The organism is Trichococcus pasteurii, from assembly GCF_900112935.1.
GTDB lineage: Bacteria > Bacillota > Bacilli > Lactobacillales > Aerococcaceae > Trichococcus > Trichococcus pasteurii.
Window position 1 is genome coordinate 57,672 of record NZ_FONM01000004.1, and the last position, 57,671, is coordinate 115,342.

55 protein-coding genes, 1 tRNA gene, 1 pseudogene and 1 riboswitch (2 of these 58 cut by a window edge) are annotated in these 57,671 nt (G+C 49.2%); of the genes and pseudogenes, 37 read left to right on the forward strand and 20 right to left on the reverse strand.

Annotated features, from left to right (window positions below):
• The 3 genes in view from BM184_RS05425 to BM184_RS05435 are tightly spaced (at most 48 nt apart) and all read left to right on the forward strand, a layout consistent with a single transcriptional unit that may run on beyond the window.
• Positions 1 to 22, forward strand: the final stretch of a protein-coding gene (locus BM184_RS05425; protein WP_086942496.1) for a metallophosphoesterase family protein. Its footprint begins 689 nt before the window's first position; the window shows 22 of its 711 coding nt (coding positions 690-711); its start codon lies off the left edge, out of view; its stop codon occupies positions 20 to 22.
• A 48-nt stretch (positions 23 to 70) separates the two neighbouring features.
• Complete coding sequence (locus BM184_RS05430) at positions 71 to 2,254, forward strand: Tex family protein (RefSeq protein ID WP_086942497.1); 2,184 nt, start codon at positions 71 to 73, stop codon at positions 2,252 to 2,254.
• A 13-nt stretch (positions 2,255 to 2,267) separates the two neighbouring features.
• Positions 2,268 to 2,720, forward strand: a complete 453-nt coding sequence (locus BM184_RS05435) for a SprT family protein (RefSeq protein WP_086942498.1) — start codon at positions 2,268 to 2,270, stop codon at positions 2,718 to 2,720.
• A 110-nt stretch (positions 2,721 to 2,830) separates the two neighbouring features.
• Here the strand turns inward: BM184_RS05435 and BM184_RS05440 are convergent, their stop codons facing one another.
• The gene (locus tag BM184_RS05440; protein WP_086942499.1) at positions 2,831 to 3,415 is read right to left on the reverse strand and encodes a TetR/AcrR family transcriptional regulator; all 585 of its coding nucleotides are present in this window, start codon (positions 3,413 to 3,415) and stop codon (positions 2,831 to 2,833) included.
• 749 nt (positions 3,416 to 4,164) lie between these two features.
• Between BM184_RS05440 and BM184_RS15170 the strand changes: the two genes are divergently transcribed.
• The 14 genes and pseudogenes from BM184_RS15170 to BM184_RS05505 all read left to right on the forward strand — a co-directional run bounded on the left by BM184_RS15170 (position 4,165) and on the right by BM184_RS05505 (position 17,539).
• Positions 4,165 to 4,332 (forward strand): Flp family type IVb pilin, encoded by a 168-nt coding sequence (locus BM184_RS15170; protein WP_120488153.1) that lies wholly within the window; start codon positions 4,165 to 4,167, stop codon positions 4,330 to 4,332.
• Positions 4,333 to 4,491: 159 nt separating this feature from the next.
• On the forward strand, positions 4,492 to 5,064 hold the full coding sequence (locus tag BM184_RS05445) for an A24 family peptidase (protein ID WP_086942500.1): 573 nt from the start codon (positions 4,492 to 4,494) through the stop codon (positions 5,062 to 5,064).
• A gap of 18 nt (positions 5,065 to 5,082) precedes the next feature.
• A complete protein-coding gene (locus tag BM184_RS05450) occupies positions 5,083 to 5,478 on the forward strand; it encodes a TadE/TadG family type IV pilus assembly protein (RefSeq protein WP_218150985.1) in 396 nt (131 codons plus the stop codon).
• An 81-nt stretch (positions 5,479 to 5,559) separates the two neighbouring features.
• Positions 5,560 to 6,273: a Flp pilus assembly protein CpaB gene (cpaB, locus tag BM184_RS05455; RefSeq protein ID WP_086942502.1), complete on the forward strand. Its 714-nt coding sequence runs from the start codon at positions 5,560 to 5,562 to the stop codon at positions 6,271 to 6,273.
• Positions 6,274 to 6,287: 14 nt separating this feature from the next.
• A complete protein-coding gene (locus BM184_RS05460) occupies positions 6,288 to 7,448 on the forward strand; it encodes an AAA family ATPase (RefSeq protein WP_143091112.1) in 1,161 nt (386 codons plus the stop codon).
• Between the two features lie 38 nt (positions 7,449 to 7,486).
• Entirely contained in the window at positions 7,487 to 8,881 is a 1,395-nt protein-coding gene (locus BM184_RS05465) for a CpaF family protein (protein WP_086942504.1), read from the forward strand.
• Position 8,882: 1 nt separating this feature from the next.
• The gene (locus BM184_RS05470; protein ID WP_086942505.1) at positions 8,883 to 9,842 is read left to right on the forward strand and encodes a type II secretion system F family protein; all 960 of its coding nucleotides are present in this window, start codon (positions 8,883 to 8,885) and stop codon (positions 9,840 to 9,842) included.
• 12 nt (positions 9,843 to 9,854) lie between these two features.
• Positions 9,855 to 10,772: a type II secretion system F family protein gene (locus BM184_RS05475; RefSeq protein ID WP_086942506.1), complete on the forward strand. Its 918-nt coding sequence runs from the start codon at positions 9,855 to 9,857 to the stop codon at positions 10,770 to 10,772.
• Between the two features lie 26 nt (positions 10,773 to 10,798).
• A complete protein-coding gene (locus tag BM184_RS05480; RefSeq protein WP_086942507.1) occupies positions 10,799 to 13,291 on the forward strand; it encodes a vWA domain-containing protein in 2,493 nt (830 codons plus the stop codon).
• 1 nt (position 13,292) lies between these two features.
• A complete protein-coding gene (locus BM184_RS05485) occupies positions 13,293 to 13,634 on the forward strand; it encodes a DUF192 domain-containing protein (protein WP_086942508.1) in 342 nt (113 codons plus the stop codon).
• Positions 13,635 to 13,701: 67 nt separating this feature from the next.
• Positions 13,702 to 14,649, forward strand: coding sequence for a pilus assembly protein TadG-related protein (locus BM184_RS05490; protein WP_086942509.1), 948 nt, complete (start codon positions 13,702 to 13,704; stop codon positions 14,647 to 14,649).
• A gap of 173 nt (positions 14,650 to 14,822) precedes the next feature.
• Positions 14,823 to 16,136, forward strand: a pseudogene (locus BM184_RS05495) (IS1380 family transposase).
• A 280-nt stretch (positions 16,137 to 16,416) separates the two neighbouring features.
• Positions 16,417 to 16,500, forward strand: a tRNA-Leu gene (locus BM184_RS05500).
• Between the two features lie 172 nt (positions 16,501 to 16,672).
• On the forward strand, positions 16,673 to 17,539 hold the full coding sequence (locus BM184_RS05505; RefSeq protein ID WP_143091113.1) for a YitT family protein: 867 nt from the start codon (positions 16,673 to 16,675) through the stop codon (positions 17,537 to 17,539).
• Positions 17,540 to 17,832: 293 nt separating this feature from the next.
• Here the strand turns inward: BM184_RS05505 and thiT are convergent, their stop codons facing one another.
• The 8 genes from thiT to BM184_RS05545 form a co-directional block, all read right to left on the reverse strand.
• Complete coding sequence (thiT, locus tag BM184_RS05510) at positions 17,833 to 18,408, reverse strand: energy-coupled thiamine transporter ThiT (RefSeq protein WP_086942511.1); 576 nt, start codon at positions 18,406 to 18,408, stop codon at positions 17,833 to 17,835.
• Positions 18,409 to 18,465: 57 nt separating this feature from the next.
• Positions 18,466 to 18,567, reverse strand: a riboswitch (TPP riboswitch).
• A gap of 114 nt (positions 18,568 to 18,681) precedes the next feature.
• Positions 18,682 to 19,002 (reverse strand): hypothetical protein, encoded by a 321-nt coding sequence (locus tag BM184_RS05515; RefSeq protein ID WP_086942512.1) that lies wholly within the window; start codon positions 19,000 to 19,002, stop codon positions 18,682 to 18,684.
• Between the two features lie 144 nt (positions 19,003 to 19,146).
• Complete coding sequence (locus tag BM184_RS05520; protein WP_086942513.1) at positions 19,147 to 19,935, reverse strand: NAD-dependent epimerase/dehydratase family protein; 789 nt, start codon at positions 19,933 to 19,935, stop codon at positions 19,147 to 19,149.
• Positions 19,936 to 20,588: 653 nt separating this feature from the next.
• Positions 20,589 to 20,927, reverse strand: coding sequence for a zinc ribbon domain-containing protein YjdM (locus tag BM184_RS05525; protein WP_198143336.1), 339 nt, complete (start codon positions 20,925 to 20,927; stop codon positions 20,589 to 20,591).
• Between the two features lie 297 nt (positions 20,928 to 21,224).
• Positions 21,225 to 22,367 carry an RNA-guided endonuclease TnpB family protein gene (locus BM184_RS05530; protein ID WP_086942514.1) on the reverse strand — a complete coding sequence of 381 codons (1,143 nt, stop codon included), beginning with the start codon at positions 22,365 to 22,367 and terminating at the stop codon, positions 21,225 to 21,227.
• A gap of 397 nt (positions 22,368 to 22,764) precedes the next feature.
• Positions 22,765 to 25,440, reverse strand: coding sequence for a pyruvate, phosphate dikinase (gene ppdK / locus BM184_RS05535; protein WP_086942515.1), 2,676 nt, complete (start codon positions 25,438 to 25,440; stop codon positions 22,765 to 22,767).
• 30 nt (positions 25,441 to 25,470) lie between these two features.
• The gene (locus tag BM184_RS05540) at positions 25,471 to 26,298 is read right to left on the reverse strand and encodes a pyruvate, water dikinase regulatory protein (protein ID WP_086942516.1); all 828 of its coding nucleotides are present in this window, start codon (positions 26,296 to 26,298) and stop codon (positions 25,471 to 25,473) included.
• Between the two features lie 15 nt (positions 26,299 to 26,313).
• On the reverse strand, positions 26,314 to 26,949 hold the full coding sequence (locus tag BM184_RS05545) for a CBS domain-containing protein (protein ID WP_086627321.1): 636 nt from the start codon (positions 26,947 to 26,949) through the stop codon (positions 26,314 to 26,316).
• A 474-nt stretch (positions 26,950 to 27,423) separates the two neighbouring features.
• Here BM184_RS05545 and BM184_RS05550 point away from each other — a divergent pair, with 474 nt between their 5' ends.
• The 6 genes from BM184_RS05550 (at position 27,424) to BM184_RS05575 (ending at position 35,176) form a co-directional block, all read left to right on the forward strand.
• Positions 27,424 to 30,702, forward strand: coding sequence for a DEAD/DEAH box helicase (locus BM184_RS05550; protein WP_086942517.1), 3,279 nt, complete (start codon positions 27,424 to 27,426; stop codon positions 30,700 to 30,702).
• A gap of 81 nt (positions 30,703 to 30,783) precedes the next feature.
• Positions 30,784 to 31,569 (forward strand): threonine/serine exporter family protein, encoded by a 786-nt coding sequence (locus tag BM184_RS05555; protein ID WP_086942518.1) that lies wholly within the window; start codon positions 30,784 to 30,786, stop codon positions 31,567 to 31,569.
• Entirely contained in the window at positions 31,566 to 32,030 is a 465-nt protein-coding gene (locus BM184_RS05560; protein WP_086942519.1) for a threonine/serine exporter family protein, read from the forward strand. The genes BM184_RS05555 and BM184_RS05560 overlap by 4 nt, the downstream gene beginning before the upstream one ends.
• 119 nt (positions 32,031 to 32,149) lie before the next feature.
• Positions 32,150 to 32,770: a YrrS family protein gene (locus tag BM184_RS05565; RefSeq protein ID WP_177208556.1), complete on the forward strand. Its 621-nt coding sequence runs from the start codon at positions 32,150 to 32,152 to the stop codon at positions 32,768 to 32,770.
• Between the two features lie 131 nt (positions 32,771 to 32,901).
• Entirely contained in the window at positions 32,902 to 33,678 is a 777-nt protein-coding gene (locus BM184_RS05570; protein ID WP_086942521.1) for an IclR family transcriptional regulator, read from the forward strand.
• A gap of 493 nt (positions 33,679 to 34,171) precedes the next feature.
• Positions 34,172 to 35,176, forward strand: a complete 1,005-nt coding sequence (locus BM184_RS05575; protein ID WP_086942522.1) for a sugar kinase — start codon at positions 34,172 to 34,174, stop codon at positions 35,174 to 35,176.
• Positions 35,177 to 35,257: 81 nt separating this feature from the next.
• Here the strand turns inward: BM184_RS05575 and BM184_RS05580 are convergent, their stop codons facing one another.
• The 6 genes from BM184_RS05580 to aroE form a co-directional block, all read right to left on the reverse strand.
• Positions 35,258 to 35,482, reverse strand: a complete 225-nt coding sequence (locus tag BM184_RS05580) for a hypothetical protein (RefSeq protein WP_086942523.1) — start codon at positions 35,480 to 35,482, stop codon at positions 35,258 to 35,260.
• Positions 35,483 to 35,501: 19 nt separating this feature from the next.
• Positions 35,502 to 35,945, reverse strand: coding sequence for a GNAT family N-acetyltransferase (locus tag BM184_RS05585; protein ID WP_086942524.1), 444 nt, complete (start codon positions 35,943 to 35,945; stop codon positions 35,502 to 35,504).
• A 9-nt stretch (positions 35,946 to 35,954) separates the two neighbouring features.
• Positions 35,955 to 36,665 carry a hypothetical protein gene (locus tag BM184_RS05590; protein ID WP_086942525.1) on the reverse strand — a complete coding sequence of 237 codons (711 nt, stop codon included), beginning with the start codon at positions 36,663 to 36,665 and terminating at the stop codon, positions 35,955 to 35,957.
• 158 nt (positions 36,666 to 36,823) lie between these two features.
• Positions 36,824 to 37,684 carry a prephenate dehydrogenase gene (locus BM184_RS05595; RefSeq protein WP_245830652.1) on the reverse strand — a complete coding sequence of 287 codons (861 nt, stop codon included), beginning with the start codon at positions 37,682 to 37,684 and terminating at the stop codon, positions 36,824 to 36,826.
• On the reverse strand, positions 37,668 to 38,198 hold the full coding sequence (locus BM184_RS05600; protein WP_086942526.1) for a shikimate kinase: 531 nt from the start codon (positions 38,196 to 38,198) through the stop codon (positions 37,668 to 37,670). The genes BM184_RS05595 and BM184_RS05600 overlap by 17 nt, the downstream gene beginning before the upstream one ends.
• Before the next feature lie 18 nt (positions 38,199 to 38,216).
• On the reverse strand, positions 38,217 to 39,026 hold the full coding sequence (gene aroE / locus BM184_RS05605) for a shikimate dehydrogenase (protein WP_086942527.1): 810 nt from the start codon (positions 39,024 to 39,026) through the stop codon (positions 38,217 to 38,219).
• 454 nt (positions 39,027 to 39,480) lie between these two features.
• Here aroE and aroF point away from each other — a divergent pair, with 454 nt between their 5' ends.
• The 7 genes from aroF to BM184_RS05640 all read left to right on the forward strand — a co-directional run bounded on the left by aroF (position 39,481) and on the right by BM184_RS05640 (position 46,590).
• Positions 39,481 to 40,506 (forward strand): 3-deoxy-7-phosphoheptulonate synthase, encoded by a 1,026-nt coding sequence (aroF, locus tag BM184_RS05610; RefSeq protein ID WP_086942528.1) that lies wholly within the window; start codon positions 39,481 to 39,483, stop codon positions 40,504 to 40,506.
• A 61-nt stretch (positions 40,507 to 40,567) separates the two neighbouring features.
• Complete coding sequence (gene aroB, locus BM184_RS05615; protein WP_086942529.1) at positions 40,568 to 41,641, forward strand: 3-dehydroquinate synthase; 1,074 nt, start codon at positions 40,568 to 40,570, stop codon at positions 41,639 to 41,641.
• A gap of 60 nt (positions 41,642 to 41,701) precedes the next feature.
• On the forward strand, positions 41,702 to 42,997 hold the full coding sequence (gene aroA / locus BM184_RS05620; RefSeq protein ID WP_086942530.1) for a 3-phosphoshikimate 1-carboxyvinyltransferase: 1,296 nt from the start codon (positions 41,702 to 41,704) through the stop codon (positions 42,995 to 42,997).
• Positions 42,994 to 44,091, forward strand: a complete 1,098-nt coding sequence (gene aroC / locus BM184_RS05625) for a chorismate synthase (RefSeq protein WP_086942531.1) — start codon at positions 42,994 to 42,996, stop codon at positions 44,089 to 44,091. Before aroA ends, aroC begins: the two co-directional genes overlap by 4 nt.
• A gap of 23 nt (positions 44,092 to 44,114) precedes the next feature.
• Complete coding sequence (pheA, locus tag BM184_RS05630; RefSeq protein ID WP_086942532.1) at positions 44,115 to 45,260, forward strand: prephenate dehydratase; 1,146 nt, start codon at positions 44,115 to 44,117, stop codon at positions 45,258 to 45,260.
• 151 nt (positions 45,261 to 45,411) lie between these two features.
• Complete coding sequence (locus tag BM184_RS05635; RefSeq protein WP_245830654.1) at positions 45,412 to 45,936, forward strand: transcription repressor NadR; 525 nt, start codon at positions 45,412 to 45,414, stop codon at positions 45,934 to 45,936.
• 96 nt (positions 45,937 to 46,032) lie between these two features.
• Positions 46,033 to 46,590, forward strand: a complete 558-nt coding sequence (locus tag BM184_RS05640) for a hypothetical protein (protein ID WP_086942534.1) — start codon at positions 46,033 to 46,035, stop codon at positions 46,588 to 46,590.
• 97 nt (positions 46,591 to 46,687) lie between these two features.
• Here BM184_RS05640 and BM184_RS05645 read toward each other — a convergent pair whose 3' ends face one another.
• The gene (locus tag BM184_RS05645) at positions 46,688 to 47,314 is read right to left on the reverse strand and encodes a carbonic anhydrase (protein WP_086942535.1); all 627 of its coding nucleotides are present in this window, start codon (positions 47,312 to 47,314) and stop codon (positions 46,688 to 46,690) included.
• A gap of 24 nt (positions 47,315 to 47,338) precedes the next feature.
• Complete coding sequence (locus BM184_RS05650; protein WP_086942536.1) at positions 47,339 to 48,250, reverse strand: AEC family transporter; 912 nt, start codon at positions 48,248 to 48,250, stop codon at positions 47,339 to 47,341.
• 178 nt (positions 48,251 to 48,428) lie between these two features.
• Between BM184_RS05650 and BM184_RS05655 the strand changes: the two genes are divergently transcribed.
• The 3 genes from BM184_RS05655 to BM184_RS05665 all read left to right on the forward strand — a co-directional run bounded on the left by BM184_RS05655 (position 48,429) and on the right by BM184_RS05665 (position 50,569).
• On the forward strand, positions 48,429 to 48,890 hold the full coding sequence (locus BM184_RS05655; RefSeq protein ID WP_086942537.1) for an S-ribosylhomocysteine lyase: 462 nt from the start codon (positions 48,429 to 48,431) through the stop codon (positions 48,888 to 48,890).
• A gap of 22 nt (positions 48,891 to 48,912) precedes the next feature.
• Positions 48,913 to 50,025 (forward strand): iron-containing alcohol dehydrogenase family protein, encoded by a 1,113-nt coding sequence (locus BM184_RS05660; RefSeq protein ID WP_086942538.1) that lies wholly within the window; start codon positions 48,913 to 48,915, stop codon positions 50,023 to 50,025.
• 145 nt (positions 50,026 to 50,170) lie between these two features.
• Entirely contained in the window at positions 50,171 to 50,569 is a 399-nt protein-coding gene (locus tag BM184_RS05665) for a cytidine deaminase (RefSeq protein ID WP_086942539.1), read from the forward strand.
• A 52-nt stretch (positions 50,570 to 50,621) separates the two neighbouring features.
• Here BM184_RS05665 and BM184_RS05670 read toward each other — a convergent pair whose 3' ends face one another.
• On the reverse strand, positions 50,622 to 51,470 hold the full coding sequence (locus BM184_RS05670; protein WP_143091114.1) for a hypothetical protein: 849 nt from the start codon (positions 51,468 to 51,470) through the stop codon (positions 50,622 to 50,624).
• A gap of 147 nt (positions 51,471 to 51,617) precedes the next feature.
• Here BM184_RS05670 and gloA point away from each other — a divergent pair, with 147 nt between their 5' ends.
• The 3 genes from gloA (at position 51,618) to BM184_RS05690 (ending at position 54,393) form a co-directional block, all read left to right on the forward strand.
• The gene (gene gloA, locus BM184_RS05675; protein WP_086942541.1) at positions 51,618 to 51,992 is read left to right on the forward strand and encodes a lactoylglutathione lyase; all 375 of its coding nucleotides are present in this window, start codon (positions 51,618 to 51,620) and stop codon (positions 51,990 to 51,992) included.
• Between the two features lie 9 nt (positions 51,993 to 52,001).
• Positions 52,002 to 52,649, forward strand: a complete 648-nt coding sequence (locus BM184_RS05680) for an SGNH/GDSL hydrolase family protein (protein ID WP_086942542.1) — start codon at positions 52,002 to 52,004, stop codon at positions 52,647 to 52,649.
• Between the two features lie 613 nt (positions 52,650 to 53,262).
• Positions 53,263 to 54,393 (forward strand): DUF4349 domain-containing protein, encoded by a 1,131-nt coding sequence (locus tag BM184_RS05690; protein ID WP_177208557.1) that lies wholly within the window; start codon positions 53,263 to 53,265, stop codon positions 54,391 to 54,393.
• A 113-nt stretch (positions 54,394 to 54,506) separates the two neighbouring features.
• Here the strand turns inward: BM184_RS05690 and BM184_RS05695 are convergent, their stop codons facing one another.
• Together BM184_RS05695 and BM184_RS05700 are read right to left on the reverse strand one after the other, a co-directional pair.
• Positions 54,507 to 55,139: a DUF47 domain-containing protein gene (locus tag BM184_RS05695; protein WP_086942545.1), complete on the reverse strand. Its 633-nt coding sequence runs from the start codon at positions 55,137 to 55,139 to the stop codon at positions 54,507 to 54,509.
• 13 nt (positions 55,140 to 55,152) lie between these two features.
• A complete protein-coding gene (locus BM184_RS05700; RefSeq protein ID WP_086942546.1) occupies positions 55,153 to 56,205 on the reverse strand; it encodes an inorganic phosphate transporter in 1,053 nt (350 codons plus the stop codon).
• 357 nt (positions 56,206 to 56,562) lie between these two features.
• Between BM184_RS05700 and BM184_RS05710 the strand changes: the two genes are divergently transcribed.
• Positions 56,563 to 57,671, forward strand: the 5' portion of a protein-coding gene (locus tag BM184_RS05710) for an alkaline phosphatase family protein (RefSeq protein ID WP_086942548.1). It continues 175 nt past the right edge of the window; only the first 1,109 of its 1,284 coding nucleotides appear in the window; the start codon lies at positions 56,563 to 56,565; its stop codon lies beyond the right edge, outside the window.

Genomic DNA, 57,671 nt, shown 5'->3' on the forward strand with positions numbered 1-57,671 from the left:
TTATATCGTACAAAAAAGATGAGGGTGCCGAAACGGCAGCCCCATCCGAAAGGCAGGAGTTTTTAACAAAATGACAGAAACAGCACAACAAATCGTTTTGGACTTGGTGAAAGCCGAACTTAACCAATTCAGACCCGCACAGATCGAAAAAGTACTGCAACTATTGGAAGAGGGCAATACCGTCCCGTTCATCGCACGCTACCGGAAGGAAGTTACGGGCTCGCTTGATGAGGTAGAAATCCGCCAAATCGAAGAGCGCCACCAGTACGCTACGAACCTGCACAAGCGCAAGGAAGAAGTCATCCGCATCATCGAGGAACAAGGCAAGCTGACGCCGAAGCTCAAAGCGGATATCGAACGCGCCGAAAAGATGCAACGCGTCGAAGACCTGTACCGTCCCTATAAACAGAAGCGCCGCACGAAAGCCGCAATCGCCCGCGAAAAAGGACTGGCTCCATTTGCCGAGTGGCTAATGAGCGGTCCAATGAACGGATCCTTATCAGTAGAAGCGAAGGCCAAGGAATTCCTGAACGACGAAATGGAACTTTCTACTATAGAAGACGTTTTGGCAGGAGCCCATGAAATCATCGCCGAAATCATCAGCGACGAGCCAGCCTACCGCGAACATATCCGCGAATACACGCGCAAAAACGGACAGATCGTCAGCACGGCCAAGGATACCGAAAAGGATGAAAAGGGCGTCTACGAAATGTACTACGAGTTCTCGCAAGGCATCTCCTCGCTCGTTTCGCACCGCGTCCTGGCCATGAACCGCGGCGAAAAAGCCGGCATCCTGAAGGTCGCCGTTCTGATCGATGAAGAGAAAATCTTCGCTTACTTGGCGAAAAAGGTCGTGAAGAATCCCAAGAGCATCGCCGTGCCTTATCTGCAGGCAGCTTATGAAGACAGCTACCGCCGTTTCATCGGGCCGGCCATCGAACGCGAACTGCGCAACGAACTGACCGAAGCCGCCGATGCGCAAGCGATCGATGTCTTCGGCGACAATCTGCGCAACCTGTTGCTGCAGCCGCCTTTGAAAGGCAAAGTGGTGCTTGGTTTGGACCCGGCGTACCGCACCGGCTGCAAACTGGCGATCGTGGATGCCACCGGAAAAGTGTTGGCGAAGAGCGTCATCTACCCGCACAAACCGGCCAACCAGGAAAAACGCGCCGCTGCCGGCCCGGCTTTCCGCAAAATGCTGTCGGATTACAAAGTGGAAATGGTCGCCATCGGGAACGGAACCGCAAGCCGTGAATCCGAGCTGTTCGTCTCCGAGCAGCTCAAACAAGTGCCGCATACGGTCTATTACGCCATCGTCAATGAAGCGGGCGCATCGGTCTATTCAGCCAGTGATATCGCCCGCGAAGAATTCCCGGATTTCCAGGTCGAAGAGCGCAGCGCCGTCAGCATCGCGCGCCGCCTGCAGGATCCGCTTGCCGAATTGGTGAAGATCGATCCGAAATCGGTCGGCGTAGGCCAGTACCAGCATGACGTTTCCCAGAAACAATTGGGCGAACGCCTGGACTTCGTCGTCGAAACGGCAGTCAACCAAGTCGGGGTCAACCTGAACACGGCCAGTGCGCCTTTGCTGCAGCACGTCGCCGGCCTGAACAAAACGATCGCGAACAACATCGTCGCTTTCCGCGAAGAGAACGGCGCCTTCGACAGCCGCCAACAACTGAAGAAAGTGCCGCGCCTCGGCCCGAAAGCGTTCGAGCAATCGGTCGGCTTCATGCGCATCGCCGATGGCAAAAATATCCTCGACAACACCGATATCCATCCGGAATCCTATCCGGCCGCCAAAGAAGTATTGGCACTGGCAGGACTCAGCCTGAAGGACATCGGCACCGAACAAGCCCGCGAAGCGCTGGGTGCCTTGGACCGCACCAAAACCCGCGAAGCGACCGGACTCGGCAAAGAAACCTTGCAGGACATCATCGCCGGCCTGACGAAACCGGGCCGCGATCCGCGCGACGACATCGCGCAACCATTGCTGCGCCAGGATGTGCTGTCGATGGAAGACCTGAAACCGGGCATGGAACTGCAGGGGACCGTCCGCAACGTCGTGGACTTCGGCGCCTTCATCGACATCGGCGTCAAACAGGACGGCATGGTCCACATCTCCAAACTCAGCAACCGCTTCGTCAAGCACCCGTCCGATGTGGTCGCGGTCGGCGATATCGTGACCGTTTGGGTCGATCATGTCGACACGAACAAAGGCCGCGTTGCCCTGACGATGCTGCCGCAAAAATAATGAGGAACAAATGATGAATGAACAAGAACTGCAACAACTGGTGGAGCACATCTCAAATACTGTTTTCCGGAAGCCGTTCCGCCACAACGCCACCTTCAACCGCCGCCTGCGAACGACAGGAGGGCGCTATCACCTCAACAGCCACAACCTGGATTTCAATCCGTTGGTGCTGGAGTTGCATGGACCTGAGGAGCTGGAAAAGGTCGTGAAGCATGAACTCTGCCATTACCATCTGCATATTGAGGGTCGGGGCTATCAGCATCGGGATGCCGACTTCCGGAAGCTGCTGAAGGAGAGCGGCGGGAGCCGGTTTGTGAAGGACATGCGCCAAGCTGGGACTGTGGCGCCGTCGAAATGGCTCTATAGTTGCAATGCATGCGGGCAGCTTTATCCCCGCAAGCGAAGGATTGATCTGAAGAAGTATGTTTGTGGGAAGTGCCGTGGGAAGCTTGAGATAGCGGGTTAAGCTTGTGGCAATGTGATTCAGAAATATACAAAATAAAGATGGGATCGTGTTCGTTGTGAACGCAGTCCCATCTTTTTTGGTTCTATAAAGGTTAAATAATAAGATCATGATTACTTGTTTATATTTTCGACTTTTAAATTATAGAAATCGACGAAGTCTTGTGTCACCGTTTCAGGAGGAGCGGAAAAATCTTCGGACATCCACCCGGAAATTGTACCCATCAATCCATAAGTAAATATCTTTGTATATGCCTTCAATCTGTGTTCGGCCATATCAACTTGTGGGGACCAGATGTCCATCAGCTTATCTTGCACGACCTGTGAACACTTTTGTGAAAAATTCGGCAGAAGTTCGGATTGCTTAAAAATTGAAAGCCCATATCTGTGACGATAAACAAATTCGAAAATGGTGACATCCGTTTTATTTATCAATATTTTACTGTTTGGATGGTATTTTTGAAAGCTTGTCTGGAGGGCATCACTAAATTCGTCCAGTAGATCTTGAGTCACGTCATCCAGTAAATCAAACTTGTCGATGTAGTGGTTGTAGAAGGTTGTGCGGTTAAAGTCGGCAGTCTCAACGATATCCTTGACTGATATATATGCGAAACTTTCTGTTTCCAATAATCTCAATAAAGCATCCTTAAATAAATGTTTGGTCCTGCGTGCGCTTCTGCTGTCCGAATCATTTTGCATTAAAAAACCTCCTTCAATAAAGAAACAATTCCGTTCCGAATGTTGAAAATATGAACAAATCACTCCATAGTGTCTAAAATTTGCACAAAGATCCAGAATCTGTGGATTGAATATACCGAAAAATATTATAAAATAAGGACATAAGTTAAATACACCACGAAATAAGAACGGAACAACATTCCGATGCAACGATTCGTTTCTTCAAACTTCACACCTGCAAACAGATCAACTCGGTCTACAACACTTTCAACATCTTCTTAGCCCTTCATCAAATTCAATTCTATTAAAACATTACCTCTAATGTAAAGCACCATCAACGGCACAACTCATCTTAGAAATTCACAAAAATTTATTTCAGCTTCTAAATTTTTTCACCGCACGCAAATCTTTTTTTTGAATCCAACAACTACAAAGCTATTTACCATTAAGTTAGTAAAATGAACATACCATCAAGGGGATTTAAACGTTTATTTAAAAGCGCCGATAAAATGTCAATAATAAAGAATAATATATAGTTATCATAAATATAACCTTTTTTCGAGAAAATGTAAACAATTACATTGAAATTATTTAATGAAACTGCCATTAACGGATTGTTTCCGATGGCCTCCATTTTTGAATAGATATACAACGGGAAATATGTCTATTCAAAAATGGTGTTGTTGCTCAATGAAGTGACTTCAACAAACGAAGCCGCCTCATAAACAACAACAACATTAAAAAACGGACAGAAAGAGGAGGAAATTATCATGGAAATCATGAGAAGATTGGTTCAAGAAGAAGAAGGACAAGGTTTGGTAGAGTATGCGTTGATTATTGGTTTAATTTCAGTTGCAGCAATCGCCTTCATTCCAGAAATTGGAAAAAGAGTAGCGATAATTTTTAAGAAAATACAAGATGCTCTTCCAGCCGCCTAATCATATCAAATGGAATGAAAAAATATCTGTTAATTCCCGCTGATTCCGGCGGGATTTTTTTCTAAAAACTCCTGCATGATATCCGTATATAAACCAACAATCATAAAATAATGAATTTATTTGAAAATATAACCTGATAATGTGAAGGGGGCAAGTAATATGGTAACGGCAAACAACGCACTACTGCTGATGCTCGTCGCGGCTTCGGGATTTTTTGATCTGAAGGAACGGAAAATCCCGAACAAAATCACTTTCACGGGCATTCTCATCGGTATCCTGTTCAATAGCATCACGGGAGGATGGACTGGTCTGCTGCAAAGCATAATTGGCATGTTCGCCGGCTTGGCGATCTTTTTCATCCCGTTCGTCATGGGCGGCATGGGGGCCGGCGACGTTAAATTGATGGGAGCCATCGGCGCTTTGATGGGCTGGCGCTTTTCACTGATCACGGCATTGTATTCGGCCATCGTTGGTGGAATCATGGTTCTTCTCCATTTGCTTTACACCGGAAAATTGCGCGAAACGTTGAAAAAAATGCTGTACACGTTGATCAACTTTCTTCTTCAGTTCGCCATCCGATTGGGCTACAACGAGACAGTATGCAAAGCCTATGAAAAATTTTCCAGGAACGGCCATGACTACAAAAAAATCTACATCCCGTATGGTGTTGCTATCGCAGGTGGAGCCGTGCTGGTGCTGATCGCCTACAAGAACGGTTATCCGATTTTTTAGACAAGTGAGGTGAGCGAATTGAAGATTCTTTTAAAACTCAAAAGCAGCCAAAGGGGGCAATCTCTAGTTGAATTTGCGCTAGTATTACCGATGCTTCTGCTGTTGGTATTAGGTGTTTTGGAATTTGGCTGGATATTGAAAGCTGAAATAGCAGTTTCAGCGGCAGCCAGAGAAGGAGCTAGATATGCTGCGGCGGGAAAAACTGAAGCACAAGCTGAAGCATATGCTATGGTTCATGTGCCTGGTACATTAGTTAATGTCACCATCAATGAAACTTCAGTAATTGCCACAGCTGAGTCTGCAGAGAATTCCTTGGTTGGATTCCACATCGATTCAAGCAGACCATTGGGTTTTTATCTTTCTACAGCTGATGCAATCGATGCTACTGCAAGTGTCACTATGAGATTAGAGTAAAAAATAAAAAAAAAAGGCGAATAATATTGTACATATAGTGTTCTCAGTATTATTTAACAAAATCAGAAGGGGTGAAACAATGTGAAGGCAAAAAAAAGAGTTTGGATCATTACAGGCATCTTGGCACTGCTCACAACGGGTATGATATATGTGTATCTGAAGCAAGTTGAAGCATCCGCCCAAGAGAATCAAGTCGAAATGAGTGAAGTTGTTGTGGCACTCACTGCCATTCCGTCACATGTGAAGGTCACTGAGGATATGTTGGAAATCAAAGAAATCCCGAGCGAAGCGGTGCATGCCGACACTTATACAGCAATAGCTGATGTGGTGGGAGGAACGACAACAACCGAACTGATTGCAGGCGAACAAGTCTTGACGGAACGGATCGTCGCAACGGATGAAGAAGCGGAACTTTCTTACCGCATTCCGGAAACCATGCGTGCAATCACAGTAGCAACAAGTGAAGTGGATGGTGTCGGAGGATATGTGATGACAGGTGATAAGCTGGATATCCTCGTAAGTTACACGCCATCGGAAGGGGCGCAGGTCGCTTACACCCAACTGCAGAATATCGAAGTGTTGGAACGCGGTCCGAACGCCGATACGGCGGACAGTTCCGCTTCAGGCGTACCTACTTCATTGACGCTGTTGGTGACACCGGCTCAGGCAGAAGTCATTGCCTTTGGTAGCCTGAATGGTACTATCTACTTTACATTGCGCAACCCTGTAGATACTGCTTGGCAGGACCTGGGTGGCTACGGAACAGATAACTTTGATTCTTGGAGAGAGCGGTGAGAAATGTGAATAAGATGAAATTATTATTATTGGCGGACTCGGAAACCGAACGTCTGGAAATCACGGAAATGCTGAAAAACATCGATTACATCCACTTGGCCGGTGATTCCATCGATGAAAACAAGACCTGGGAATCATTGGAACGGGCAACGGCTGATATCCTTTTGATGGGATCATGCTTTAACGGTTCAAGGTATGCTTTTGCGGAAAAAGTGTCGAAACAGTTTCCACATACCAGCATCATCATGGTGGAAACGGAACTCTTGGAAGAGACGATGCATAATGCTTTGTTCGCTGGAGCCAAAGATGTCTTGATCAAACCAATCGATCCGGAAAAATTAATGAATTCTATTTATCGGATCCATCAATTGCAGGAACGCACAGCCGTCACGAAGGCAGAAGCCCCCCAAAAGAAACTTCGCAAGAGTGAATTAGGGCAAGTCTATACGGTCTTCAGCACCAAAGGGGGTGTCGGGAAAACCTTCGTTTCGATCAACTTGGCTGCTTCCCTAGCGAAGAACCCGGAAAAACGTGTGGTTCTGGTCGATCTGGATTTGGACTTCGGTAATGCGGCACTTGCTTTGAACCTTTATCCGAAATTTACCATTACGGACATCATCGATGATATCCGCCACATGGATAGCGATCTGATCGAAAGCTATCTCATCCCGCACGAATCAGGCATCAAAGTCCTGCCAGCGAACTTGCAGCCGAACATGAATGATTTCATCAACGCTGAACATATTCATGTCATCCTTGAATCGTTAAGGGAGTCGTTCGATTACGTTATCGTAGATATGCCCGGCAGATTCGTTGAAACGATCATGCCCGCGTTGGCTTTGGCTGATCAACTTCTAGTCATCACCACCCCTGAACTCTCCGCTGTCCGCAACATCAAAGTGTTGCTGGTCACCTTGAAAGACCTCAATTTTCCACAATCAAAAATCCGGATTGTCCTGAACAAAGAAGATTTAAGAGGGGAAATCAAGAAAAATGACGTGGAGACGACCCTTAACAAAAAGGTTGATGCTTCCATCGGCTTGGATTACCACCGGGTGTTGTCCTCCTTGAATAGAGGGGTACCGCTGGTTTACGAGTATCCAAAAAATACACTTTCCAAAAATTTTGAAAAAATGTGCGCGAAATTTATTCAGGATGAGTTGTTGAAAGCCTGAAAACCAACACGCATCGATTGCAAGAGGAGGTTGTGACCATGAATCTGGGCACATACGGAAATTTCAGTTTCTCAGGGATAACGAATGCAGAAGAAAAAGAAGAGAGCCAAAGCGGTCTTGTGAAAAGAAGGCGTGATTTGGATGAGCTCGCCTATGAAGTGTTGCAGATCGTCATCGATCAGCTTCCGCCCACAAAGGAAGCTGATGATATCTCGGAGCAAAAAAAGACCCAAGAAAAAATCAACGATATCATCAGCAACATCATCTTTGAACAAAAGCGCCACCTGTCGTATGCCGACAAGCAAAAAGTGAACCAGTCCGTCATGAATGAGGTCTATCAGTTCGGACCGATCAGTGATCTGTTGAATGACGACACCATCACGGAAATTATGGTCAATGGACCTCTGGATATCTTCGTTGAGAGAAAAGGGAAAATCATCAAAACAGAAAATGAGTTCCGGGATGACAAACATGTCATGCACATCATCGACAAAATCATTTCGCCATTGGGAAGACGGGTGGATGAAAGTTCGCCTTTAGTGGATGCGCGCCTACCGGACGGATCACGGGTGAACATCATTATCCCGCCATTGGCAGTCAAAGGACCCTCCATAACGATCCGTAAATTTTCGAAAGATCCGTTGACAACGAATGATCTTATCACGTTCGGAGCCTTGAACGGCGACATTGCAGAATTTTTGCGCCTTTGCGTAAAAGGCCGGATCAATGTATTGGTTTCAGGTGGAACCGGCTCCGGGAAGACGACTTTGCTGAATGTGCTCTCCAGCTACATTCCCGAAGATGAACGGATCGTCACCATCGAGGATGCAGCTGAGGTGCAACTACAACAAGCGCATGTCGTGACGTTGGAGTCCCGCCCAGCAAATATCGAGGGCAACGGCAAAATCACCATCCGGGATCTCGTCGTCAACGCACTAAGGATGCGTCCGGATCGGATCATCGTCGGCGAGGTCCGTGGCGGGGAGGCTTTGGATATGCTGCAGGCGATGAATACCGGTCATGACGGATCATTGACCACCATCCACGCGAATTCACCGCGGGACAGTCTTTCCCGACTGGAAACGATGGTGATGATGTCGGGCGTTGAATTGCCATCCCGGGCGATCCGCGAACAAGTCGCTTCAGCCATCGACTTGATCATCCAGGTTGAACGCATGGTGGACGGCAGCCGCAAGGTAACCAAAATCAGCGAAATCATCGGTCTGGAAGGGGAAATCGTCACTTTGCAGGATATTTTCCTTTTCCACCAAATGGGTTTCGATGAACACGGGAATGTAAAAGGGAAGCATAAAGCGACCGGTATCATGCCGAATTTTATGGAAAAAATTAAGGCGCACGGGGAGAACATTCCGCCTAGCCTCTTTAAACCGGTAGGCACGCCAAACATGGACCCTTTCAGAAAGGGGCTGTAACATGGAAACGCTGCTGATGTTTTTTATTTTCATGACGGTATTGCTTTTTTTCTATTCAGTTTATTTATTGCTTTTCGAACAGCGGTCCACAATCAAAAACCGCTTGAAACAAACCGGCAAATCGCTTGATGAATATCATCAGGACCAGGAAAGAAATCAAAAAGGCTTGTTGAAGGGCCTCCTCCAAAAAGCAATCCGTTTTGCGGAAGGATCGAACTACTATGCACGAATCAAGACAAAACTGCTGCAGGCATATATCAAGATGAAACCGATCGAGTTCATCGAAATATCCATCATGGCCGGGCTGTTTCTGAGTATGTTGATTTGGTTTGGTTCGGAAAATCCATTCCTGGCGGTGTTCGGACTTGTGCTGGGCTTCCGGGTGCCGGAACTGCTTTTGGAATCGATCCGTAAGAAGCGGGCAAAACAGCTGAATGACCAACTGCCGCAAGCGCTCAGCCTGATTTCCAATGGGCTTCGTGCAGGTTTCAGCTTTTCGCAGGCGATGGCGGTCGTTGGCCGTGAGATGGACGCGCCGATAGCTGATGAATTCGCGAAAGTGTTGCGCGACAATTCATATGGGAAAAATATGGACGAGGCCTTGCTGGAACTGGGCAAACGGACAGACGACGAGGATTTGGACATCTTCATCACGACGTTGCTCATCCATCTGCAGGTCGGAGGGGATCTTTCCGAAATATTGGACACGATTTCGGAGACAATCCGGGAACGCGTCAAACTGAAAGGGGACATCCTCACGATGACCGCACAAAGCCAAATGTCGGCCGTTGTCATCGGCATCTTGCCGATCGCGATTGCCGCCGTGATGTTCGTCCTTAACCCGAGCTATATCGGATCGCTCTTTTCAGATCCACTAGGATTGATGATGGTAGGTGTTGCAGCGGGGATGATGCTTTTAGGAGCTTTCTTGCTGACCCGGATTGTGAAAGTGAAAATATAGGAGGGAACCCAAATGGAAATCATAGTATACGTCTCGTTGTTTCTGACAAGTTCTTTCATTTTCTATATTTTCTATGACGCGGTGCTGATACCGAAGCAAGTACTGAAAGAACGGCTGGACAATGTGAAGGTGATGGCGGACACACGGGATGCCTTCGATGAAGAGATGCGGGAATCCTTTGCCGAACGGGTCATCGATCCGGTATATGAACGGATGATCCAAGCACTGGGAAATCTGGCACCGTCATCCATCAAAAAGCAATACGAACAGCTTTTGAGCAGTAGCGGAACGAGGGGTACCATGAAGTTCAACAACATCATCGCAATCCAGTTGATGTTGGGGCTGTTGTTGGCCTTTGGTACGCATTTCCTGATGAGGCTCACAGAACAGCCGACGAATGGAATATATGTAGTTTTGGCCGGTGCAGCGGGTTTCCTGTTGCCCTATTCTTCTCTGAAAACAAAATCCAGAAAAAGGATCGAAGCAATCGAATATGCCTTGCCGAGTTTTTTGGATGTGCTGTATGTCAGCGTAGAAGCGGGTCTGGCATTTGATATGGCCATTTACCGGACAACGGATAAAATGAAAGGCCCATTGAGTGAAGAATTGCTGTTCACGATGAACGAAATCAGCAAAGGCAGAGGCCGTTCGGAAGCGCTCCGGGAGATGGTCAAACGGACGCAGGTGCCGGATTTGGCAACGTTCGTGACATCCATCATTCAAGCCGAGGAGATGGGGTCGAATATCGGAAACGTCCTGCGGATTCAGGCAGATACGATGCGTGTCAACAAAAGGCAACGGGCAGAAACAATGGCGGCCAAAATCCCGACCAAGATGCTCTTTCCGATTGTATTCTTCATGTTCCCGGCACTGTTCGTCGTCATTCTCGGGCCGGCAGTGTTGAACATTATGGAAACATTGATGAAATAAATGATGTCAGAAAGGAGGAGAGGAATATGCGTGCGAAAAATGCCTTCGTATTGGTCTTCCTGAGCATATTCATCGGATGGATCACCCTGCCTGGGTATGCGACGGCTGAAACGACTGCTTCCGAGCGGATTGCGGTGGCTCTGGTCATCGACACTTCCGGCAGCATGGCTGAAACAGATCCCAATCACTTGCGGAAAACAGCCGCCGATATTTTCGTGGATATGCTCAGCCCGGAAGACCATGTGGGCATCGTTTCCTTTGCGACGGAAGCCACCGAGTTGGTTCCGATGCAGCAAGTAGGGGATACCGCAAACAAGCAGACCATCAAGAACACGTTGGCCTCGATAACTGAAGTCAACGGGAACACGAATTACCGGGCTGCGCTCGAAAAAGCCGAGGAGCAGTTGGAAAGCATCGATGATCCGGCTGTGCGCAAAGTCATCCTCTTCTTGACCGATGGCGTGCCGGAACCCGACTATGCGCAGCGGGAGGATACGGTTTTCATGACGGCATATATGGACTCCGTCTGGGAGACGACCGCCCGTTTGGGGCAAAAGGACATCGCTGTCTATCCGCTTGGTTTCGGTACGGTCGACACAAGCATTCTACAGCGCATCGCTACGGACACAAGAGGAGAAGCAAAATTCTTGGGCAGTGCTGGCGATATTGCTGTCAATTTCGTTGATGTGTTGCGCACGTTGAAAAACCGGCAAGGATTTTGGAATGAGTCGGTTGCATTGTCTGGAGAGAGTGTTGTTCCGTTTCAGGTAGACGGTTATACTTCCCAAGTAACGATGGCCGTCACTTATGATACCGCCGGAACGGACGTCTTCATCCGGCCTGTCAACAGTGAAGCCTGGAATGATCGAATCAGCATCCAGAAGAACGAGCAATACAGCATCCTCACGATGAACCAAACCGAAGAGGAACTTGCAGGCGACTGGGAGTTGGTCATTACTGGAACCGGCAACGCGCAACTGTTTGGAGACAAAGATCTGACATTGAAATCCTGGATGATCAGCCCACAGGCAAACACGCAAGTGCCGATGGATGAACCGATTGACCTGGTGGTGGAAGTGGACGGTGAATTGAGTGATGAAATGGCTGTTCAGGGTGTTGTTTCAAAAAATGGGGCTGTCGAATTTGAGACTATCCCATTAATCTTGGAAAAAGGTCAATATGTCGGGACTTACGAGAATGTCGATCAAGGAGGTTCCTATATTCTGGAAACGCAGATCATCAGCGGAGAGACCGTCATCACGAGCAGCTCTGTTTCGGTTTCCGTCCAACAACTTCCTGTACTGAAAAGTGATCAAGAGCTGGATGGTGACATCTTCAAAATCGGCGAGAGCCAGACCCTCACAGGGTATTTGGAATTGGATGACCAACTACTGGATGGTTCGCAAAGAACTGTCATCAACAGCATGAACTTGGTTGCAACTTATTCCGATGGCCGCCAGGAAATTATTCCGATGCAAGATGCCGGTCCGGAATCGGGTGCAGACGAAACCGCCGGAGACGGTGTTTACACTGCCGAATTGCCTCTTTCCGAAGAGGGTGATTATTCGGTTTCGCTCGTCGCGCAAGGAACCACTCCTCAGGGTAATTTTACGCTAGAGGAAGACAGTGGGGATTATCGCGTCATTTCGGTTGGTGCGGTGTCCGGAAAAGTTACTGATGAAGCATTGTATACAAAACCAGGCAGCGTAGTCAGTGTTCCAGTTCAGCTCAAGAACGACTCCAAAAGAAGCGAGACCATTCAGCTTTCAGTTGAAGCCGAGGATGCTGTAGCTAAAGAACAAAGTCTCACACTAGAACCCGGAGAAACTTCCGAAATGGACATCGTACTAGCTTTGGATGACAGCGCGCCTTTAGGGGCTAAATCAGTTTCCATCACAATGCAGGCTGAAGACTCCTTGACACAAACGCAATCGTTCGGAACAGAAATCCAACTGTTCTCGGGCTCAGCGTATTTCCAGAAAAAAACGTTGGATTTTATGACGAAAAACGGCCTGTTTGTGGGCGTGTTGGTGTCTTTGCCTATAGTCATCATTGCTCTTGGACGGTTGATTTATGTATTGAAACTGAAACAAGCACTGAGCATCAGCAGGAGTTTTGTCTACGCAAAAGCGGATGATCCGGAAAACGCTCAAGAATGGTTGCTGCCGAAGAAAGTGGATACTAAGCTGATTGTGTTAGGCGGAGAAGACAAGGAAGCTGTCTTGTCCTTGGAAGGGGCAAAAATCCCTTATCGGATGATCGTGAAGGTCGAGACGAGTCCAGCTCGCTTCAAATGCTGGGAAGGGTATCGGACGCTATCAAAAACGTATATACCGGTGCATATCAAAATTGAAACGACACCTCCCGGCATCTTCAAGTTGGACGGTGAAGTCCACACCAACAAAGAAATATTCGACCAAGATGCTTTTGAATCCGGCGGGTACCGCTTCATTTACAAAGCAGAAAAGTCTTTAGCTGAAGAAACCAAAGCCAGAAACGTATTGGAAGGTAAGATGTGAGATGAAAAGACTGATCAATGCAATAACCGGAGAAGTGATTTTGGAGGATCTTCAGACGGCGGATACTTTCTATGACCGTTTTCGGGGATTGATGGGCAGACCATCGATTCCCGAAAATACGGGTTTGATGATCAAACCATGCAATAGTGTCCACTGTTTTTTTATGAAATTTCCGATTGATGTTATCTTTTTGGATAAAGAGGATCGGGTCGTGCATATCGCGGGGAATATGAAACCAGGAACCATATCTCCTATTGTCAAGCGAGCGAAATATGTTGTTGAAGCCAACGCAATGAAGTTTACGGGTGATGTCATGATCGGGGATAAGCTTGAGATAGTCTGAAGGTCATATCGGTTGCAACTAATAAGACTGAGATGAAATTCAAATTAACGATGAGGTGAGAGTAACGATGCAGAAAATATTTAATAGATTGCGCAAAGAAGAGTCTGGTCAATCTCTGGTTATGGTAGTTTTGCTGTTGAGTGTTCTGTTAAGTTTTTCCGCTCTTATCGTTGATGTGGGGATGTTGTATGCTGAAAAAGCAAAATTGCAGAATGCTGCAGATGCAGCTGCACTGGCTGGAGCTCAAATGTTACCCGATACAGAATCAGCAGAAATAACTGCAATTGATTATGCAGATTTGAATAATTTTACGATTTCTTCTGATGATGTGGATGTACCCTATGGTGGAGATAGTACAAAAATCAGAGTGGCAGTAGAAAGCGATATTCCGTATATATTTGCTAGGGTTCTGAAATTAGTTGGAACTAGTACGACTGTTTCAGCAAGTGCTACGGCTAGTAAGGAGGATGGGGTTTCAGGACTGAGACCATGGGCTCTAACAGATAAATATAAAGAGATGAAAACTGAAAAAAATAAAGAAGTCTGGACTGGTAAATGGATTGCCTATACGTACACGTACGGACTGGAATTTGAATTGAAAGAGGGTGGGGGAGGCGGATCTAAGGGTTACTATGGAATAATTTCATTTGAAGATCAGGGTACAGATGCGAATACATATAAAGGGAATATATCAAGTGGATATGATGGCACAATCAATATTAATGATTATGTAAATGATGCATCTGGTAATAAAAATGTGAAAAATATTATTGAAGAACTATTAGTGGGTGGCGATAATTATTTGACTGCAACTAAGAATAGCCCACGTGTTGTAGTGATTCCGAAAATTGATTCTACATTTAAAGTTATCGGATTTGCGGTAATATTTTTAAAATCTGTTGACAATCAGGGTTATATTACAGCAAATTTTTTGTATGATACGACCTGGCCCACTGAAACAAAAGAAGAACACGACTATTGGGCAATAGATTATAAAGTAAGTCTTGTTGAATAATTTAAGAAAAGGTATAAAACCTGAATAATTCATAAAATTTCAGGAAACTACGACTAACCTTGCTGCAATAGCATTTTTCACTTGTTCGATAAGCACCCTTTGGGTGTACAAAAAGAACCCCAATCTGATATGGTTAAGTTACCACACTAAAACCATAGAAAGGGGCTCTCTCAATGGCTACATTACACGAAAAAAAGGTACAATTCAACTCTAAACTGACGATTTCAAACACAGGTGGAAATTTGTCCACCGATTCTGGATTGGTTCTCGTCAAAGAATTTATGGAGTCTCTTAATTTCTCCGATCTTTCTAAGCAATACTTGGGAATAGAGGACAAACGTCTCTATCATATCCATGACAATTTTTCTTTGATGGAGCAGTTGATTTATCAAAATATCGCTGGCTATTCGACCGATTCCTCCGCAAATCTATTGAAGCAAGCCCCTATTTTCAAGGTGATTTTGGATAAGTCCAGGCTTGCCTCGCAGTCTTCGATTTCCTGATTCTGGGATCGCATAAGCGAAGAAAATATTTCTCAGTTGCAAGATCTTAACCAAGCCATGATTGATAAAGTACGGTCGGCAAGAAATACGACAGAAATGATCTTTGACTTGGATTCAACCCATTCTGATACTTACGGAGATCAAGAAAACACTGATTACAATGCTCATTATCGAACCAATGGATACCATCCGTTAGTCGCATTTGATGGTTTGACGGGAGATTTCTTAAAAGCAGAACTTCGTTCTGGCAATGTCTACACGTCTAATGGCGTGGGGACATTTATGGAGCCTCTTTTTGAGCATTATAACCAAGTGGTTCCTGTCAGCAATATTCTCGTCCGTGGAGATAGCGGGTTCGCTACACCGGAACTTTACGATCTCTGTGAAGCTTATGACAGCTTCTTTGTGATCCGCTTAAAGGCTAACCGTAACCTTTCAAAAATTGCGGAAAGCTTTATTCAGATTGACGATAACCACCCTTGGGATAAAAAAGAAGTTGTTTATTCTTCAACATCCTATCAAGCAAAAAGTTGGTCCAAAGAACGCCGAGTCTGCATTAAATCAACACGGGAAGCTGATGAACTTCTATTCCGACATGAATACATCGTCACCAATTACTCCAATAATGTCTCTGCGGAAACAGTCTTTCGGACTTACTGTAAACGCGGCACCATGGAAAACTTCATTAAAGAAGCGAAGAATGGCTTTTATTTCGATAAGACCGATAGCCCTTCCTTTTTAGAAAATCACGCTCGCATGATGGTAAGCCTGTTGGCTTACAACATCGTTAACTTTATGCGTACGCTTTGTTTCACACAGGGATCGGCCAGCATGCAGGTGGACACAATCCGATTAAAACTATTCAAGGTCGCAGGTAAACTCGTTCGAACAGGACGTAGGCTGCTGCTGAAACTCAGTTCTTATCATGTACATCAGGGCTTATTTTATCAAGTCCTTGGAAATATCCAGCAGCTCTGCTGGTAAATAAATCCCAATTTTAAAAATTATATTGTGCTTCAAGGGACGAGTGCGCCCAAATTTGGCTGAACCGCAGCTGTTTACCTAAACAGTTCGGATTTTTTAATCTGTTGGGTTCTGAGACGGAATAAAAAATATAAATTCCGGTAAAATCTAGAGCAACAGATCATTTTTTTATCGGTATGAATTATTCAGGTTTATAATTTCTTTTATAATTTTACCAATAAATATTGTAAGTGTTGTTGACAGTAAATCACTTCAAAAGTATAATGAAATAGTTGGTTTTGCGGTCATGGCGGAATGGCAGACGCGCCAGCTTGAGGGGCTGGTGGGAGTATCTCCCGTGGAAGTTCGAGTCTTCTTGGCCGCATTGATTGTACGAATATAAAAAATAGGGTTTCCGGTCTCTTAGTGGGTTCGGAAGCCCTATTTTTTGACTTTTGGGCCCTATTCATTGGCTGTTATTCTGTTATAATGGCGTGGATATCTTTTTCCTGAAAGGTATCCGATTGTTTTAAATCTCAGAAAGAGGAGTGATATATTTGAAGCTACTGCACACTTTAAAACCGATAGCTGCGGTTGTCGCCGGGAACATCATCGTCGCATTTGCGATTGCGGCGTTCATATTGCCGAAGAATCTGATCGCCGGGGGGACGACGGGTCTTGCCATTATTTTGAATCATTTTTTTGGATTGAACATCTCTTTGGTCGTGCTGATTTTCAATGGGTTCATGTTTTTTGTCGGGGCAGCCTTGCTGGGCAAAAAGTTCGCTTTGACGACAATCCTGAGCACGATCATTTTTCCGACGTTTTTAACTTTTTTCCGGACAGTGCCTGCATTGCAGGACATGACAGATGACATCCTACTTTCGGCAATCTACGCTGGGATCCTGTGCGGATTGGGAGTGGGGCTGGTGTTCAAGGTCGGCGCTTCCACGGGTGGGATGGACATTCCGCCGCTGCTCCTGAACAAACATTTTCGCATTCCGGTAGCGGTGGGGATGTATGCGTTCGACGTCATCTTCCTGCTGGTCCAGGCGGTCTTTTCGAGCATGGAACAGATCCTTTACGGGCTCATCATGGTGTTCCTGACGTCCATCGTCATAAACAAAGTCATGGTGACCGGGAGAAACAAGATGCAGCTTTTCATCATTTCTAAAAAGTTTGAGGAAATCAAACAGGCGCTGCTGTATGTGCAGGATGTCGGGCTGACATTGGTGAACATCGAAACGGCTTTTGAAGGGGTGCAGCAGCAAGCGGTGCTTTGCGTAGTGGAGCAGCGTAAACTGTCCGCCATCAATGCCTTGGTCAACGACATCGATCCATTTGCTTTCGTAATCATCGGGCAGGTCCATGAGGTCGCAGGCAAGGGCTTCACACTGGAGCGACAGTCCGGATTAGTCGAATAGAATCAAAAAACTGAGGCGTGCTCCGATTTGGAGCACGCCTCAGTTTTTCTGTAATTGCAGATGGGGTGTTTCAGGACCGGGTGACCGGTCCACATTAGGCGATGAAGCCTTTTTCTGTCGGCCGTTCCGGATTAACGCGGACACAAACAACCGACATAAAGCCGCAATGTCGGCTGTTCTGTCCGAACGCTGATGCAAATAACCGACAGATCCCCGAAGTGTCGGCTGTTCCGGCTTAACGCCGACGCAAACAACCGACATAACTCATGAACAACGGTTGGATCGGCACAAAATCAGTACCCGCGCACCGATTTTTTCGGTACGAACAATTGCGGATTCGTTTTCGCGATGACCACCAGTACCATAATGGTGAATGCGCCGGTCGCCAAGGCGCTGACGCCGTTCATGACGATGGAGTAGAGCCATGCGCTCCAGCCTTCAGGGGCATAGGATCCCCAGAAATAGTAGCCGGCGATCGTGTGCCAGAAGTAGCGGCCGACTGTACCGACGATGGTGCCCAAAATGACTTGCCACACCAATGCCTTTTTGTTTTGGTCCGCGATCGCTTGTTGGACTTTCTGCGTGTACAGGCCGGCCAAACCGGTGAAACCGAAAGCGATGAAGTACTCGATGAATCCTTGCAGCGGAGTCAGGATGTAGGCCGTCCCGATCAGGATGTGCAGCACACCCCACAGGAAACTGGCGAAGAAGCCGGGAATCAGGCCGCGGCGCAGGCAGTAAAGCATCATCACCGGCGCTCCCACCGTAACGGAAAAACTCGGGCCGATATTGAAAGGAACCAAGGACAACACGGTCGCCAAGGCGGCGATGATGGTTCCTTCGATCCAGATGTTCAGATTTTTTGACATAAAAAAACTCCTCCTTTTTGGGCATAACACACCATCAACAAAGGAGGAGAATGAATTTCATTTCTCAATCACAATCCCTACGCTCGTGCTAACGAACAGGTTCGAAGGGTCAGAATCTATGTTCAATCTCAGCCGCGGACGGCCCCCCTTTGTGAAACGGTCTATTTAGTTACAGCTAACTTTACTACAGTTGGCTTGGTTATGCAAGGTGCACGCTGCACAAAAGCACTTCCGGAAAAACTGCTGCCGAGCCCCGCGTTTGTGCAAAAGGACCTATTTCTGTTCTTTTTCGGCCTGTGCTTTCAGAATGGCTTCGCGTTTCTTTTTCTTTTTGGAATTCAGGTAGGAATCGACTACGCCGCCAGCCAGCATTCCGATACCGAAGCCGATCGTCAGGTTGCCCGCGAAGTAGCCGATTGAAGCGCCTATCAGCATACCGTACATCGTGTAATTAAAGGAATTTTGCAGTTTCGGATCTTCGTCGACCGGCAGATTTTTCTTGGTCGCCGCGCCAGTATTATTTTTATGCAGTTCCGGTACTTTTGGGGTCACATTCTTGCGTTGAATCTGGTTGCCTTTGTTTTTTTTCGCCATTTATTGTACTTCCTTCCGTCTATCTGACACATGTATTGTCTCCAATAAACATCATATCAGTTCGATTCCGCCGCTTCAATAGCCTTTGGTGGCGGATGTGGGCGAAATCGCACAAAAATGGGGAATCCTTCCCAAATCTGCGGATCAGTGCTCTTCGCCGGACAGTTCGACCGGATCGCCATTGTCATCTTTAAAGAAACCCTTCAGCACAAAGGCATCATCGCTCGGCCGATACCCGATAGTGGTGCGTGCCTGTGAAATGTCCAGACGCGGAAAGCGATTGTCCGACAGCCCGTTCACCAGCAGGAACGGCTCGACAAGCTTAGCGTTCAGGGCGCAGTCGACCAAGTGGCAAAGATCCCGTGGCGACAAATATTCGGCCAACCCCGCTTCGTCGACGATCGGATCATCGATGTTTTCATTGAAATTGCCGATGCGGATGCCGATCGCTTCCTGGCCTTCTGTATAGGCGAAATGGCTGGCCAAACCTTCCAGATAGACTTTCGAGACGCCGTAAAGGTCGCCCGGGCGGACAGGTGCATCGACCGGAACCTGCACGTTTTTCGGGTAGGCGCTGACGGCATGGATGGAGCTGGCGAAGATGATGCGCTTGACGAAGTTCTCGTACTTGGATGATTCCTTGAACAGATAGTAGGGCATCTTGTAGTTCAATCCAATTAGCGCATCGTCAAAAACGGCGTCGGGTGAAGGGTTTCCGGCAAGATGGATGACGTAATCGATCCCTTCGAGCAGGCCGTCCCAGTTGCCGATGACAGTCAGGTCCAATTCCTTGACGATGGTGCCCTCCAAAAGGGCCGGATTGACGTCATGGAAATGGACATCAACCAAAGTCAGTTCGTAGCTCTTCTTCAGGTGGTCAACCAAAACTCTTCCTATATTACCGCTTGCGCCGGTGATCATGATCGTGGTCATTATCGGTACCCCCTTGTTTCTGTGCAACAAATAGTGCTGTTATTTACGCGAGTGGCTTTGCTTTAACTGTATGCAAGCCGCCGGAAAATGTCAAAGGATAGCCCTTACAAAATCGACGATTCACCAGACAAAAGGGGAATGTTTTATTTGTGTAAGGAATGGGTAAATTAATTGAGCCACGGGGATTATCCCTGTATAATAAGGGTAAGATGATAGGCAAGGGCAAGATACTTTTCAATCGAAAACGAAGGGGTGAGTCGGATGGACTTGTTGAATTTGCAAATGCGCGCTTCTCAAGGTCAGTGCGGATCTGTTGTGCAACAATCTTCCCATTCATTCTTTTGCCCGACAGAGCACGTGCTTTCGCATGTGTTTTTTTGTTGGTCCTGAACGGAATCAGCGGGGCTTATCATCATAATACCGAGCATTAAACGGGGGTGATGACCATTAATCTTTCTAAAAATAAGACACAACGGAAAGGAACGGTGATCCGACGCATATCTCCTAGCTGTCAGGGGTGACAGCCAGCGTACAGATGAAAGGCGTGAGGCCGGATAGCATGGTAACGTATCACCCAATCAAATGTGAAAATCAAAAAACTGGCGAGGGTCCCTTTCGGGGAGCCTCGCCAGTTTTTTCGTTCGTTATCGGTATTATGCTTTTTTGACGAATTCTGATTTCAGTTTCATAGCGCCGAAGCCGTCGATTTTGCAGTCGATGTTGTGGTCGCCTTCCACCAAACGGATGCCTTTGACTTTTGTTCCGACCTTCAAGGCGCTCGAGCTGCCTTTGACTTTCAGGTCCTTGATGACCGTAACAGTGTCGCCATCCTGCAGCAGGTTGCCGTTTGCGTCCTTGACGATCAATTGGTCTTCGTTTGCTGCTTCAGCAGCATCCGCGCTCCATTCGTGCGCGCACTCGGGGCAGACCAGCATCGTGCCGTCTTCGTAAGTGTAAGGGGAGCCGCACTTAGGGCAATTCGGTAATTCCATCATGATTTTTATTCCTCCGTTGTTTTGATTAGTTGTCTTCTGACTTTTCATTTCCGGCCTTTTTTCAAAGGCGGAAGATGCTTATATACTGCCACATTTTCGCCTTTTTGACAATAGGAAATGGACAATATAAGAATAATAACCAATAAGCGGGGACTGCTCGGTCATAAATGACCAGAGCTTCTGGGAACAGAGCATACTTGACAGACAGTTTTTTCTGACTGTCAGCGGTTTCTCCTATGAACCAAGGCTTACTGCGCTTGTGAGCAGACTGTCCCGTACCTTTGCCTTTTGACGTCAGGCAAACGCTTTGTTCAAGATGTTGATGCTGGCATTGATGTCCCGATCGTGATGGGTTCCGCAATATGGGCAGACGAAGGCACGGATATGCAGTGGTTTCTTTCCCGTATTTTCACCACAAGCGGAACAGATTTGACTGGTGTATTGTGGAGTGACCAGAATCAATTCTTTGCCGTACCAATCGCATTTGTAGGTCAGCATGGACTTGATTTTCGCCCAAGCAGAGTCAGCGATCGAACGTGAAAGATGATGATTCTGCAGAAGATTCTTGGTTTTCAAATCTTCCATGACGATGGTGTCAAAGCCTTTGACTAGTTTGGTTGTGTACTGCTGCAGGTAGTTTTCGCGTTGGTTGGCAATTTTTTTGTTGATGCGCGCTACTTGCTGCTTTGCTTTCTGAACATTCTTGAAATCCGAAAGTTCGAGTTCGACGCCGGCTTTCCGGGCCTCTTCCATTTTTGTTTTGGCCTGCAAACGACGACGCGCAAGCTTGCGTTCCCAGATGCGCCGCTTTTTGGCCATGGCGCGTTCAAATTGTTTGTTTTTGAGTTTGTATCCGTCGGATTGGCTGACCAAATCCGTTAAGCCTAAGTCCAGACCTACTTGTTTGCCGGTTTTAGCCCATGCGTTCGGTTCGTATTCGACTTGAATCGTCGCGGAATAAACACCCGTCGGTTCTTTTCGGATCACGGCACTCTTGATTTTGCCCTGAATGCGTTCCAAGCCGTAGGCTTTCACCAAGCCTAGTTTAGGCAGCTTGATCCAGTGGTTGTCCACCACTTGGATATTGTTGTTGATGCCCTTTGACTTGTAGCTGTTGTGTGGCCGTTTGCGGCTTTCGAAATTAGGGCGATTATTTTGACCCGTGAAAAACCGTTGATAGGCTTGATCCAGATCGGCAATGGCATACTCCAAGCAAGTGCTTTCGGCTAGTTTCAAAAACGGGAATTCCAATTTCAACCCTTTTAGGCAGTATATCATTGCGAATTTCCCGAGATACTTGCCGCCGTTCCCGTACCGCGCCTGCTGCATGGCCAACATTTGATTTTTGACGAAGCGGCGGAGATTGAGATTGATGTCAATCTGATCCTTCTGGTTTATGGAAGGTTTCAGTTTGATTTTGATGCCTTTCAGTTTCATATCAACACCTCCACCTAGATTATACTGCTGCCAAATGTGTATGTAAATTTTGGCTCAAAGAGCCAATGGGCTTACATCCCGGTTCTGAAGAACCGAGTTTTTCGCCCAATTATCAGAAAGAGCAAAAATGTTCGAAGGGCATCAATCGGAGATCTGGATATGGATGTTGGCCTTTGCGTTTGTCGGATATAGCTGGTTTATCCGACAAACTGATGCAGATTTTTGGTCAAATAGTCGAATGCAGCAGGACATTCGACTATTTGACCACCCCGACAGCGCAAAATTGCCGAATGCAAGCCAACTATTCGACAATTTCAGCCCCCACCCACCCTCAAACAAACAAAAACCGCCCAACCAGCAACACACAGTTGCTGGCCGGGTGGTTCAGATTATTTCATCAGTTGCTGCCGGTCAGCAAGGCGGAAGCCTTCTGAACAGGCATTTTTGCTCTGTTTTCTTTGATCGCGACCTGTGCGGAAGCCAAGCGGGCGATCGGTACGCGGTATGGAGAGCAGGAAACGTAATCCAAGCCAACACTCGAGAAGAAGGCGATGGATTCCGGATCGCCGCCGTGTTCGCCGCAGACGCCCAGCACCAAGCCGGGGTTGGTTTCGCGGCCCAATTTGGCGGACAATTTGACCAGTTTGCCGATGCCTTTGACGTCCAATGAGTGGAACGGATTCGGCTTCAGCAAGCCTTTGTCTTCGTACTCCTGCAGGAACTTACCTGCATCGTCGCGAGAGAAGCCGAAGCCCATCTGCGTCATGTCGTTCGTGCCGAAGCTGAAGAAGTCGGCTTCCAGCGCGATTTCGTCGGAAGTGACGGCAGCGCGCGGGATTTCGATCATCGTTCCGATCAGGTAAGGGATGGTCACTGCTTTTTCAGCGAAGACTTCTTCGATCTCCGCAACGATTTCCGCTTTGACGTAGCGCAGCTCGTCGGCGTCGCAGACCAACGGGATCATGATTTCCGGGGTGATTGTGCTGCCGGTTTCTTCGGCCGCAATGATGGCGCCTTCGATGATGGCGCGCGCCTGCATCCGGTAGATTTCCGGGTAAGTGACGGCCAAGCGGCAGCCGCGGTGGCCAAGCATCGGGTTGACTTCATGCAAGGAATCGATGTGCGCCTCAAGCCCAGCCAAACTGCTTCCCATCGCTTCCGCCAGGGCAACTTTGTCCGCATCCGCTGTCGGCAGGAATTCATGCAACGGCGGGTCCAGCAGGCGGACGGTCATCGGGCGATCCTGCAGCAGGGCGAACATTTCCTGGAAATCCTGGCGCTGCATTCCCAACAGTTCAGCCAAGTATTTTTTGCGTTCGTCCAACGTGCGGGAAAGGATCATCTGGCGGACAACCGGGATCCGATCTTTATGGAAGAACATGTGCTCGGTCCGGCACAGGCCGACGCCTTCCGCGCCCAGGGACAATGCCTGTTTGACGTCGGTCGGGGAGTCCGCATTGGCTTTGACTTGCAGGACTTTCATTTCGTTGACCCAGTCCATGAAGGTGCTGAATTTGCCGCCCAAAGTCGGGTTCTGCTTGGCGATGGTGCCGGCGTAGACTCTTCCGGAGGCGCCGTCGATCGACAGCAAGTCGCCTTGATGCAGGGTGACATCATCGATGACGACGGTTTTGTTTTCCTCGTCGATGACCGCTGCCGTGCAGCCGGCCACACAGCATTTGCCCAAACCGCGGGCGACGACTGCCGCGTGGGAAGTCATACCGCCGCGCGCCGTCAGGATGCCTTCGGAACTCATCATGCCCGCCAGATCCTCAGGGGATGTTTCGCGGCGGACCAGGATGACCGGCAGACCGTCCTTTTGGGCCGCTTCGGCATCGGCCGTGGAGAAGAAGATATGACCGGACGCCGCTCCGGGTGAAGCGCCAAGCCCTGTCGCCAACAAGGCCGCTTCATCCAAAGCTTTCGTGTCGAAAGTAGGGTGGAGCAACTGGTCCAGCTGGCCGGTCTCGATGCGCATCACGGCTTCCTCTTTCGTGATCAGGCCTTCGTCGGCCAAATCCACGGCCACTGCGACGGCTGCGGCTGCCGTGCGTTTCCCGTTGCGGGTCTGCAGCAGGTACAGTTTGCCTTTTTCGATCGTGAATTCGATATCCTGCATATCGGCGTAGTGGTCCTCCAGTTTTTCGGCGATGGCCTTGAATTCGTTGTAGACGGCGGGCATCACTTCCTCCAGCGTGTCGATGTCCAATGGGGTGCGGATGCCGGCCACGACATCTTCGCCTTGCGCATTCATCAGGAATTCACCGAACAGTTTCTTCTCGCCGGTCGCCGGATTGCGCGTGAAGGCCACGCCGGTTCCCGAATCGTTGCCGCGGTTCCCGAAGACCATGCTCTGGACGGTGACGGCTGTTCCGAGGTTATGCGAAATGTTGTGGATTTCGCGGTAAAGGACAGCCCTTTCATTGTTCCACGAAGAGAAGACGGCTTGGACGGCTTGATGCAATTGTTCCAACGGTTCCTGCGGGAAAGTTTCACCGGTTTCGCGTTGGTAAACAGCCTTGTACTGGGCGACCAGATCGGTCAGGTCTTCCAGAGTCAATTGGTTGTCGAACTCGTAACCGTTCTCATTTTTGACTGTATCCAGAATCGCTTCGAAATGGATGCGCGGAACGGACTTCACGACATCGGCGAACATCTGGATGAAACGGCGGTAGCTGTCGAAAGCGAAAGTCGGGTTCTGCGTCTGTTCGGCCAGGCCGGCGACTGAAGCGTCGTTCAGCCCGAGGTTCAGGATCGTGTCCATCATGCCGGGCATCGAGAAGGCGGCGCCGGAACGGACCGACACCAGCAACGGGTTGGCAGGGTCATGGAACGATTTCCCGACCGCGTTTTCCAGGTCGACGAGGGCGGAATCGATCTGCTGGTGGAGCGCAGGCCAAAGTGTCCGTCCTTCATCGAAGTAATGGATGCAGGATTCCGTCGTGATCGTGAATCCTGGAGGGATGGGCAGGCCGAGATTGGTCATCTCGGCGAGGTTGGCGCCTTTGCCTCCCAACAACATCTTTTGTTCTTTCTTTCCTTCTGAAAAACGGTAAACCCATTGCTTCGTCATATACTTTTCCTCCTTGTGAGTGTTTCTAGGTTATAGTTGTTTGCGGCTGATGTTCATGACATCCATATAGTGCAGGATGTGGTCGGCGGTTTCTTCGATCGCTTTGTTCGAAACATCGACGATTTCGCAGCCGATCTGTTTCATGATCTTGTCTGCATATTCGAGTTCCTCGAGGATGCGCTCCATGCCGGCGTAGCTGGCGGATGGCGGCAGTCCCAACGTTTTCAGGCGCTCTTTGCGGACTTCATTGAGTTTTTTCGGCGAATTCACAAGGCCGATGATCCGCTCCGGCGCGATCGTGAAGATTTCTTTCGGCGGCTTCGATTCCGGAAAGAGCGGGATGTTCGCGACTTTCACGTTTTTGTTCGCCAGGTAGATCGACAGCGGCGTTTTGGATGTGCGGGACACGCCGACCAGCACGATGTCCGCCTTTTCGATGCCGCGCGGATCGCGGCCGTCGTCGTATTTGACGGAAAACTCGATGGCCTCGACGCGGTTGAAATAGTCCTCGTTGAGCTGCCGGTTCATGCCCGGTTTCTCCTTGGCCGGCAACTGGAACAGTTGCCCCAAACCGGTCAGGATCGGACTGTAGATGTCGACTCCGATCAGCTTGGCTTGTTCGATCCGCTCCTTCATGTAATCGGCCATTTCCTTTTTCACGAAGGTGTAGAAGATCATCGCCTTCCTGTCGTCGGCCGCTTTTGCGCAGATCTCCTCGATCTCCTCGGTCGTCTGCACATAGGAATATTTCTTCAGTTGGTAATTTTCCGTCTCGAATTGGTAGAGGGCGGAACGGATCACCACGTCGGCTGTCTCGCCGACGGAATCGGATACTAAGTAAATCGCGTAAAGGTCCATTTGCACACTATCCTCCTAAAGGTCTTTGTTGAATATATCGAGCAACAATCTGCTGGCGGTCGATTTCGAAAATTTTCCGATGACCTCTTTTTTGCCGGTCTCTTCATACACGGAACGGGAAAGGACCGGTAAACTGTCGACGCGATGGGTGACGAGCAGTTTCGTGGCATCGACAACGAGTGTGTCGCTGAAGACGGTATACAGATTCGGCATCTTCGTCATCACCATTCCGACCGGGATGGCGTTCAGATCGGAGTCGCCCAGAGCGCTCTTGAGCAGATCCTTGCGGGAAACGATCCCCAGTATTTCCCGGTTGTCGGTGACGTAAAGGGAACCGCAATCCTCCAGGAAAAGCTGGATGATGGCATCCTGGATGCTCGTTTCTTTGGTGAGGTTGACCGAGATGGCCATCACCTTCTCGACTTTTTGTTTGGCGATCTGTTCGACCAGCACGGAGTTGGTGTGTTCCTCGTTGATCAGATAACCGACTTTCGGTTTGGCCTGAAGGATGCCGCTCATCGTCAGCAGCGAAAAGTCAGGGCGCAGCGTTGCCCGCGCAAATCCCAGTATGGAGGCAATCTTTTCACCGGAAATCGGCTGCTGTTTCTTGACGATTTCGATGATCTGTTTTTGCCTATCGGTGAGTTCCATTTTTCCACCTCAATTCTTAATGTGATGTGTTAATGAATATATAGTATGTCACATTGGGGGGCGTTGTCAACACAAAGTGACATCTTTTTTCGCGGATAAGTATCGGGTGCCGTGAATGGCGGGGCCGATGTTACCGCAAATGGCGTTGCGGATGGCAAAATCGTCGAATGCAGGGGGAGCATCCGATTATTTTGTGTCAGCGGAGGACGAGATTGTCGAATGTAGATGGGTATCCGACAATTTTGCATCAGCGGCGGGCGGAATTGTCGAATGTTGGATGGATATCCGACAATTTGATTGCTTAGCCGTCTGGAGCCCATTGAAACCCGTTGGATACCGGCGACTCACGCCGGTGCCGGCGGTTTTCCGGACATTCTGTCGCATCCGACAATCCAGGCGCCATTTTTGTAGCCTGATTGACACCGGTCTATGGTAAAATTATAAAGACTAAGCGAGCGAGGGTGTGGACCGTGAATGGTATCAGTGGGATACAATATGCAAGAAATCAAGGATATGACTTACAGTAATGCGACATTCAAGAAAGGGATGGAATTGTTTGAAAGCGGGGCGCTGCGGCAGTATACAGCCAACAGTGCTGAGGATGCCTTTCGTGCGGAGATAAAAGGGACTAAACAGTACGAAGTAGAGGTCTATCTGGATGAATATGCAGAAATCGAGGATTATTATTGCTCCTGCCCGGCCTTCGAAAGTTATCCGGGACCCTGCAAACATGTAGTTGCGTTCCTCTTGGCGATACTCAACGCTTCGTCGGATTACCGTGTTGATCGGAAATCTTTGAGCCAAAAAGCAGCAACGGGCAGCAAGACCAGCAGAGCGCCGAAGAATCGCTATGATGTCGAGCAGACGAACCGTTTGTTGGATGTGCTTCAATTCGAATTGCTGGAGGAAAACGACCTCTTCGACAGAGTGCCGATCCAAGTGGAATATACACTGGTCATGTCCGATTTGCGCTATGGACAACATTTCAGCCTGAAGATGCGGGTCGGCTCCGGGCAATTATATATGGTGAAGGATTGCGATTATGTCATCAAGGGCATTTTGGCCGGTAGGCAGCTTCCGTTCGGAAAAAAATTCACTTTTTCAGCGGACAAACATGAATTGTCCGAGGAGGATCGCGCGGTTTTTCTGTTTTTGAAACAAATCCTCGATGCCGGGGCGGCATCCGGCCGCGATTATCGGTCGAGTGAAGACCGCAAAGAGGTCACCGTGCCGGCGAGCATGGTGAAGGAATTGTTGGAAAAGCTGGCGAAGTGTCCGCTTGTCTACATCAAAACAAATCCTTATCAAACCCGAGGGAAAACGTTGATGCCCGATCAGATTGTGAAGGATTTTGACAAACTTCCGGTCAGTTTTTCGTTGAGTGAATTGCCGCAAGGTGGCCTTCTTTTTGAAGAAACAACAGAAACTTCAGCCGAGAACATTTTTTTCAACCAAGCGGATCTCTTCCTGCTTGACGGAAATTTCTATTTTTTGAATACCAGCATGAATGAACGCTTGAACGGCATTTATGCAGCCATTTCCCAGTCCGGGCATAACGGCTTGCATATCCCGCCTGAATCCGCTGGTGATTTCTTGGCGATCGCTGTTCCGGCGTTGCAGAAGTTTGCGGCCATTTCGCTGGCGGATGCTGTGCAGTCGACCTACCAAAGTTTTCCGTTGCAGGCTGAGCTCTATCTGGATTGGAAACAGGATAAATTGATCACGGAATTATTTTTCAATTACGGGGAAACGAAGATTGATGCCGCAAAAGAAGGCGTGGCCCATAAAGATTTGGCTCCGGATACGGTCATCAGGGATCGGATTTCCGAAAGCATCTTGATCCAAACGTTCAGCGATTGTGCAAATGATGCGTTAAAGTTTGATGAATTGCTCTATCTGGATGATCTGGATCACATCATGTCCTTCCTTTACGAAGGCTTGGAAAAATTGGCCCCGCACTGTGAAATATTTACGACGGCGGCTGTCGAGAACCTGCTTTATCAACCGGTCCGGCCGCCGAAAGTTGCCATCGAGGTCAACAACCAGTCGCGGCTGTTGGACGTGACCTTCAGCACCGACGAAATCGACATCGAGGACCTGAAGCAAATGGTCAGGCAGATTGCGGCGAACAAGTCGTATCATCGTCTGTCCAACGGGAAGATCGTCAATCTGCACCAAAAGGAAATCAAGGAGCTGACCGATGCGGTCGTGCAGCTGGATGTGCCTTTGAAGGACCTAAAAGCGGAGATGTCCTTGCCGCTCTATAAAGCTTTCGGGGTCGATCCCGAGGCGGGGATCGTCCACCAGGATGAGGATTTCATGACGCTCATCAATCGGATGGAGAAGCCCGAAAAGATCGACTTCGACCTGCCCGGGGACTTGACTGCAACTTTGCGCCCTTACCAGGAAACAGGCTACAAATGGCTGAAGGGGCTGGATCATTACGGTTTCGGCGGGATTCTTGCGGACGACATGGGGCTCGGCAAAACGTTGCAGGTCATCAGTTTCATCGCCGGTTCGCTGGGTGAGGGCGACGGCAAACCCTATTTGGTCGTCTGTCCCTCCAGCGTGCTCTACAATTGGCAAAAGGAATTCAAACAGTTTGCGCCCGGCATCCCGACGCAGCTCATCACCGGCAAAAAGAGCGAAAGAAGCGACTGCGTAACGACCGCGATCGCCGAAAACATCCCGGTCTGGATCACCTCCTATCCGCTGCTGCAGCGCGATGAGGATCTCTATGAAGGGCTGGCTTTTCGGACCGTCATCCTGGATGAAGCCCAGAGCGTCAAGAACGCCACCGCCAAGACGACGAAAGCCGCTTCCGCGCTCACTGCCAACAACAAGATCGCTTTGAGCGGAACGCCGATCGAAAATGCCTTGTCCGAACTGTACACCATCTTCAGCATCGCGCAGCCCGGTCTTTTCGGAACGCGGACGGATTTCAAGAAAATGGAACCGGCCCAGATCGCCAAAAAAGTCAAACCGTTCATCCTGCGCCGGCTGAAGGCGGACGTGCTGAAGGACCTGCCGCCGAAGATCGAATCGATTTCCTACATCGAAATGACCGAAAAACAGAAGACCGTCTATTTGTCGCAGCTGCAGTTGATGCGCCAGGAAACAAAAGCGATGCTGGACGCGGATACGCTGAACGAGAACCGGATCAAGATCCTGGCAGGCCTGACGCGCCTGCGCCAGATCTGCTGCGATCCGGCATTGGTCATGGCCGATTACAAGGGCGGTTCCGGCAAATTGGACAGGCTGATGGAGTATTTGGCCGAAGCCAAAGAGAACGGCAGACGCGTCGTGCTGTTCTCCCAGTTCACGCAGATGCTGGCCATCATCCGCAAAAAACTGGATGAAACGGGCGAGGCCTATTTCTATCTCGACGGGCAGACGCCGAATCAGGACCGGCTGACCTTGACGACCCGCTTCAACGAAGGCGAGAAGGATCTGTTCCTGATTTCCCTGAAGGCCGGCGGGACCGGCTTGAATTTGACGGGCGGGGATACCGTCATCCTCTATGACTCCTGGTGGAACCCGGCCGTCGAAAGCCAGGCTACCGATCGTGTGCACCGTTTCGGCCAGAAAAAGGTCGTTCAGGTCATCCGCATGATCGCGACAGGCACGATCGAGGAACGGATCAACGAACTGCAGGAACAGAAGCGTGAAATGATCGATTCCGTCATCCAGGCGGGCGGCCAATCGGTTACTTCCCTGACGAAGGAAGAATTGATGCAGCTGCTGGAAATGTAAATTTTGCCGCGATTAAAGAGTACGGGCGGCATGCAGGCTGTACCGGAGCCAATACTGTTTTGAAAAGGAAGGGGGATTTTGATGTCGGTTACACCTAATCCGGAAATGGATTTTGAATTATACATGGATACGGCGGTCCTGGCCGGGAAAATCATGCTGGAAAGCAATGCGGAAACCTACCGTGTCGAGGAAACCGTGACGCGCATCCTGAACAAGACCGGGCTGCAGATGACCGATGCACTGGCTTTGACCACCGGGCTAGTGGCCACGCTCGACAATCCGAATATGCATGCGATCACGGTCGTCAAACGGATCACGGAACGCACGACGAATCTGAACAGGGTGTCCCGCGTCAATGCCGTTTCGCGGAATTTCGTCGAAGACAAATTGACCATCCAGGAGGCTTACGATGCGCTGCAGAACATCGATGAAATCCAATACAGCGGGCTCCAAAAAAGCTTCGCGCTGATCGGCTTCATCCAGCTGTTCATTTTTTTGATGGGCGGCACCTTCTATGACTTCTTGGCGATGCTTCCGGTCAGCGTAGCGGTTTCGTTTGTTCTGTACACCGCGGTCAAATGGAAAATCCGCCCGTTCATCCAAAACCTGGTCTCCAGTTTTGTGATTGCTGTGATGACGGCCGTTTTGTCCGAGCTTTTGACCTTTCCGATACAACCGGATACGATCATCATCAGTGCCATCATGCCTTTGTTGCCGGGTACCGTGTTGACGAACGGCATCCGTGACACCTTCCGCGGGGATTATATGTCGGGAGCGGCCAAAATATTGGAGGCCTTTGTGATTGCGGTATTCATTGCAATCGGCATCGGTGCCGGTCTCGTCGTCGGCGCGGAGGTGATCCGATGACTCTGTTCACTATCGTCCTGGAAATGGCCGTTGCATTCGTCGCCGTCTTTTTTATCGCCGTCACCTTGGAGGCACCAAAACGGACATTGCGTTACGGCGCATTGGCTGGAGCTTTGGGCTGGGGCGTCTACCTTGTCGGGCTATTGTTTTTGGACATCGTCGCAGCCACTTTTCTGGCCAGTCTGTTCATCGCTTGGATTGCGCATCTGTTCGCGCGTTTGCTGAAGACGCCGGTGACGATCTATTTCATCCCGGCCTTCATCACCTTGGTTCCCGGAGCAGGCGTTTATCAATCGGTCTATTCCTTCATCAACAAAGAATATGCAGTGGCGCAGCAGCATCTGGTTCTCACGCTGCAGATATCGGGCGCCATCGCGCTGGCGATCTTCATCGTGGACAGTCTCTTCGGACTCATGGCCAGGATAAAGGCCTCGAGGGAAAAAAACAACCCGGCCAAATAGTGTCTGCCTGATGTGGGCATGCGGGTGATCATTTTTTGTGACACAGAGTTGTAAACTGGATTTAACGCAGCCGTATCGCAAATATGATAAACTTGCATCATTCAGAAGGAGGCAACCGCATGTCAGAAAACAATCAAAAACCGACCAGACAAGAATTACACGGAAATCATAAACGCAATAACCTGCTAATTGTTTTGGGCGTCATCGCCGCCGCATTTTTGGGGCTCGTGCTCCTTTACAATTTTTTTTACGGAAATGACGAAGAACCATCCATAGCAGCAAACAATCAAACAAATTCACAAAACATGATCATCACCGAATCGGATGCTTCCAGCGAAACGTCCTCTTCAGCCGAAAAAAATTCGGAAAAAGAGGAAAAAGAGGATGAAGACACCGAGACGGAAACGGAAGAAGTACCGTCGACCGATAAGAACGTAACAAAGGCATACACCGGCGACTGGGAACCGGTCGGCACGACCCAAACTGGGGACCATGTCACGGATTACAGCGACGGATCCGCCGACCGCAATGAAATCAAGCAAGCTGTGGCCGCCGCAACCGGCATCAGCGCCGATAACATGATCGAATGGTGGATCGGAAATGCCGGCGATCAGCAAGTCACCGCCACAGTCTCGGATACGCAGAAAGAGACGATCGCACGCGTCCAACTCAAATGGGTCGACGGCGAAGGCTGGCAAGTTACGCTTGTGGAAGAACTGGACGAAATACCGAATGACTGATTGATACAGGAAGGCGCTCTTTTGTTACAGGGCGTTTTTTTTGCGTTGCTTATTTGGAAATGCTTCTGTACGAAATGCTTGTTTTGGGGTAAACTGTTTCTGGATAGGAAACAGTTGAGGGGTGTCAAAAATTGGAAGAAGAGAAAAAACCTTACGGAACGGTCCTGCTGAAAGCCGCTAAAATCATCGATCATTTATCCAACAGCAGAGAAGCCCAGAGTCTGGCCGCCATCGCAGCCAATACGGGTCTGTCCAGCCCGACGGCACTGAAGATCCTGGACACGCTGCTTTTGATCGGGTATGTCGAAAAGGACGAGCAGACAAAGCGTTTCACTCTGGGCAGTGCGCTGATCCGCTATGCGAACAACCGGCTCGCGAATCTGGACATCATCAAAATCACCGATCCGTATTTGCGGAACCTGCAGGCCGGGCTGGATGAAACGGTCCATCTGGGCATTCTCGATAAGGATGAGGTCCTCTACGTTAATAAATTGGAGACGCAAAAAGCGATCGCCAACATCAATTCCCGCATCGGCAACACCAACCATCTCTACAGTTCAGCGATGGGCAAGGCGATGCTGGCCGCCTTCAGCGATGAGGAGTTGGCGGCGTATCTGGATCGGGTCGAACTGGTCGCGGACACGCCGAACACGATAACCGATCGGGACGTTCTGAAGGAAGAGGTGCAAAAAGTCAAAATGTTGGGTTTTGCTACTGATGACGAAGAAAACGACCTGGATGTCATCTGCATCGGGGCGGCGCTCGTGGTCGACAACAAAATCTATGGCGCATTCAGCGTCAGCACGCCGAAATACCGTTTCGAGCGCGAGAAGACCATCGAAAAGGTGCTGGAAACGAAACAGAATCTGTTGGCCGAATTGAGCAGGCCGAACACGTTTATTAGTTGATTTGGTATTCTGGTTTGGTATTCTGGTTCGAGTTCGCGCATTTGGATTTGACCGGATCTCCCCGCCAAAATGGGTTTGACGGGGAATCTCGTGTTGTCCGTGGACGTTTTTCCCCGCCAAGGTGGTTTCGGCGGGTTTTTTGACTGTGATTTGAACTTTTTTCCCCGTCAATATGCTTTTGGCGGGTTATTTTTGCGAGGTAATTCATATTCCAATGTTCCGAAGCCCCAAATATCTGGGAAATTCAAAGTGTCAGGTGACAACTTCTTGGATAAACGTCAATAAAAGAGAAATTCGCTCACATAGGTGTTGAAATAACCCGAAGGAAACCGTATAATGAAACCAAAGTATTTCCTAAAAGAAAACGATATTTCCTATTTGGAAATAAAGTGAGTTTCCTATCATGCATTTCAGGTCGGTTGCAGCATACCAGTAAGAATAATGTAACCGCGTTCAGTGAAAATCCATCAAAAAATCAGGAGCGTGCGAAAAGATGAGTAAAATTTTGACATTGGGCGAAATCATGTTGCGCCTATCTACAGATCCAGGAACATTGATGACCTATTCCACTAATTTCACAGGACATTACGGCGGCGGGGAAGCGAACGTCGGCATCAGTCTGGCGAATTTTGGCCATGAAGTGGCTTTCGCAAGCAAAGTGCCGGCCAATCCGTTGGGGGTTGCGGTCCGCAAACATCTGAAAAGTTACGGAATTTGCACAGCCTTGCTAAGAAAAGGCGGCGAACGCCTAGGCACCTACTATTTGGAAAGCGGCGTCGGCGAACGTGCGGCTTCCGTTGTCTATGATCGTGCCCATTCAAGTTTTTCCAGCATGGAAGCTTTGGAATGGGATTTCGATGAGCTGTTCGAGGACGTGAACCTGTTCCATATCTCGGGTGTCACTGCCGCGCTCACGAAAGATTGGGCTGCATGGTCGGTCGAGTTGGTGCGGGAAGCGAAAAGACGCGAAATCAAAGTCAGTTTCGACATCAACTACCGCGCCAAACTTTGGACACAGGCCGAATGCGGGGCTTTCCTGAAGCAAGTCTTGCCGTTGACAGACTATCTTTCTGCAGGCAAATTGGATGCCTTGTATCTGATGGGGATTCCGGAAAATACGAGCGAACAGGAAGATGTGACTTATTATTACGAGAAGATGGCGGAAAAATATCCGAACATCGAAGTCTTCTACTCCACAATCCGTCAGGTGCATTCCGCCAGCCACAATGTGCTCCAAGGGACGATGTGGCGCAAAGGGGAAACGACTTTCTCGAACGTGCACACGATCACTCCGATCGTTGACCGGGTCGGCGGCGGCGATGCGTATGCCGCAGGGATCCTGCATGGCATCCTTTCCGGGTATACCGCAGAGCATACGGTCGATTTCGCGATCGCCGCATCCAGCATGAAACACACAATCCATGGCGACTGCAACCAGTTTTCCGCCGAAGAAGTGGAAGACTTCATGAAGTCCGATTCCGGAGCGATCAAACGATAAGAAAGTGGAAGGCAAAAAGGCAAGCGTTCGGTAAAAAACCGAATGCTTGCCTTTTCTATTGGCTGCGCCTTAATGGTTTCATCAGATGAATTCGCTGTCGTATTGCTTCTCCATCTGTTTCATTTCGTGGTAGCTGACTTGGTCGAGCGTCATCGAAGCCAACAGCAGATTGAAGTCATCGCGGGCTTCCGGATCGGCAGCGTCCCAGATGAGCGTGTGCGCTGCCTCATCCTCGCCGAGATCCTCGGAAAAATCGACCATGCTGTCGCGCCATTTGATGTATGCTTCGTATTGTCCAGGTTTCATTTTGTATCCTCCATTATTCTCATTTCATGATATAAATCATTTCGATTTCCCTTGTATCCAGGTCGGTGCCGCGCTTCATGAAGCCGGCTGTTTCAAGCGCCTCGCGGGCCCATTGGTTGCCGATCTGGACGGATGCATGCAACAGGGAGCAGTCGAACTGCGTTCCGATCCATTTCGCAATCTCCCGGATGCTTTCGGAACCGAAGCCTTTGGATTGGAAAGGCTGACCAATCATGATTTGTTCGAGCGTCATCGCGGAAGCTTTTTGCGCCCTCCTGATGAAGGCCAAGCCGACCAAAGTATCTTCGGCATAGAGTGCGAGCGGGAAAAGTGCCTGCGGTTCAACGTAGGCTTGGGCAATCATTTCCGCATTGGGCAGGACATATTTTCGTTGCCAATCGTCAACAGCCAGCTGGACTGCTGCCTGGATATTTTCAGTTGAAAGGTTACGTATTGTGATCATTTTTTGCTCCTAGTCCGTTTCGTTATTTTTAGTTTCCGTATCGAAGGTGATGAGATACCCTTCAAGCCAATTGCCGCTGCTCTTCAAAGCAAAGTAGCCGAGGAGCGCGACGATCGCTGCAGCGGAGCAGTTCACGATCAGATCACCCATCGTATCCATTAAGGCAGCCTGCCCAATCAGCGGGACACCCTCGATAGTGGCGGTCCGTTGCGTGTTCTGGCCCATGACGCTGTCGGCAAAAAACTCATAAAATTCCCAAAGCACACCGATTGTAGTTGCCAGACAGAAAGAGAAAAGCGAAGACAAAACCGGTGTCAGGTTCAATCTTTGGACGCCTCCCTCCTGCAGGTTGGCGATGACGGAAAATCCGAGCACCCCAAAAAGAGCAGAACTCAAGGCATGTTGGATAGTATCCCATTCGGCAACAGTATCATAGAACCCGCCAAGACTGCCCAACAGGAGAGCCAAATAGAGAAACACAGCATAGATGAAGGTGATTCTTTGAGGCAAGAGGATACGCGTATGTTTCCGCAAAAGCGAAGGGAAGAGCAAGGCAACCAGCCCGAAGCCGACTTGAACAAGCCGCAGGAAATGCTCAGCTTGCCTCTCAGTGCCTCGCGTTTGGATGAACCGTACAAATTCATATCCGGTAATCAGGATGAAGCTTGCAAAGATGAACAGGACAACAGCGTAACTGAATTTTTTCAGCGTTTCACGCATGGTTTTTCAGCCTTCTTTCGGTTATTCAGCGCATATATCATCTACTCTCATTTTAGTCGACTTCAGCGGGATTCGCAACTTGTCGAAACTCTTTAAGCCGCAAAAAAAGGATGCCGGTAAGGCATCCTTTTTACGGCAATCATAAAAAATACTTGTGCTTATCTGTCAAACTTTTCCCGGCGCTTGGTGGACTTGATGAAAAGCTGCTTCAGGGCAACACTGTCGTCGTTTTTGATGGCTGCCTTGATCAGGTCGAGCTGATCCTCGAACGTCTGGATGCTCTTCAGCAAATACTCTTTGTTCTCAAGGAAAAGTTCGCTCCACAGCTCTTCGTTGATTTTGGCGATCCGGGTCAACTCGCGGTAACTGTCTCCGGTGAATTTCTCCGTTTCGCGGCCTTCGACATCGCTGTTCACCAGAGCGACGGCGATTGCGTGCGGCAACTGGCTGGTGAAAGCAATCATTTCGTCATGGTAATCGGCAGATATACGCGTGATCCGGCCGAAGCCCATCTCCATGATCAAAGCTTCCATGAAAGCAAGATTCTCTTCTTTGTTGGAAGGGAGCGGCGTCAGGATGTAATTCGCATTTTTGTAGACGGAACTGCTGGCGAAATCGATGCCTTTTTTCTCGCGTCCGGCCATCGGGTGACCGAAGACGAAGTCGATCGAGGCAGGCAAAACCGACAGGATATCTTCGATGAAGAACTTTTTGACGCCCGTCGCATCCGTCAGAATCGACCCCGGCTTGAAATGGTGCTTGTGGGTGACGATGAAATCATGCACCAAACGGGGATAGAGCGAAAAGATCACCAAATCGGATTGCGGCAGGATGTCTTTCCCATCCTGATAGCCCTCCTTGATGAGCTGTTGCGCTTTGGCTTTGTCCAGCGTCGCCTGGTCGATGTCGATCCCGTAAAGATTACGGTATCCGGCATCGTGAAGGGCCATCGCGAAGGACCCGCCGATTACGCCCAGACCGACGATTGTGATGTTCAGCTCCTTATTGAGGGTTGTCATGGGCTGGGCCTTCCTTTCCTGCTCCATAGTGGCGCGCAATGATTTCAGCGGCTAGCTCTTCCAATGGCTTATCGTTCTTGACGACGAAATCCGCAGCTTCTTGATAGAGGGATTCGCGTTCAGCCTTCAGCGCATAGATCCGTTCCAAGCCGTCCTTCAAGAGCGGGCGATGGGAAACTTCAATGTCATGCGTGATGTCTTCGACTGCGCGGTCGATGTAATAGACAATCCCGCTCTTTTTCAAAACCACGATGTTTTCGCTGCGTTTGACGACACCGCCGCCTGTGCTGACGATCGTATCCTCAAAATCGGCAATTTCTTTATAGGCATCCGATTCGATGCTGCGGAAATAGTCCTCTCCGATTTGGAAGAGATCGGTAATGCTTTTGCCGGTCTTCTCCTCAATGAAGGCATCCGAATCGATGAAACGGAAACCGGTTATATTGCTCAATAATTTGCCTAAAGTCGTCTTGCCTGCACCAGGCAGTCCAATCAGGATGATATTTTTTCCCAAATCCTTCACCTATTCCCGTTATTGTGTTATTTTGTCATAGATTTCTTGGTTCAAAGTAAGCTCGAAAGGCCGTTCCAGCCAGATTTCCTGTGATTTGATCCCTTGATGCACCAACATTTCCAATCCATTGCAGATCTTCAATCCGGCCGATTTTGCCAAACGGAGGAATTCTGTTTCCTGCGGGTTGTAGATCAGATCAACGGCTGCACTGAAATGACGGATCACTTCCAATGGGACCGCGCTGATGCCGATGTTGTCAGGGAACATGCCAAGCGGAGTCGTGTTGATGATCAGATCGCCTGAGATGTCCGCTATCTCATCATAACTCATCAAGGAGATGCGCGGATCGTCCGGAATATCAGCAAGAGCGCCTTTTTTCCGTGAAACGATGATAATGTTATTGATGCCATTATCCAGTAAATATAAAACGACTGCTTTTGCGGAGCCGCCGAAACCCAAGACCATTGCCGTCTGGTTTTCAACTGCGATGCCGTGCGAAGCCAACATGGTGCCGAAGCCGTAATAGTCGGTATTGGCCCCGTAGAGCTTGCCGTCTTTTACCTTGATTGTATTGACTGCACCGATGCGTGTGGCTTCCGGTGTGATTTCGTCCAAATAAGGCATCACTGTCTGTTTGTAGGGAATCGTGACATTGACGCCGACGAACCGCAGCACGCGGATCCCTTCGATCGCCGCTTCGAGTTCGCCGGGGGATAATTCAATATGTTTATAACCGGCATTCATTCCGATCAGATCGAAAAAAGTCGAATGGATTCTTTCTGAATAACTGTGGCTTAAATGTTCGCCGAATAATCCGAAAAATTGCATCAGGTTTCACTCCTTTTAGGAAAGTGTAGATTATCGCCATCTAAATTTCAATACCCAGATTAAATTAAAAAAAAATTAAAAAACCCTTGCAATGATTAGAGCGTTTGTTATAATGATGGAAATCAGTCGTTTTCATTATGAGTTCAGCTGATTAAATGATACACAAGAGAAGAGGTCATCCGATGGGTTCCACGCATGCTATCAATCTTTTACAAACAAACTTTTACTTTACATACTTTACATTCTGGGGCTTCTATTTTAGCGCTGGATATTTTGTTTGGAAAAAATTGCATAGAGCGAATATGAGAAACATCAGGGGATGCGAAAAATAGTTTGCAGGACGGATCGTCAGGCAACAGCATTTTTGGATAACGAAGCTTAACGCGGTGCTCATATCATATGGGCACCGCTTTTTATTTTTTTAAAAGCAAAAACAAACTAGGAGGAACAAGACATGATCATCATTTTGAAGAAAACGGCCAAACAAGAGGAAATCAACGAACTGACAAAACGCTTAACGGATAAAGGGGTCATCGTGAGCCCGGTAATCGGCGAAACAATGACTATCTTGGGCTTGGTAGGCGATACTTCGAAGGTATCGATGGACTCCATCCAGCAACATCATATCGTCGAACGCGTATTGAAAGTCCAGGAGCCTTACAAAAAGGCCAACCGTAAATTCCATCCGGACGATACGGTTGTCGAAATCGACGGACAACGCATCGGTAACGGCTACTTCGGCGTGATTGCAGGTCCTTGTTCCGTTGAGGGCGAAGAACAGATCATCAGCATCGCGCAACGCGCAAAAGCGGCAGGCGCTAACTTCCTCCGTGGTGGAGCCTTCAAGCCGCGCACATCACCATACAGTTTCCAAGGTTTGGAATTGGAAGGCTTGCGTTTGTTGAAATTGGCGAAGGAAGCGACTGGCTTGCCGATCGTTACGGAATTGATGTCCACGAAATTCGTCGATGAGTTCGAGGCGGATGTCGACCTGATCCAAATCGGCGCACGCAACATGCAGAATTTCGATCTGTTGAAGGAAGTCGGCAAGACGAAGACGCCGGTCCTATTGAAACGCGGTCTGTCCGCAACCTACGAAGAATGGTTGATGTCTGCTGAATACATCATGTCCGAAGGGAACGAAAACGTCATCCTTTGCGAACGCGGCATCCGCACATTTGAAACGGAAACACGCAATACTTTGGATATCCAAGCCGTTCCGGTCATCCAAAAATTGTCCCACTTGCCGATCATCATCGACCCAAGTCATGCCGGCGGTTCTGCTTACCTGGTGCCATCCATGTCCAAATCCGCAGTCATGTCCGGTGCGAACGGTCTGATGGTGGAAATCCACCACGACCCTGAGAACGCGTGGAGCGATGGCCAACAGTGCCTGAACCCGAATGAGTTCGATGAGTTGATGGCTGTCGTAAAACAGTTGATTGCCATTGAAGGAAAGCATTTGGATGCGGTAAAATAAAGGAAGAACTTTCCTTTATAAAAAACGAAATCTGAATGATAATGGAATAAGGAGTGAAACAATGGCTGAATTACATGTAGGACTCGGCAAAAACAGCTATACGATCCTGATCGAAAATGGCTTGCGCCACCGTCTTCCGGAAGAAATCAAAAACATCTACAGCGGCAAGAAGATTGCCATCATCACGGACCATAACGTCAATGCGCATTATGGGTCCCAGTTGGAGGAAGGGCTGCAGGCTGCAGGGTTCGAGACGCTTGTTGTTGCCTTGCCGGCCGGTGAGCAGACGAAAGATTTCCAGATGCTGCCGCAGATCTATGACCAATTATTGGATTTCCAACTGAACCGCAGTGAACTGATCATTGCCTTGGGTGGCGGCGTCATCGGGGATCTCGCAGGCTTTGCGGCTGCCAGCTTCCTGAGGGGAGTCCCATTCATCCAGATTCCGACTTCCTTGTTGGCCCAAGTGGACAGCAGCATCGGCGGCAAGGTCGGCGTCGATCTGGCAAGAGGGAAAAATCTGGTTGGGGCTTTCTATCAACCGAAGAAAGTGTTCATCGATCCGGAAATGCTGAATACGTTGCCGGACCATTACTTCCGCGATGGTCTCGGGGAAGTCATCAAGTACGGCTGCATCAAGGACGCCAAATTTTTCAGCTTCCTGCAGACGCTGCATACCCGCGAAGAGATGATGGCGCACATCGAACGGATCCTCTACACGTGCTGCGACATCAAGCGCAGAGTCGTGGAAGAGGACGAAAAGGATACCGGCGAACGGATGCTGCTGAACTTCGGGCACACGATCGCGCACGCTTTGGAGACCTACACCAATTATTCGAAATATTCGCACGGTGAAGCGGTGGCCATCGGGATGGTAGCCATCACGCGCCTTTCCGAGAAAAAAGGTTTCACCAAACCAGGAACAGCAGCTGCGATCGAAGCAATGGCGAAGCAAGTCGGCTTGCCCACGGAACTGCACATCGAGTCTATTAATTTGGACAGCTTGTTGGCAATCATGACATTGGACAAGAAGAATCTGGACGATCATCTGAAAGTCATCCTGTTGAAGGAAATCGGCATCAGCTACGTTCAGGACGAAACCATCGCCTTCTTTGACGATTTGGAGAACATGTAGAACATATACTATAGAAGAAACAGAAGAAACAAAATCGAAGCAACAAACAGGAGGATTACAATGGATTTGACGATACAGCCACACAAGCTATCGGGAACAGTGACTGTCCCGCCTTCAAAGAGTTTGGCGCACCGTGCAGTCATCTGCGCGGCGCTTTCCGACGGCATCTGCAAAATCGATAATATCGCGCTTTCGGATGACATCATCGCAACTACGGAGGCCATGAAGGCATTCGGAGCAGTAATCGAGCAGGACGGCAGCTCTTTGACGATCAAGGGCGCGGGCCAATACGTTACAGACGCAAAAGCCGATGCGGGCGCAACGACCGCAGAGCACCTGATCGATTGCAACGAATCCGGTTCGACGCTGCGTTTTGTCGTACCGATTTCGACGCTTTTCCAAGGCGCGAGCCGCTTCATCGGAAGAGGGAATCTGGGCAAACGTCCATTGACGATCTTCTACGATATTTTCGAGGAACAAGGCATCTCCTACAAACCGACTGAAGGCGAACTGGATTTGGTCGTGGACGGGAACCTGAAACCTGGCCATTTCTCATTTCCCGGAAATGTCAGCTCACAATTCATCACAGGTCTTTTGTTCACTCTGCCTCTTTTGGGCGGAGACTCGGTCATCACGATCACGACACCGCTTGAATCGATCGGCTATATCGATTTGACGCTGGATGTCATGAGCGCTTTCGGTGTGACCATCGAAAACGAGGGACATCAACTATTCAGGATCAAGGGCGGACAGTCATACAAAGCGACGGATTACCGCGTCGAAGGGGATTATTCCCAAGCGGCCTTCTTCCTTTGCGCTGATGCATTGAGGAACGACCTGTTGGTGGATGATCTGTCGATGGATTCGCTGCAGGGTGACCGCGCTGTCGTATCAATTTTGGAAGCGATGGGTGTCGCTTTCGAACAGCATGGCAACGGCTTGATCGGCAAGGCAACAAATGGACTGCACGGCACACTGATCGATGCGGCGCAATGCCCGGATATCATTCCGGTCGTCGCGTTGACGGCTTGCCTGAGCGAAGGCAAAACGGAAATCATCAATGCCGGCAGACTGCGCATCAAAGAATGCGATCGTCTGCAAGCGACGGCCAGCGAATTGAAGAAACTGGGTGCAAACATCGAGGAACTGCCGGAAGGCTTGTTGATCCATGGCGTCAAATCGCTTAAGGGCGGAGAAACTGTCTGGAGCTACAAGGACCACCGCATCGCCATGATGCTGGCGATCGCTGCGACAGTCTGCGAACAGCCGATCACGGTCACGGATGCCGAGTGCGTTTCAAAATCATATCCGAATTTTTGGGAAGACTATCAAGCTATAGGAGGCAAGATACAATGAGTGGTGTATTTGGGAATAAATTAAAGGTATCCATCTTCGGCGAATCACATGGTTCCGCAATCGGCGTCACCATCGACGGTCTGCCGCCAGGCCATAAGATCGATATGGATAAAGTTCTGGAGGAAATGAAACGGAGAGCGCCAGGCCAAGGGGCTTTGACGACACCAAGGAAAGAAAAAGATCAGCCTGAAATCTTGAGCGGCTACTTCAACGACATGACGACAGGCAGCCCGCTTGCGGCGATCATCCGCAACAGCGACACGCGTTCCAAAGACTACGGCCAGATGAAAAAATTGATGCGTCCCGGCCAGGCCGATTATCCCGGCTATGTCCGTTACGACGGCTTCAATGATTACCGCGGCAGCGGCCATTTCTCCGGCCGGATCACTGCACCGCTAGTGTTTGCGGGCGCGATCGCGAAGCAATTGCTTGAAAAACAAGGCATCACGATCGGCGGCCACGTGAAGAGCGTAGCCAAGATCCAGGATGACAGCTTCCTGAACACGGAAGTCACACCTGAAATGCTGAAAAGCTTCGCAAGCAAAGAACTGCCGTTGTTGAACGAGTCGCTTGAAGACGAAATGCGCAACCTGATCCGTGAAGCGAAAGCCAGTGGCGATTCTGTCGGCGGAACCGCGGAAATCTGCGTATTGGGCATCCCGGCAGGAGTCGGCAACCCATTCTTTGATTCCGTTGAGTCCGTTCTGGCGCACATTTTATTCTCCGTGCCTGCCATCAAAGGATTGGAATTCGGAAGCGGCTTCGGCATCGCCGAAATGCTCGGATCGGAAGCGAACGATTCCTATTATTATGACGGCGACCAAATCAAGACGCGCACGAACCATAACGGCGGTATTTTGGGCGGCATCACGGACGGCATGCCGATCATCTACAAAGTGGCGATCAAGCCGCCAGCTTCCATCACGAAGCTGCAGCAAACCATCAATATCGAAGACAAGACCGATGCGGAACTGTCGGTTGAGGGCAGACACGATCCGATCATCGTGCCGCGCGCCATCCCTGTATTGGAAGCCGTGACGGCGATCGCGATCCTGGATCTGCTGATGGATTCGAAATTCTACAAATACGACTAGTGAGAACGGAGTGGAAGGCGAGTATGACGGATTTAGAAGACTATCGCAAAGAGTTGGATGCCCTTGACCAGGAGCTTGTGGCCCTGTTCGAGAAACGGATGCACATTTCCCAAGCCATCGGCAATTACAAGCTAGCGCATGATTTGCCCATCTTTGATGAAGGCCGGGAGCAACGCGTCGTGGAACAGAATCTTACCCATCTGAAGAGTGAGGAGTTTGCGGTGCAGACCCATCATTTCCTGGATACGATCATGGATCTTTCGAAGGAAGTCCAAAAGGATGTCCGGGCAGCCGCGAACGATTATGAGCAGATTTTTGCGATCCACGATCCAAAAGAGCACGCGCAGATCGGGTACTTCGGGGAAACGGGATCCTTCTGTGAAGAAGCCATGTTGGCTTATTTCAAGGAAGCGCCCCGCGATCCGAAAAATTATCATACCTTTGAATCGCTGTTCCTTGGCATCCAAAACGGGGAAATCGATTATGGCGTTCTGCCTGTGGAAAACTCTTCTACCGGTGCGATTTCACAAGTTCTCGATCTGTTGTACAAATATGGTCTTTCCATCGTGGGCGAACAATACATCAAAATCGAACAGCATCTGATCGGCCTCGAAGGGACCGATCTGGGCCAAATCGAGGAAGTCTATTCGCACCCGCAAGGTTTCCAGCAATCCACCGATTATTTCAAGGACCACGAGCAGTGGCGTCAGATTCCGTTCCACAGCACCTCCGACAGCGCGAAAATGGTGAAGGATTCCGGCGATGTGCACAAGGGCGCCATCGCCAGCAGAAGGGCCGCCCAGATCCATGGACTCTCCATCTTGGCGGAGAGCATCCAGAATCAGAGCGAAAACACGACCCGCTTCATCATCGTCGGCAAGGATCTCGAGTCGAATCCGCGCTGCAACAAAGTCAGTGTGGTGTTCTCTTTGGACAACCAAGCCGGCACCTTGTTCAAGCTGCTGCGTCATTTCGCGAGGTACCACATCAACCTGATCAAAATCGAATCCCGCCCTGTTGAAGGGGAAAAATGGGAGTATCTGTTGTACCTGGATTTCGAAGGCAACATCGCCGACGAAAACGTTCATGAAGCCCTGCGCTTCATCCACCGGAGCAGTGTCTATTTCCGCTTGTTGGGCTGCTATAGGGCCGCTACCGAAAACAAATAAGAAAAGCATTTCACCTTTACGCGGAATGCCTGAAAAGCCAGCAATGACCGCTTCGTGCGGCCGTTGCTGGCTTTTTGTTTTTCGATTCTTGCAGTCCAGGGGAAAAATGGGTACTATTAAGAAGAGAACGCGTTACGGAAGGGTGATGTTTGTGAAAGCAGCAGAGAGACGAAATGAAATCATCAAATTATTGGAAGCCACGGATCAACCGGTGAACGCCACCCAACTGGCTGAACTGTTATCGGTCAGCCGTCAGGTCATCGTGGGGGATATCGCGCTGATCCGCGCCAAGGGGATCGAGATTCTGGCAACGCCACGCGGCTATCTATCCGCGAATGCGTTCAAAGGCGAAGGCAGCCTGTTCACGGGCAAAATTGCCTGTCAGCACTCGCAAGCCGAGACAGTTACGGAACTGAACATCATCGTGGACAACGGCGGCGAGGTCGTGGATGTCCAGGTCGAGCATCCCGTCTACGGCACGTTGACCGGAGAACTGCATATCCGCTCGCGCCATGATGTCATCGATTTTATGAAAAAAATCGCATCAAACGAAGCAGCGATGCTGTCTTCGCTGACAGGTGGCGTCCATCTGCATACACTTGCCTGCAAGGATGAAGACACATTTCTGCGCATCAAAAAGAAACTGCAGGAAGCGGGCATCCTCTATTCCGGGTGAAAACGCCTGAAAATACGCTTGACAACGCCTGAAAAGATTATATAATATATTACAACTGTCAAGACAGTTGTAAACATCTTTGGAGGGATTGGCGAAATGAATACACGTACACAAACGAAACACATTACGATAGCTGCTCTACTGATTGCGATAGGGATCTTGATACCGATGATTTCCCCTTTGAAAATAATTCTGGAACCGGCTTCCTTTACTTTGGCAAGCCATGTGGCAACGATGATCGCCATGTTCCTTTCACCCGGCATCGCGGTTGCGGTTGCCTTTGGAACGGCTGTCGGCTTTATGTTGGGCGGCTTTCCGTTGGTCGTAGTCTTGCGTGCGGCAACGCACATGATCTTTTCGTATTTCGGCGCGAAATACATCCAAAAGCATCCTGATATGGCGCACGACATCAAAAAATCATTGCTGTTCAGCTTTGTGCTTGGCGTTCTGCACGCTGGTTGCGAGGTCATCGTCGTTAGCCTGTTCTACTTTGCAGGAAACCTTACGGAAGCGTATTACGATAAAGGACTGATTTCTTCCGTCATGCTGCTGGTCGGCGTCGGAACCGTCATCCACAGCATGGTCGATTACTGGTTGGCCCAAATCGTCTGGAAAACGGTCGGCAAAAAAGCTCTGCCTCTCCGCTCTGTGTAGATCGGAAAACGAATCAAATGAAAAGGACGCATCCCCGGATTTAACTGCGGGATGCGTCCTTTTTTCTGTGTGTGGAACATTCATGCTTCGGTTTTTATCAACCGTTGCCAAGCAAAAATTCGCCTTTATCGCGGTCGTAGATGAAAACTTCACCGGTCTCGATGATGTAGTGCCAACCGCTGATCTTCAGCTTGCCTTCCCTCATTTTTTCGGCTATGTAAGGGAATGTTATCAAATGCTTCAGCTGCTCCACGACATTGCCTTGCTCCATCATCCAAGCCCGTGCTTCGGGTTCGGATTCCGGGATTTCCTTCAGGACGCGGTCGCGGACCGGATGAATCAGTTCCAGCCATTTGCGCGTGTGCGGCAACTCCTCCAGTTTGCCTTCGGGATGCAGGCAGGCAGCACAGCCGCCGCAGTTGGAATGGCCGCAGATGATGATGTTTTCAACGCCTAGCGCAAGCACGGCATACTCGATGGCGGATGTCGTTGCCACGTATTCGGTAGTCATCCGATAAGGCGGTACGATATTGGCGATGTTGCGGATGATGAATAATTCCCCCGGTAACGTTCCGGTGATCATATTTGGATCGATACGCGAATCGGAACAGGAAATGAAGAGGGTATGAGGCTTCTGGGAAGCTTTCAAACCCTTGAACAGCTCACGATGAGACTCAAAATCCCCTCTCCTGAAATTGACGATCCCTTCTAATAACTTTTCCATGCTCATACCTTCTTTCTGAAATGATTATCCGAACAACAGTTGTGCAAATTGCACGATGATCGGGATTGTAAATAAAGATAATAAAGTGGTCAGGACCACGAGGCGCGCACCGTATTCGTAGTCGCCGCCGAACAAACGGCCAAGGATGGCGGTATTTGTTGCAGCCGGCGCACAGGAAGCGATGGTCAGGACGATTTCTACCATATAGTCATTGATAGGCAGCAAATAGATGACGCCGATCGAGATGAGGGCGGTGACGATCAAACGCAGGAAAGTGGTCCAATACGCTTTCGGGAAAGCAAGCAAATCCGAAAAATTACTGTTCGCGATGTAGCTGCCGAGGATGATCATGGCCAGTGGCGTATTCAATGCTGCCAAGCTGTCGACGGATTTCCAGAGAAAGGCAGGGACCGGCAGGCGACTGATGTAGATGGACAACCCGATGGCAGCCCCGATCATTCCGGGATTGAGGATGGTTTGCCTCAGCGTCATCGCTTTTTTGTCGCCGGATATCAGGTATTGGCCATAAGTCCACTGGGTGACGTTGTTTGCCATGATGTAACCGGACATGAAAAAGACGCCCTCATAGCCCACCGTCGCGAGCACCAAGGGGATGCCGACGAAGCCGGCATTCGGGAAAATCGTGGCATATTTATCGATGCGATCCTCTTTTTTCAGCAACACATGGACAATGAATGCGCGGATGGAAATCGTCAGAAAAGCCGCCAACGTCGCCCATAGCAACAGCTTCAACCGCTGCGCATCAAAAGTTGCATTGAAAGATGTGATCATGGTCGCGGGCATCACGAACAAGGAGAGGATGGTCGATATCTGACGTGTACCCTCACTGGTGATGACATTCGTCCGAATCAGAATAAAACCAAAGAACATGATAGTGAACATAGTCAACAGCTGTTGGAAAACGATACTTATCAAAGTGGCGCGGCACTCCTTTCACGTATGGAAGCTAAATTTCAGATTTTTTCTGTTCCTAACATGATAACACACCACGTGATATAATTTTAAGGAAAATCTCATAAATGTCTAGTATAATGAATTGGTATGCATAATAAAACAAACAACAGCGCATCAGCTGAAGAATGGAGAAATATAGATGGCTAAAGTAGAAAGTTTTGAATTGGATCACGATTTGGTGAAGGCTCCCTATGTCCGCCAAGCAGGCTATGAAGTGCACGAAACAGGTGCTGTCGTCACAAAATTCGATCTGCGTTTTGTGCAACCCAACCAGGATGCATTGCCGACAGGGGCTATGCACACGTTGGAACACCTTTTGGCGATCAATATCCGCGATTATGTGGATGGTGTCATAGACCTTTCGCCGATGGGTTGCCGCACCGGTTTTTACATGATTTGTTGGGGTGAACATACTCCGGAAGAAATCGCTTCTGCTTTGGAAAAAGTGCTGCAGATTGTATTGGAAACGACAGTAGTTCCGGCAACGACCGCCAAGGAATGCGGAAATTACCGCGATCATTCCTTGTTCGGCGCGCAAGAATACGCTAAGCAAGTGTTGGCAGCCGGCATAAGCCGCGATCCCTTCACACGTACGGTCTAGAAACTCAGGGAGGATTGACGTTATGACTAAAGAATTGATCGTAAGGACAGGACCGCAAGAATACGAGTGCAGAGAAGGCGTCCTGTCAACTTTACCAAAACGATTGGAAGAGCGCTTCGTCAAGAATTTGCTGATTGTGCACGGGACCGTATCCTGGGGAAAAGCCCGCCCCTACCTTGAGGACCTCTATCAGGCCGGTTTTTCGATCACCGAGGTGGCTTTTTCGGGCGAATGCAGCTATGAAGAAGTCGACCGCATCGTCTCTTTGGCCGCACAACATAAAAGTGATGCGATCATCGGCGTCGGCGGCGGAAAAATAATGGACGCAGTGAAATATGCTGCCGCGAAAGCCGACTGCATCCTGAATGTGATGGTCCCGACGTTGGCGAGCAATTGCGCCCCTTGGACACCGCTCAGCGTCATGTACACCGAGGATGGCGTGTTCATCCGCTATGATTTTCTGCAGCAGCAAGCTTCGCTTTTGTTGTTGGAACCAAAATTGATCATCGACTCGCCGAAGGATTTCTTTGTGGCCGGATTGGCGGACACGTTGGCCAAATGGTACGAATCGGATGAAATCCTTTCCTTGCCTGAGAATGCCCAACAACCGATGCTGATGATGGCGCGCCAAGCGGCTTATATTTGCAGACAAAGCATTCTGGATCACGCTGAGTTGGCGATCGCCAGTCTGGAAGCCGGTGAAGTGACGGAAGCTTTTGTGAAGCTGACGGAGGTGATCACTTCCATCAGCGGCATGGTAGGCGGGTTGGGGGACGCCTTTGCGCGGACAACCATCGCCCATGAAATCCATGATGCCATCACCAATTTCCCGGAGTCGCATCATTTCCTGCACGGACATAAAGTTGCCTACGGAATCATGGTGCAATTGGCTTATGAAAAGAAATGGGCGGAGATCGACAACCTGATCCCGTTCTATGAACATCTCGACATTCCCAAGAGCCTGCACGATCTGCATTTGGACAGACTGGACGCGGAAGGCATCATGGAAATTGCCCGTCTGTCGACCAAACCCGAAGCGCCGGCGCATGGCCTGCCGTATGAAGTCTCTGCCGAATTGATGGCCGAAGCAATCCAAGCGCTCGAGGATTACATGGCGAATTTGCCAGAACTTTGATCCGTAGGCCGATTAATTGAACAGCCGCTATTCTAGCCTGTTTATTGACCTTTCCGATTTGGCAAATTCTGAAATAATCGGTATACTGGAAACACGAACATTTACCGGGCAGAAAACCCCATTTAGGATAAGCGAGGGATAGTCGATGAACAGTGAAGAATTAGTGTCCAGAGCAAGAGCCGCCATGCAGCATGCATACAGCCCGTATTCCCATTTTCCGGTAGGAGCGGCAGTCCTCTACAAGGACGGCGCAGTGATCGAAGGCGTAAACGTGGAAAATGTTTCCTTCGGCGCCACCAACTGCGCGGAGCGGACAGCCTTATTCACAGGTGTGACGCGAGGCTACCGCAAAGAGGATGTCGCCGCTATTGCCATAGCGGGCGACACGGATACGTTCCTCCCGCCGTGCAGCATCTGCCGCCAAGTGATGGTGGAATTATGCGGATACGAAACGCCAGTCTACCTTTCCGACAAGCACGGGAAAATCAAGGAGCTGACGATCAAGGAGCTGGTTCCGTATGCCTTCACCGAATTAAATATGTGAAAAAAAACAACTGTGGCCCACCTATTACTGGTGAGCCGCAGTTGTTTTTATGCTATATTTTCAGAAACAACAGATAGGCCAACGTCATCATCAGCAGCAAATGCGCGCTGATGCCGCCGAGGCAAAGGTAAAGGGTATCCCGTTTCGTTTCATTGATCGTCTGGTACAGGCTGGCGATGAACGTTACCAGATAGCTGGACAGATGGACAAGGAACAACAACAGCACCGGGACCGCCATCAAAATCGGGGCGATCAGGCTGATCACAAACGCGGCGCCCAACAGCAACAGGCCAAAAGCGTTCATTCCCGCGTATTGCGTCATCCAGTTATGGAAGGCGTGGCGTCTGTGCAAAAAGAATGTTTTGATGAGGTACGCCAAGAATGGGTACAGATAATAAAACGCCAGGAACAGCAGGAAATTCTTCATGAACCAAACAACCGGTTCAACCTGAAAAGTGACAGTCGGCAACAGTGATATCTGTGACAGCAGATCATATTGCTTAGCCAGCGCGACCGCTATCCGCGTAACCAATCCGGCTGAAAGCAACGCCGAAAGGACGAAGGTGAAGTAGCCGTATAGGTTATGGCTTTCTCTGCGCGATTTTCTGGTCTCCGCAGGGTCTTTCATTTTTTTCCACAAAAAACGGATGTAGCGGATGAATTTTTTCAAAGCTTCATTGAAAGAGAAAGCTTGCTTCTCAGCCCGTGAAGCCGATTCCCATTCTTGATCATCCTCATCAGCCGTGAGGTCGACAAAATTTTCCGTGTTATCTTCGAATAAAGTGGATTGATAAAATTCGTCTTGATGGATCGCGTCCGAATCAGAAACGTCCGACCCGCACATAGGGCAGATCAAGGCCTCTTTCGGGATGCGATTATGACAATAGACACATATCTTCATTGGATTTTCTCCTTCTCGCTAGTAACTAACTTCTAGAATAATTCAGTTTGTAGGATATAGCAAGGTTATTTTTACGACAAACATTTTGAAATGGAACCGATAATTCGGTATGATAAAGACAGCATAAATGAGAGGAATGATGACTTAATGAAAATGTTACACACTTGCATCCGCGTGCAGCACCTGGATAAATCAATTGCATTCTACAAAGAGGCTTTTGATTTCCGCGAAAAGAAGAAGCTGGACTACCCTGAGCATAAGTTCTCAATCGTCTACCTGGGTTTGGAAGGCGATGACTATGAGTTGGAGTTGACTTACAATTACGATCATGAACCTTACAACATCGGTGACGGCTATGGCCACATCGCCATCGGGGTCGATGGATTTGAAGCCCTTCATGACAAACAGATGGCTGCCGGATTCAACGTGACTGATTATAAAGGTTTGCCTGATTCTTCCGTAAGATATTACTTCATCACCGATCCGGATGGCTACAAAGTTGAAGTCATCCAGAACAGATAGGACGGACCTATGGAGAAAACGACTAAGCGCAAATTGCTTTTCATCGGCGACAGCATCACAGATGCCGGGCGCAACCGCAACAATCCTGATTCGCTGGGGAAAGGCTATGTGGCTCTGATAGCGAAAGCTCTTGCGGATAGAGGCGATTCAGAACGCTACCAGCTGATCAACCGCGGCATCAGCGGCAACCGAATCCTGGATATTGCGGAAAGGTGGCACAGCGACTGTGTTTCGCTTGAACCTGATGTCGTCACGTTGCTGATCGGCATCAACGATACGTGGCATAATGTCGGTGATGAAACTGTGTTCGCGACCGAAGAGGGTGCGGAACAGTTCGAAATGCATTACCGCCATTTGCTGGCGTCCTTGCGGAAAAAATCAAATGCACGACTCATTCTGATGGAGCCGTTCGTCTTCCCGTATCCGGAAGACCGCAAAACGTGGCGGATTGATTTGGATCCGAAGCAGGAAATCGTCAAACGCCTTGCCGAAGAATTCGATGCCGAATGGATCGGTTTGGACGCTTATCTGAATGCGATCGGGGCTGCCGAAGGCTATGGAACGTTATCGAATGACGGAGTCCATCCGACGAAGAAAGGGCACCTTCTCATCGCCGACGCTTGGCTGAAGCAATTTGATGAGAACGGCAAAAAATAAAGGCCCTTGCTTAAAAATCAAATCTGACCGAAAAGTCTTGCTTTCCTGAAGTTGGCATGATAAGATGTTTTACATGCGATGAGGCGACGAGCAATCAGGTGGGTTCGCCCATTCCGCGCAAGCGGCGAAGTGATTGCAAATCAAACGGGACATACGTGCTTGCACAACCACAGGATGTGGATGTTTGATGGTGACTGCTGTGAACAGTCCCATCCATGGGTCTTCCCATGCCGTATCAGAAGAAAGGGTCGGAAAGTCGAACACTTAGGTGTTTGCCTTTCCGGCCCTTTCTTTTTGTGTCGTCAGCGATGGGGGCTGGTAGCTCCGGCGAGGGGCGGTTAGCCGGAGGTGGGTTACCCGGATCTGTCGTCTTCTCCGGCGAGGAGAAGCTCGCCGGAGAAGACCCCCGAAAATGGGCCGGTTCCACCGGCCACAGCCGCTTGGCCGGAGAAGCGCACGTTTCCTTCATTTCCTCCGTTTCCCCTGCTGTGCTCCGCCTGTCGCCAAATCAGCAACAGCCGGAACTTAAATATGTAAGGGCTTTATTAGGCGCAGCGGCCTCCTTGCGGTATAATCTAAGTAGGAAATTCAGGAAAGATTGGAGGCGCCTCAATTGAAAAAACTGAAATTATTGATACTTTCGCTGCTGTCATTCTCTTTGGTGGGTTGTTCATTCTTGACGACGGAAGAAACGAGTGTTTCGCCACAGGACGCTGCCGGAGTGGACAACGTGACGACCGAAATAGCCAAATCGGATGGGTCGGTCGGTTCGGGTTTGCTGATCGGTGAAAAGGTAGTGACCACCGTCCACCTTTCCTATGAAACGTTGAAATATGATGATTCCGTCGCTTATCTGAAGGAAATCGTCGGGAAATATGGGGCCTATGTGGAATATTCCTACGAATCAAGCGGCGGCGATATGATTTACACACCTTCAGCATTGACCCAAAACTATCGCCAAGGCAGCTATACAATCAGGATTCCTAAAGATTCCGTGACTGCTTTCCTGGATGATCTGGAGGGCGGACTGGGCACGAAAGTCAGCGAGCAGCAAGGCAATGAAGATGTCACCCAATATTATGAAGACACGGCCACGCGCATCAGCGTGCTGCAAAGGAAAGAAGAGCGCTTGTTGGCGCTGCTCGAGCAAGCGGAAACTGTCGAAGAGATCCTGGCTATCGAGGACAGTCTCAGTGCTGCCATATCCGAAAGGGAAGTGCTTCAGGCTGAGTTGGACAACATTGATGATTTGGTCGACTATACAGCTTTATATCTGACTGTTTCTGAGCGTTCGCGCATTTCGAACAATCAAGGCGGATCGACGCCATTCTGGGATCGCGTCAAGGATGCGTTCATCGATTCGCTCTATTCCTTCTATTATTGGTTACAGGATGCCGCCATCTGGTTCATCTATGCACTGCCGTTCTTCGTAGCCGTGCTGCTGTTGTTGCTGCTGTTGTGGGCAATCAAAAAATTGTTCGGCAAAACGATTTGGGGCAAACAAAGGGCCGAAAAGCAGCTCCAGGAAAGAAAGCAGATCGAAGAGCGCCGCAAAGAACGGTTTGAACGGACCCACCCAAGAAAACCGGGAGGGACAACCGTCGCATCCAAACCTAGCGTAACACCACCGGCATCACCAGCAGGTCCTGCACCATCCATTCCGGAAACGGCGACAGCTAAAGGCGATGAGTCTAAGGCAACGGCCCCTGAAGCCGGAAATAAGGAAGATCCACTGGAACCATAACTTCAGCACCTGCACCTGAAACATAGAAAACACAAAAGAAGCAGCCAGCGAATCTGAGCGGATTCGCTGGCTGCTTCTTTGCTTTTGCGGATATTGAAGGCAGGATAAAAATGCTACGAATTTTTCAGGACGATTCTTTCGATGACATTGGCCGCAGCCTCAAAGGAATCGGTGGCCCGTTCGAACCGGTCGTAGATGTTGGTCGTAGCCATCGTTGTCAGCGCGTCTTTCTGTTCGACAAACAATTTTTTGACCGAATGGGTATACAGAGAATCTCCCCGTTTTTCAAGGCGGTTGATAGCGATGATGGCATCTTTGATGATTTTGGATTTCTTGAAATTCTTGAGGTCATTGATGGCTTCATCAAGGCTCAAGGCACTCTTTTCGATTATCTCCATAAACTTCAACATTTCCGGCGTGATTTCTTGGATCTGATAAATATCGATGTGGATGAGCGTATCCTCGATCGTATCGATGGTCGTATCCAACTCCCCGGCCAAGTCGATGATGTCTTCGCGTTCGAGCGGAGGCAGGAAATCGCTGTAAAGGTAGCTCATCATCTGGTGTTTCTTTTGATCGGCTGCATGTTCGATATCGTGCAGTTCCTTCAGCCGAGCCTCCAAAGTGTCCAAATTGTAATCAGCCAAAATGCTGGTCACCAACTTGGCTGCGGAAACGGCCAAAGCGGAAACTTCGATGAATTCTTGATAGTAGCTGTATTCTTTTGTATTTTTTCTCTTTAGCATAGTTGCAATCTCCTCAGAATATATTCATGAAAACAAGCGCCATCAAGTAACCGACCAGACCGCAGCCTGGGAACGTCAGTACCCAAGCCCAAACCATGTCTTTGACGGTGATCCAATTTACGGATGACAGGCGTTTAGCTGCACCCACGCCCATGATGGCAGTCGTTTTTGTATGCGTGGTGCTGACCGGCAACCCCCAGATGGATGATAGCAAAAGGCACGCTGCCGCGCCGACGTCCGCGCTGAAGCCTTGATAGCCTTCCAATTTGACCATGTTCATGCCTACCGTTTTGATGATCTTATAACCACCGATCGAGGTGCCGAGTGCCATAACGAAGGAGCAGAGGATCATCATCCAAAGCGGGATGACGAATTGGGTCGCATCGCTGTTCCCTTGCCCAAGAAAAATTCCCAGCATGAAGATTCCCATGAATTTTTGACCATCTTGGGCTCCGTGCATAAAGGCCATCGCCGCTCCGCCCAAGACTTGGCCTTTTTGGAAAAACGGTCCTGTTTTTTGCCGCACCTTATTTCTGCAGATTGCGGTGGTGATCTTCGATACGCCAAACCCGAAGCCGAAGCCCAGAATGGTTGAAAGGACCAGGCCGTAGATGACTTTGATCCACTCCGATCCGTTGATGGCGCCGAATCCACCCTGCAGCGCAATCGCAGCCCCTGAAATGCCTGCAATCAGGGCGTGACTCTCGCTGGTCGGAATTCCGAAGTACCAGGCTGCCGTTGCCCAAAGTACGATCGCGAAAAGAGCGGCGCAGAGGGCGATGATCGAAAGTTTAGGGTCGTTGCCGAAATCGACCATGTTCGCGATTGTTTGGGCTACCGTCGCGTTGATGGACGTCATCACGAAGACTCCCAGAAAGTTGAATACAGCTGCCATAAGAATGGCTTTTTTTGGAGCGATGGATCTGGTGGACACACACGTTGCGATTGCGTTCGGAGCATCGGTCCAGCCGTTCACCAAAATCACACCCAGAGTCAATACCACTATGATCAAAAGAATAGGGTTCGTCTGGATGCTGTCAATAAATTCCGAGAATGTAATTGTCATAGGTTGCAGTTCCACACTTTCTTCATAGCGTTCTCAATAGGATGAAACCGTTTGCTTAAATTTAGGAGCCACTGCAAAGTACAGCCGGATTCCTTGTTGGGCAGAGGCAGCATGCTTGATGATTCCGCTATTTTATTGTTAGATATTGCACATTATCCATTTTACTCCTACCTGACCAAAAATAGAATAGCTTTTTTTGAAAGAAACATAGCGGACAGAGGGCCGCTGTTTTCGTTTTTGAAGGGCGGTGCCGAAACGAGCGCTGTCACAGTCACAAGAATGTTGAAATTAAATCCCTTGCTGTATCCATGCGGGTCCCAATATATGGTAAAATAACAAGATAGGAGGGTATATATTATGGTAAAAAGAAAACTGTATATCATTTCATTAGATGCATTTGGTGCCAGTGACTTAGAATTTGCCAAGACGCTGCCCCATTTCCAGGAAATTTTGAACAGAAGCGCACTCGTCAAAGAAGTGGAATCGGTCTACCCGTCTTTGACATACGTAGCTCATACTTCAATCGCAACAGGGATGAATCCCAACCGCCATGGAATCATCCATAATACACATCGGCAACCGGAAAGACAGTCACCTGACTGGTATTGGTATGCCAAAGAAATAAAGAAGGCGACGTTGTTTGATGTCGCCAAGAAGGCGGGATATACAACCTGCGCTTTGCTTTGGCCGGTGACGGGTAAAAGCCCTTCCATCGACTACAACCTAGCTGAAATTTTTCCGAACAGGCCTTGGCAAAATCAGATGATGGTTTCCGCTTTTGCCTCCAGCACAAAATATGCGCTGGAGATGAACAAAAAATACGGGTCCTTGCGGAACGGGATAGCCCAACCGGAGTTGGATGAATTTGTGACGGCGATCGCGGTCGACACAATCAAGACGAAACAGCCGGATCTGCTGGCTGTGCATCTGGTCGATCTGGACAGCATGCGTCATCATTATGGCGTTTTGAGCGATAAAGCGAAAGAAGCCATCGTCAGGATGGATCGCCATCTCGGACAGATCATCGGAGCGATGAAAGAAATGGATATCTATGAGGACACCGTGTTGGCAGTTCTGGGCGATCATTATCAGATCGATACGCATACGGTCATCCGCCCGAACCACTTGTTTTTGGATAAAGGCTGGCAGACAATCGATCGCAAAAGGAACATCAAGGACTGGAAAGTGCTGGCGAAGGCTGCGGATGGGGCTTGTTATATTTACCGGAAAGATGTCAGCATCACCAATAAAATGATCTTGGATGCGTTGAAAGGGATCGAGGGCAGGGTTGAAACCATCCATTCGGCTGCAGAAGCCAGAAAGATGGGAGCGGATGAGAATTGCCTCTTCATTCTGGAAGCGAAACCGGGTTATTATTTTGAGAGCGACGTGCTGTATCCTTTCATGGAAAGCACCGCCAAAAACCTTCCTGACCGAATCCTGCATAGCGCAACGCACGGCTTCAG

What these genes read in the sequence shown, in the direction of transcription:
- BM184_RS05565 (WP_177208556.1), top strand. Translation starts at nt 32,150, where the DNA reads ATGTCAGAAAACAATCAAAAACCGACCAGACAAGAATTACACGGAAAT.
- aroB (WP_086942529.1), top strand. Translation starts at nt 40,568, where the DNA reads ATGGCTGAATTACATGTAGGACTCGGCAAAAACAGCTATACGATCCTG.
- BM184_RS05445 (WP_086942500.1), top strand. Translation starts at nt 4,492, where the DNA reads ATGGTAACGGCAAACAACGCACTACTGCTGATGCTCGTCGCGGCTTCG.
- BM184_RS05485 (WP_086942508.1), top strand. Translation starts at nt 13,293, where the DNA reads ATGAAAAGACTGATCAATGCAATAACCGGAGAAGTGATTTTGGAGGAT.
- BM184_RS05475 (WP_086942506.1), top strand. Translation starts at nt 9,855, where the DNA reads ATGGAAATCATAGTATACGTCTCGTTGTTTCTGACAAGTTCTTTCATT.
- BM184_RS05430 (WP_086942497.1), top strand. Translation starts at nt 71, where the DNA reads ATGACAGAAACAGCACAACAAATCGTTTTGGACTTGGTGAAAGCCGAA.
- BM184_RS05465 (WP_086942504.1), top strand. Translation starts at nt 7,487, where the DNA reads ATGAATCTGGGCACATACGGAAATTTCAGTTTCTCAGGGATAACGAAT.
- BM184_RS05525 (WP_198143336.1), bottom strand. Translation starts at nt 20,927, where the DNA reads ATGGAATTACCGAATTGCCCTAAGTGCGGCTCCCCTTACACTTACGAA.
- aroE (WP_086942527.1), bottom strand. Translation starts at nt 39,026, where the DNA reads ATGCAATTTTTCGGATTATTCGGCGAACATTTAAGCCACAGTTATTCA.
- BM184_RS05540 (WP_086942516.1), bottom strand. Translation starts at nt 26,298, where the DNA reads ATGGACCTTTACGCGATTTACTTAGTATCCGATTCCGTCGGCGAGACA.
- BM184_RS05460 (WP_143091112.1), top strand. Translation starts at nt 6,288, where the DNA reads ATGAAATTATTATTATTGGCGGACTCGGAAACCGAACGTCTGGAAATC.
- BM184_RS05680 (WP_086942542.1), top strand. Translation starts at nt 52,002, where the DNA reads ATGGAGAAAACGACTAAGCGCAAATTGCTTTTCATCGGCGACAGCATC.
- BM184_RS05670 (WP_143091114.1), bottom strand. Translation starts at nt 51,470, where the DNA reads ATGAAGATATGTGTCTATTGTCATAATCGCATCCCGAAAGAGGCCTTG.
- gloA (WP_086942541.1), top strand. Translation starts at nt 51,618, where the DNA reads ATGAAAATGTTACACACTTGCATCCGCGTGCAGCACCTGGATAAATCA.
- BM184_RS05660 (WP_086942538.1), top strand. Translation starts at nt 48,913, where the DNA reads ATGACTAAAGAATTGATCGTAAGGACAGGACCGCAAGAATACGAGTGC.
- BM184_RS05655 (WP_086942537.1), top strand. Translation starts at nt 48,429, where the DNA reads ATGGCTAAAGTAGAAAGTTTTGAATTGGATCACGATTTGGTGAAGGCT.
- aroF (WP_086942528.1), top strand. Translation starts at nt 39,481, where the DNA reads ATGATCATCATTTTGAAGAAAACGGCCAAACAAGAGGAAATCAACGAA.
- BM184_RS15170 (WP_120488153.1), top strand. Translation starts at nt 4,165, where the DNA reads ATGGAAATCATGAGAAGATTGGTTCAAGAAGAAGAAGGACAAGGTTTG.
- aroA (WP_086942530.1), top strand. Translation starts at nt 41,702, where the DNA reads ATGGATTTGACGATACAGCCACACAAGCTATCGGGAACAGTGACTGTC.
- BM184_RS05640 (WP_086942534.1), top strand. Translation starts at nt 46,033, where the DNA reads ATGAATACACGTACACAAACGAAACACATTACGATAGCTGCTCTACTG.
- BM184_RS05470 (WP_086942505.1), top strand. Translation starts at nt 8,883, where the DNA reads ATGGAAACGCTGCTGATGTTTTTTATTTTCATGACGGTATTGCTTTTT.
- BM184_RS05490 (WP_086942509.1), top strand. Translation starts at nt 13,702, where the DNA reads ATGCAGAAAATATTTAATAGATTGCGCAAAGAAGAGTCTGGTCAATCT.
- ppdK (WP_086942515.1), bottom strand. Translation starts at nt 25,440, where the DNA reads ATGACGAAGCAATGGGTTTACCGTTTTTCAGAAGGAAAGAAAGAACAA.
- BM184_RS05595 (WP_245830652.1), bottom strand. Translation starts at nt 37,684, where the DNA reads ATGACAACCCTCAATAAGGAGCTGAACATCACAATCGTCGGTCTGGGC.
- aroC (WP_086942531.1), top strand. Translation starts at nt 42,994, where the DNA reads ATGAGTGGTGTATTTGGGAATAAATTAAAGGTATCCATCTTCGGCGAA.
- BM184_RS05530 (WP_086942514.1), bottom strand. Translation starts at nt 22,367, where the DNA reads ATGAAACTGAAAGGCATCAAAATCAAACTGAAACCTTCCATAAACCAG.
- thiT (WP_086942511.1), bottom strand. Translation starts at nt 18,408, where the DNA reads ATGTCAAAAAATCTGAACATCTGGATCGAAGGAACCATCATCGCCGCC.
- BM184_RS05480 (WP_086942507.1), top strand. Translation starts at nt 10,799, where the DNA reads ATGCGTGCGAAAAATGCCTTCGTATTGGTCTTCCTGAGCATATTCATC.
- BM184_RS05665 (WP_086942539.1), top strand. Translation starts at nt 50,171, where the DNA reads ATGAACAGTGAAGAATTAGTGTCCAGAGCAAGAGCCGCCATGCAGCAT.
- BM184_RS05520 (WP_086942513.1), bottom strand. Translation starts at nt 19,935, where the DNA reads ATGACCACGATCATGATCACCGGCGCAAGCGGTAATATAGGAAGAGTT.
- BM184_RS05575 (WP_086942522.1), top strand. Translation starts at nt 34,172, where the DNA reads ATGAGTAAAATTTTGACATTGGGCGAAATCATGTTGCGCCTATCTACA.
- BM184_RS05580 (WP_086942523.1), bottom strand. Translation starts at nt 35,482, where the DNA reads ATGAAACCTGGACAATACGAAGCATACATCAAATGGCGCGACAGCATG.
- BM184_RS05440 (WP_086942499.1), bottom strand. Translation starts at nt 3,415, where the DNA reads ATGCAAAATGATTCGGACAGCAGAAGCGCACGCAGGACCAAACATTTA.
- BM184_RS05590 (WP_086942525.1), bottom strand. Translation starts at nt 36,665, where the DNA reads ATGCGTGAAACGCTGAAAAAATTCAGTTACGCTGTTGTCCTGTTCATC.
- BM184_RS05645 (WP_086942535.1), bottom strand. Translation starts at nt 47,314, where the DNA reads ATGGAAAAGTTATTAGAAGGGATCGTCAATTTCAGGAGAGGGGATTTT.
- BM184_RS05700 (WP_086942546.1), bottom strand. Translation starts at nt 56,205, where the DNA reads ATGACAATTACATTCTCGGAATTTATTGACAGCATCCAGACGAACCCT.
- pheA (WP_086942532.1), top strand. Translation starts at nt 44,115, where the DNA reads ATGACGGATTTAGAAGACTATCGCAAAGAGTTGGATGCCCTTGACCAG.
- BM184_RS05555 (WP_086942518.1), top strand. Translation starts at nt 30,784, where the DNA reads ATGTCGGTTACACCTAATCCGGAAATGGATTTTGAATTATACATGGAT.
- BM184_RS05435 (WP_086942498.1), top strand. Translation starts at nt 2,268, where the DNA reads ATGAATGAACAAGAACTGCAACAACTGGTGGAGCACATCTCAAATACT.
- BM184_RS05550 (WP_086942517.1), top strand. Translation starts at nt 27,424, where the DNA reads ATGGTATCAGTGGGATACAATATGCAAGAAATCAAGGATATGACTTAC.
- BM184_RS05560 (WP_086942519.1), top strand. Translation starts at nt 31,566, where the DNA reads ATGACTCTGTTCACTATCGTCCTGGAAATGGCCGTTGCATTCGTCGCC.
- BM184_RS05545 (WP_086627321.1), bottom strand. Translation starts at nt 26,949, where the DNA reads ATGGAACTCACCGATAGGCAAAAACAGATCATCGAAATCGTCAAGAAA.
- BM184_RS05585 (WP_086942524.1), bottom strand. Translation starts at nt 35,945, where the DNA reads ATGATCACAATACGTAACCTTTCAACTGAAAATATCCAGGCAGCAGTC.
- BM184_RS05695 (WP_086942545.1), bottom strand. Translation starts at nt 55,139, where the DNA reads ATGCTAAAGAGAAAAAATACAAAAGAATACAGCTACTATCAAGAATTC.
- BM184_RS05515 (WP_086942512.1), bottom strand. Translation starts at nt 19,002, where the DNA reads ATGGCGAAAAAAAACAAAGGCAACCAGATTCAACGCAAGAATGTGACC.